Origin of the sequence: Wolbachia endosymbiont (group B) of Xanthorhoe designata (genome assembly GCF_964028585.1) — a bacterium.
Taxonomy (GTDB): domain Bacteria; phylum Pseudomonadota; class Alphaproteobacteria; order Rickettsiales; family Anaplasmataceae; genus Wolbachia.
The window spans coordinates 1153432-1210659 of record NZ_OZ034794.1; the positions used below are offsets into that span (position 1 = coordinate 1153432).

The 57228-nt window shown below is 34.1% G+C and carries 59 protein-coding genes, 2 tRNA genes and 2 pseudogenes (2 of these 63 cut by a window edge); 32 read left to right on the forward strand and 31 right to left on the reverse strand.

Features of this window, described 5'->3' with window-relative positions:
* Window positions 1-55, reverse strand: partial view of a hypothetical protein gene (locus tag ABWU64_RS05640; RefSeq protein ID WP_353279493.1) — the 5' end (the start) only. Its footprint begins 1163 nt before the window's first position; the window shows 55 of its 1218 coding nt (coding positions 1-55); it begins with the start codon at window positions 53-55; its stop codon lies off the left edge, out of view.
* A 78-nt stretch (window positions 56-133) separates the two neighbouring features.
* On the opposite strand from ABWU64_RS05640, the gene ABWU64_RS05645 reads away from it, so the two are divergent.
* Window positions 134-1153, forward strand: a complete 1020-nt coding sequence (locus tag ABWU64_RS05645) for an Mrp/NBP35 family ATP-binding protein (RefSeq protein ID WP_341815678.1) — start codon at window positions 134-136, stop codon at window positions 1151-1153.
* A 148-nt stretch (window positions 1154-1301) separates the two neighbouring features.
* Window positions 1302-1535: pseudogene (locus ABWU64_RS05650) on the forward strand (IS5/IS1182 family transposase); the annotation flags it as partial.
* A 217-nt stretch (window positions 1536-1752) separates the two neighbouring features.
* Here ABWU64_RS05650 and ABWU64_RS05655 read toward each other — a convergent pair.
* Entirely contained in the window at window positions 1753-2304 is a 552-nt protein-coding gene (locus tag ABWU64_RS05655; RefSeq protein WP_341815677.1) for a DNA-3-methyladenine glycosylase, read from the reverse strand.
* A 68-nt stretch (window positions 2305-2372) separates the two neighbouring features.
* Window positions 2373-3359, reverse strand: a complete 987-nt coding sequence (locus tag ABWU64_RS05660) for a hypothetical protein (protein ID WP_353279494.1) — start codon at window positions 3357-3359, stop codon at window positions 2373-2375.
* Between the two features lie 155 nt (window positions 3360-3514).
* Between ABWU64_RS05660 and mraY the strand changes: the two genes are divergently transcribed.
* Window positions 3515-4495, forward strand: a complete 981-nt coding sequence (gene mraY, locus ABWU64_RS05665; RefSeq protein ID WP_353279495.1) for a phospho-N-acetylmuramoyl-pentapeptide-transferase — start codon at window positions 3515-3517, stop codon at window positions 4493-4495.
* A 5-nt stretch (window positions 4496-4500) separates the two neighbouring features.
* Entirely contained in the window at window positions 4501-5094 is a 594-nt protein-coding gene (locus ABWU64_RS05670) for a ribonuclease HII (protein WP_353279496.1), read from the forward strand.
* A gap of 7 nt (window positions 5095-5101) precedes the next feature.
* Here ABWU64_RS05670 and virB9 read toward each other — a convergent pair whose 3' ends face one another.
* From virB9 to ABWU64_RS05685, 3 genes are all read right to left on the reverse strand, one after another.
* Window positions 5102-5887, reverse strand: a complete 786-nt coding sequence (gene virB9 / locus ABWU64_RS05675; RefSeq protein ID WP_353279497.1) for a P-type conjugative transfer protein VirB9 — start codon at window positions 5885-5887, stop codon at window positions 5102-5104.
* Window positions 5888-6436: 549 nt separating this feature from the next.
* Complete coding sequence (locus tag ABWU64_RS05680) at window positions 6437-6802, reverse strand: histidine phosphotransferase family protein (RefSeq protein WP_341816077.1); 366 nt, start codon at window positions 6800-6802, stop codon at window positions 6437-6439.
* Complete coding sequence (locus ABWU64_RS05685) at window positions 6787-7062, reverse strand: hypothetical protein (RefSeq protein WP_353279498.1); 276 nt, start codon at window positions 7060-7062, stop codon at window positions 6787-6789. The genes ABWU64_RS05680 and ABWU64_RS05685 overlap by 16 nt, the downstream gene beginning before the upstream one ends.
* 137 nt (window positions 7063-7199) lie before the next feature.
* Here ABWU64_RS05685 and purM point away from each other — a divergent pair, with 137 nt between their 5' ends.
* A complete protein-coding gene (gene purM / locus ABWU64_RS05690) occupies window positions 7200-8237 on the forward strand; it encodes a phosphoribosylformylglycinamidine cyclo-ligase (protein WP_015588117.1) in 1038 nt (345 codons plus the stop codon).
* Here purM and purC read toward each other — a convergent pair.
* Window positions 8234-8956 (reverse strand): phosphoribosylaminoimidazolesuccinocarboxamide synthase, encoded by a 723-nt coding sequence (purC, locus tag ABWU64_RS05695; RefSeq protein ID WP_214241734.1) that lies wholly within the window; start codon window positions 8954-8956, stop codon window positions 8234-8236. The genes purM and purC overlap by 4 nt on opposite strands.
* A gap of 74 nt (window positions 8957-9030) precedes the next feature.
* On the opposite strand from purC, the gene trmD reads away from it, so the two are divergent.
* The 4 genes from trmD (at window position 9031) to ABWU64_RS05715 (ending at window position 12402) form a co-directional block, all read left to right on the forward strand.
* Window positions 9031-9729, forward strand: a complete 699-nt coding sequence (gene trmD, locus ABWU64_RS05700) for a tRNA (guanosine(37)-N1)-methyltransferase TrmD (protein WP_353279499.1) — start codon at window positions 9031-9033, stop codon at window positions 9727-9729.
* Window positions 9726-10103, forward strand: coding sequence for a 50S ribosomal protein L19 (gene rplS / locus ABWU64_RS05705; protein ID WP_135352950.1), 378 nt, complete (start codon window positions 9726-9728; stop codon window positions 10101-10103). Before trmD ends, rplS begins: the two co-directional genes overlap by 4 nt.
* A gap of 254 nt (window positions 10104-10357) precedes the next feature.
* A complete protein-coding gene (locus tag ABWU64_RS05710) occupies window positions 10358-11608 on the forward strand; it encodes a PstA family ABC transporter permease (RefSeq protein ID WP_353279500.1) in 1251 nt (416 codons plus the stop codon).
* Complete coding sequence (locus ABWU64_RS05715; RefSeq protein WP_341815672.1) at window positions 11605-12402, forward strand: phosphoribosylformylglycinamidine synthase subunit PurQ; 798 nt, start codon at window positions 11605-11607, stop codon at window positions 12400-12402. Before ABWU64_RS05710 ends, ABWU64_RS05715 begins: the two co-directional genes overlap by 4 nt.
* 114 nt (window positions 12403-12516) lie before the next feature.
* On the opposite strand, the gene pdxH is transcribed toward ABWU64_RS05715, so the two are convergent.
* From pdxH to ABWU64_RS05730, 3 genes are read right to left on the reverse strand one after another with little or no spacing between them, the layout of a single operon-like run.
* Entirely contained in the window at window positions 12517-13110 is a 594-nt protein-coding gene (gene pdxH, locus ABWU64_RS05720) for a pyridoxamine 5'-phosphate oxidase (RefSeq protein WP_341815671.1), read from the reverse strand.
* A 15-nt stretch (window positions 13111-13125) separates the two neighbouring features.
* Window positions 13126-13941, reverse strand: coding sequence for a bifunctional DNA-formamidopyrimidine glycosylase/DNA-(apurinic or apyrimidinic site) lyase (gene mutM / locus ABWU64_RS05725; protein WP_264375214.1), 816 nt, complete (start codon window positions 13939-13941; stop codon window positions 13126-13128).
* Window positions 13907-14041 (reverse strand): hypothetical protein, encoded by a 135-nt coding sequence (locus tag ABWU64_RS05730; RefSeq protein WP_255324779.1) that lies wholly within the window; start codon window positions 14039-14041, stop codon window positions 13907-13909. Before ABWU64_RS05730 ends, mutM begins: the two co-directional genes overlap by 35 nt.
* 28 nt (window positions 14042-14069) lie before the next feature.
* Between ABWU64_RS05730 and ABWU64_RS05735 the strand changes: the two genes are divergently transcribed.
* The 3 genes from ABWU64_RS05735 to ABWU64_RS05745 all read left to right on the forward strand — a co-directional run bounded on the left by ABWU64_RS05735 (window position 14070) and on the right by ABWU64_RS05745 (window position 15152).
* Window positions 14070-14142: transfer RNA gene (locus tag ABWU64_RS05735), tRNA-Thr, on the forward strand.
* Between the two features lie 66 nt (window positions 14143-14208).
* On the forward strand, window positions 14209-14820 hold the full coding sequence (locus ABWU64_RS05740) for a glycoside hydrolase family 25 protein (RefSeq protein ID WP_353279501.1): 612 nt from the start codon (window positions 14209-14211) through the stop codon (window positions 14818-14820).
* A gap of 41 nt (window positions 14821-14861) precedes the next feature.
* On the forward strand, window positions 14862-15152 hold the full coding sequence (locus ABWU64_RS05745) for a hypothetical protein (protein ID WP_341815669.1): 291 nt from the start codon (window positions 14862-14864) through the stop codon (window positions 15150-15152).
* A 592-nt stretch (window positions 15153-15744) separates the two neighbouring features.
* Here ABWU64_RS05745 and ABWU64_RS05750 read toward each other — a convergent pair.
* The 4 genes from ABWU64_RS05750 to ABWU64_RS05765 form a co-directional block, all read right to left on the reverse strand.
* Entirely contained in the window at window positions 15745-17262 is a 1518-nt protein-coding gene (locus ABWU64_RS05750) for an acyl-CoA carboxylase subunit beta (RefSeq protein ID WP_341815668.1), read from the reverse strand.
* 201 nt (window positions 17263-17463) lie between these two features.
* The gene (locus ABWU64_RS05755) at window positions 17464-17637 is read right to left on the reverse strand and encodes a hypothetical protein (protein ID WP_353279502.1); all 174 of its coding nucleotides are present in this window, start codon (window positions 17635-17637) and stop codon (window positions 17464-17466) included.
* A gap of 162 nt (window positions 17638-17799) precedes the next feature.
* Entirely contained in the window at window positions 17800-18135 is a 336-nt protein-coding gene (locus tag ABWU64_RS05760) for a hypothetical protein (protein WP_353279503.1), read from the reverse strand.
* A gap of 44 nt (window positions 18136-18179) precedes the next feature.
* A complete protein-coding gene (locus tag ABWU64_RS05765; protein WP_353279504.1) occupies window positions 18180-18440 on the reverse strand; it encodes a hypothetical protein in 261 nt (86 codons plus the stop codon).
* 134 nt (window positions 18441-18574) lie between these two features.
* On the opposite strand from ABWU64_RS05765, the gene der reads away from it, so the two are divergent.
* From der to lpdA, 5 genes are all read left to right on the forward strand, one after another.
* Complete coding sequence (gene der, locus ABWU64_RS05770) at window positions 18575-19900, forward strand: ribosome biogenesis GTPase Der (RefSeq protein ID WP_015588106.1); 1326 nt, start codon at window positions 18575-18577, stop codon at window positions 19898-19900.
* Window positions 19901-20033: 133 nt separating this feature from the next.
* Window positions 20034-20627 carry a hypothetical protein gene (locus tag ABWU64_RS05775; protein ID WP_353279505.1) on the forward strand — a complete coding sequence of 198 codons (594 nt, stop codon included), beginning with the start codon at window positions 20034-20036 and terminating at the stop codon, window positions 20625-20627.
* Between the two features lie 53 nt (window positions 20628-20680).
* Window positions 20681-21088, forward strand: a complete 408-nt coding sequence (locus ABWU64_RS05780; RefSeq protein WP_353279506.1) for a hypothetical protein — start codon at window positions 20681-20683, stop codon at window positions 21086-21088.
* Between the two features lie 79 nt (window positions 21089-21167).
* Window positions 21168-21641, forward strand: coding sequence for a disulfide bond formation protein B (locus ABWU64_RS05785; protein ID WP_353279507.1), 474 nt, complete (start codon window positions 21168-21170; stop codon window positions 21639-21641).
* Window positions 21642-22329: 688 nt separating this feature from the next.
* Entirely contained in the window at window positions 22330-23715 is a 1386-nt protein-coding gene (gene lpdA, locus ABWU64_RS05790) for a dihydrolipoyl dehydrogenase (protein ID WP_353279508.1), read from the forward strand.
* 1 nt (window position 23716) lies between these two features.
* Here the strand turns inward: lpdA and ABWU64_RS05795 are convergent, their stop codons facing one another.
* Window positions 23717-24082: a hypothetical protein gene (locus tag ABWU64_RS05795; protein ID WP_015588102.1), complete on the reverse strand. Its 366-nt coding sequence runs from the start codon at window positions 24080-24082 to the stop codon at window positions 23717-23719.
* Between the two features lie 73 nt (window positions 24083-24155).
* On the opposite strand from ABWU64_RS05795, the gene ABWU64_RS05800 reads away from it, so the two are divergent.
* On the forward strand, window positions 24156-25178 hold the full coding sequence (locus ABWU64_RS05800; RefSeq protein WP_015588101.1) for a UDP-N-acetylglucosamine--N-acetylmuramyl-(pentapeptide) pyrophosphoryl-undecaprenol N-acetylglucosamine transferase: 1023 nt from the start codon (window positions 24156-24158) through the stop codon (window positions 25176-25178).
* On the opposite strand, the gene gshB is transcribed toward ABWU64_RS05800, so the two are convergent.
* Window positions 25163-26089, reverse strand: a complete 927-nt coding sequence (gene gshB / locus ABWU64_RS05805) for a glutathione synthase (protein WP_015588100.1) — start codon at window positions 26087-26089, stop codon at window positions 25163-25165. The genes ABWU64_RS05800 and gshB overlap by 16 nt on opposite strands.
* Window positions 26090-26152: 63 nt before the next feature.
* Between gshB and bcp the strand changes: the two genes are divergently transcribed.
* Window positions 26153-26620, forward strand: a complete 468-nt coding sequence (bcp, locus tag ABWU64_RS05810; protein WP_015588099.1) for a thioredoxin-dependent thiol peroxidase — start codon at window positions 26153-26155, stop codon at window positions 26618-26620.
* Window positions 26621-26628: 8 nt separating this feature from the next.
* Window positions 26629-27708 carry a DNA replication/repair protein RecF gene (gene recF / locus ABWU64_RS05815; protein ID WP_353279509.1) on the forward strand — a complete coding sequence of 360 codons (1080 nt, stop codon included), beginning with the start codon at window positions 26629-26631 and terminating at the stop codon, window positions 27706-27708.
* A gap of 15 nt (window positions 27709-27723) precedes the next feature.
* On the opposite strand, the gene ABWU64_RS05820 is transcribed toward recF, so the two are convergent.
* The 3 genes from ABWU64_RS05820 to ABWU64_RS05830 all read right to left on the reverse strand — a co-directional run bounded on the left by ABWU64_RS05820 (window position 27724) and on the right by ABWU64_RS05830 (window position 31270).
* Entirely contained in the window at window positions 27724-28884 is a 1161-nt protein-coding gene (locus ABWU64_RS05820) for an aspartate kinase (protein WP_015588097.1), read from the reverse strand.
* An 89-nt stretch (window positions 28885-28973) separates the two neighbouring features.
* Complete coding sequence (locus ABWU64_RS05825) at window positions 28974-30692, reverse strand: monovalent cation:proton antiporter-2 (CPA2) family protein (RefSeq protein WP_341815664.1); 1719 nt, start codon at window positions 30690-30692, stop codon at window positions 28974-28976.
* Window positions 30693-30697: 5 nt separating this feature from the next.
* Complete coding sequence (locus ABWU64_RS05830) at window positions 30698-31270, reverse strand: thioredoxin family protein (protein ID WP_015588095.1); 573 nt, start codon at window positions 31268-31270, stop codon at window positions 30698-30700.
* 106 nt (window positions 31271-31376) lie between these two features.
* On the opposite strand from ABWU64_RS05830, the gene tmk reads away from it, so the two are divergent.
* Window positions 31377-31994: a dTMP kinase gene (gene tmk / locus ABWU64_RS05835; protein WP_015588094.1), complete on the forward strand. Its 618-nt coding sequence runs from the start codon at window positions 31377-31379 to the stop codon at window positions 31992-31994.
* Between the two features lie 131 nt (window positions 31995-32125).
* Here tmk and ABWU64_RS05840 read toward each other — a convergent pair.
* Window positions 32126-32202: transfer RNA gene (locus tag ABWU64_RS05840), tRNA-Met, on the reverse strand.
* Window positions 32203-32298: 96 nt separating this feature from the next.
* On the opposite strand from ABWU64_RS05840, the gene ABWU64_RS05845 reads away from it, so the two are divergent.
* The 3 genes from ABWU64_RS05845 to ABWU64_RS05855 are packed head-to-tail and all read left to right on the forward strand — an operon-like array spanning window position 32299 to window position 37131.
* The gene (locus ABWU64_RS05845) at window positions 32299-34347 is read left to right on the forward strand and encodes a ComEC/Rec2 family competence protein (protein WP_353279510.1); all 2049 of its coding nucleotides are present in this window, start codon (window positions 32299-32301) and stop codon (window positions 34345-34347) included.
* A gap of 19 nt (window positions 34348-34366) precedes the next feature.
* Window positions 34367-36178: a coiled-coil domain-containing protein gene (locus ABWU64_RS05850; protein ID WP_353279511.1), complete on the forward strand. Its 1812-nt coding sequence runs from the start codon at window positions 34367-34369 to the stop codon at window positions 36176-36178.
* A complete protein-coding gene (locus tag ABWU64_RS05855) occupies window positions 36178-37131 on the forward strand; it encodes an RluA family pseudouridine synthase (protein ID WP_410541814.1) in 954 nt (317 codons plus the stop codon). The genes ABWU64_RS05850 and ABWU64_RS05855 overlap by 1 nt, the downstream gene beginning before the upstream one ends.
* Window positions 37132-37137: 6 nt before the next feature.
* Here ABWU64_RS05855 and ABWU64_RS05860 read toward each other — a convergent pair whose 3' ends face one another.
* From ABWU64_RS05860 to ABWU64_RS05875, 4 genes are all read right to left on the reverse strand, one after another.
* Window positions 37138-37485 (reverse strand): diacylglycerol kinase, encoded by a 348-nt coding sequence (locus ABWU64_RS05860; RefSeq protein WP_353274513.1) that lies wholly within the window; start codon window positions 37483-37485, stop codon window positions 37138-37140.
* Between the two features lie 271 nt (window positions 37486-37756).
* A complete protein-coding gene (gene carB, locus ABWU64_RS05865; protein ID WP_353279512.1) occupies window positions 37757-40984 on the reverse strand; it encodes a carbamoyl-phosphate synthase large subunit in 3228 nt (1075 codons plus the stop codon).
* Between the two features lie 116 nt (window positions 40985-41100).
* Window positions 41101-41865 (reverse strand): SDR family NAD(P)-dependent oxidoreductase, encoded by a 765-nt coding sequence (locus ABWU64_RS05870; protein WP_341815657.1) that lies wholly within the window; start codon window positions 41863-41865, stop codon window positions 41101-41103.
* Window positions 41852-42667 carry a YihY/virulence factor BrkB family protein gene (locus tag ABWU64_RS05875; protein WP_015588257.1) on the reverse strand — a complete coding sequence of 272 codons (816 nt, stop codon included), beginning with the start codon at window positions 42665-42667 and terminating at the stop codon, window positions 41852-41854. The genes ABWU64_RS05870 and ABWU64_RS05875 overlap by 14 nt, the downstream gene beginning before the upstream one ends.
* 128 nt (window positions 42668-42795) lie before the next feature.
* Between ABWU64_RS05875 and ABWU64_RS05880 the strand changes: the two genes are divergently transcribed.
* Window positions 42796-43134 carry a TrbC/VirB2 family protein gene (locus ABWU64_RS05880; protein WP_015588256.1) on the forward strand — a complete coding sequence of 113 codons (339 nt, stop codon included), beginning with the start codon at window positions 42796-42798 and terminating at the stop codon, window positions 43132-43134.
* Window positions 43135-43781: 647 nt separating this feature from the next.
* Here ABWU64_RS05880 and purF read toward each other — a convergent pair.
* Window positions 43782-45167, reverse strand: coding sequence for an amidophosphoribosyltransferase (purF, locus tag ABWU64_RS05885; RefSeq protein ID WP_015588255.1), 1386 nt, complete (start codon window positions 45165-45167; stop codon window positions 43782-43784).
* A gap of 386 nt (window positions 45168-45553) precedes the next feature.
* Here purF and ABWU64_RS05890 point away from each other — a divergent pair, with 386 nt between their 5' ends.
* Window positions 45554-46648, forward strand: coding sequence for a hypothetical protein (locus tag ABWU64_RS05890; RefSeq protein WP_353279513.1), 1095 nt, complete (start codon window positions 45554-45556; stop codon window positions 46646-46648).
* Between the two features lie 131 nt (window positions 46649-46779).
* On the opposite strand, the gene ABWU64_RS05895 is transcribed toward ABWU64_RS05890, so the two are convergent.
* The 3 genes from ABWU64_RS05895 to def form a co-directional block, all read right to left on the reverse strand.
* Entirely contained in the window at window positions 46780-47307 is a 528-nt protein-coding gene (locus ABWU64_RS05895; RefSeq protein WP_015588171.1) for a demethoxyubiquinone hydroxylase family protein, read from the reverse strand.
* Window positions 47308-47753: 446 nt separating this feature from the next.
* Window positions 47754-48536, reverse strand: coding sequence for a uracil-DNA glycosylase family protein (locus ABWU64_RS05900; RefSeq protein ID WP_353279514.1), 783 nt, complete (start codon window positions 48534-48536; stop codon window positions 47754-47756).
* Complete coding sequence (def, locus tag ABWU64_RS05905) at window positions 48526-49065, reverse strand: peptide deformylase (RefSeq protein WP_135352763.1); 540 nt, start codon at window positions 49063-49065, stop codon at window positions 48526-48528. The genes ABWU64_RS05900 and def overlap by 11 nt, the downstream gene beginning before the upstream one ends.
* Before the next feature lie 130 nt (window positions 49066-49195).
* On the opposite strand from def, the gene ftsA reads away from it, so the two are divergent.
* On the forward strand, window positions 49196-50434 hold the full coding sequence (gene ftsA / locus ABWU64_RS05910) for a cell division protein FtsA (RefSeq protein WP_015588168.1): 1239 nt from the start codon (window positions 49196-49198) through the stop codon (window positions 50432-50434).
* A gap of 118 nt (window positions 50435-50552) precedes the next feature.
* Complete coding sequence (gene map / locus ABWU64_RS05915) at window positions 50553-51335, forward strand: type I methionyl aminopeptidase (RefSeq protein WP_214241782.1); 783 nt, start codon at window positions 50553-50555, stop codon at window positions 51333-51335.
* Between the two features lie 30 nt (window positions 51336-51365).
* Here the strand turns inward: map and ABWU64_RS05920 are convergent, their stop codons facing one another.
* Window positions 51366-52577 carry an MFS transporter gene (locus tag ABWU64_RS05920; RefSeq protein ID WP_353279515.1) on the reverse strand — a complete coding sequence of 404 codons (1212 nt, stop codon included), beginning with the start codon at window positions 52575-52577 and terminating at the stop codon, window positions 51366-51368.
* 205 nt (window positions 52578-52782) lie between these two features.
* Between ABWU64_RS05920 and rsmH the strand changes: the two genes are divergently transcribed.
* Window positions 52783-53667, forward strand: a complete 885-nt coding sequence (rsmH, locus tag ABWU64_RS05925) for a 16S rRNA (cytosine(1402)-N(4))-methyltransferase RsmH (RefSeq protein ID WP_353279516.1) — start codon at window positions 52783-52785, stop codon at window positions 53665-53667.
* A 322-nt stretch (window positions 53668-53989) separates the two neighbouring features.
* Here the strand turns inward: rsmH and ABWU64_RS05930 are convergent, their stop codons facing one another.
* Window positions 53990-54289, reverse strand: coding sequence for an ETC complex I subunit (locus ABWU64_RS05930; RefSeq protein ID WP_341815654.1), 300 nt, complete (start codon window positions 54287-54289; stop codon window positions 53990-53992).
* A gap of 142 nt (window positions 54290-54431) precedes the next feature.
* On the opposite strand from ABWU64_RS05930, the gene ABWU64_RS05935 reads away from it, so the two are divergent.
* On the forward strand, window positions 54432-55043 hold the full coding sequence (locus tag ABWU64_RS05935; RefSeq protein WP_015588163.1) for a 50S ribosomal protein L25/general stress protein Ctc: 612 nt from the start codon (window positions 54432-54434) through the stop codon (window positions 55041-55043).
* A complete protein-coding gene (gene pth / locus ABWU64_RS05940) occupies window positions 55043-55615 on the forward strand; it encodes an aminoacyl-tRNA hydrolase (protein ID WP_353279517.1) in 573 nt (190 codons plus the stop codon). The genes ABWU64_RS05935 and pth overlap by 1 nt, the downstream gene beginning before the upstream one ends.
* 34 nt (window positions 55616-55649) lie before the next feature.
* On the opposite strand, the gene recA is transcribed toward pth, so the two are convergent.
* On the reverse strand, window positions 55650-56717 hold the full coding sequence (gene recA, locus ABWU64_RS05945; RefSeq protein WP_015588161.1) for a recombinase RecA: 1068 nt from the start codon (window positions 56715-56717) through the stop codon (window positions 55650-55652).
* A gap of 119 nt (window positions 56718-56836) precedes the next feature.
* Between recA and truA the strand changes: the two are divergent.
* A pseudogene (gene truA, locus ABWU64_RS05950) lies at window positions 56837-57228 on the forward strand (tRNA pseudouridine(38-40) synthase TruA); it runs 348 nt beyond the window's last position.

Genomic DNA, 57228 nt, shown 5'->3' on the forward strand with positions numbered 1-57228 from the left:
TCAACTTAAAATGCAAATTTCGTTGTACTTGTGTTAAGTTGTTATCATTTAGCATATTCTTGTAACCTCGCTTTAAAGTCAGTGCAGTTTAATTATTCTATGTTAGTATACACCAATAGAAAAAATTCATCATATGTTCTGGAAAAAATTTACACAGGTTAATGAGGAAATCGTAAGAGAGAGCCTAAAAAAGGTTATAGAGAAGAAAAGTGGTAAGAATGTTGGTGTAGTATCCTCAATTGTTATTAAGGGTAAAGATGTTGCTTTTGCTCTTGAAGTTACTGAACCAAATGAAGAATTAAGAAAAAATTGTGAGCAAGCTGTTAAGGCGATACCGGGAGTAGGAAAGGTTACTGTAGTTGCTACTGGTCAAAAACAAGCTAGGCAACAAAAAGCTAAACTTCATATCGAAGGAGTGAAAAATATAATTGTCGTTGCTTCTGGTAAAGGAGGTGTGGGTAAGTCGACAGTTGCACTAAATCTAGCTCTTTCGTTAGCAGAATTAAAACATAAAGTTGCGCTAGTTGATGCAGATATATATGGTCCTTCGATTCCTAAAATGTTGGGCACTGAGAAATTAAAACCAGAAATACAGAGTGGTAAAGCAATGCCTATAGAGAAACATGGTCTCTATACTATTTCAATTGGCTATTTTATTGATAAGGACCGCGCAGCAATATGGCGTGGACCTATGATCACAAAAGCACTTTACAATTTGCTAATGGGAACAAGGTGGTCTGATATAGAATATTTAATCATTGATACACCGCCTGGCACTGGCGATGTACATTTAAGTCTGATGGAGAATTTTAGTTTAACTGGAGCAATAATAGTTTCAACTCCACAGGAGCTTGCTTTAGTTGATGCACAAAAAATTTATGATATGTTCACAAAGCTCAGCGTGCCAATTATCGGCATTGTGGAAAATATGAGCTATTTTGTTCAAGATAATTCAAAAATACACATATTTGGAAAAGGTGGTGCAAAAAAAATGTCTGAAGAGCTGGGAGTCAAACTCTTGAGCAGAGTTCCTCTAGATCCGCAAATATGTAGTGCTTCTGATTGTGGAAATCCTTCAATACTAAGTGAGGATTTAGTAAGGATTTATGAAGGCATTGCTAAAGATGTTAGGTCTTTTGTATGCAGTCTATAAAGTTTTTTAAACTACTTTTAAAATAGGTAGAATGTAATTTTAGGTGAATAAAATATTTTAAATGGCAGCAGCTACCTCGTATCTGGACAGACAATAGACTTCTTGGATAACTTAAGAAACAAGTAGTAGAAGCAATATTAGAGAAGGTATAAATTTTGAGCAGGTAAGTAAACTTGATGAAGAGAAGCTTCGAAGACTAAGAGGAGTAAAAAGAAAAACATTGGAAAAATAATAGAAATTTTAATAGAGGAAGAGGCCAAGAAAAAGGCAAGAGGAGGAAAACCAAATAAACAATGCATATTTATTAATAGCACTCGAATATTTGTGTAAATACCGTACATATTTCCATATAGCGCAAAGCTATGGAATAAGTGAAAGTTCTTGCTAACGGCTGAATAGAAGATGCATTGATAAAACATCCAGATTTCAGGAAGATAAAGAGCTATTAAAGTTAAATAGGAGTATGCAAAAGTTTTATAAAAAGGGAATGTTCAACTCCCCCATAGAAGATCAAAAAGTATCCTTAGGTTATCCAAGAAGTCTATTGTTGGTAAACATAAAAGGCCTATTTGCCTTTTTATCTAGTTTATGCAGGAGGTCTAATATTTATTGTTGAGTGTGATTTTAGGCATTTCTGCTAAAACGCAACTTTTAAATCGCCAAAATTTCTCCTTGCCTTTACTAATTCCGATTCTTGGAGTGCACACATAATCTGGTTTGAGGTGATATTCATAGAGACAAAATTCATGACTTATAGTAAGGTCTTGTTTATTATGTTCTTTTGTAATGTTTAATTTTTTGCACAGTATGCCTGGCCCGCCTAAATTTGCTTCAAGCGGTTCAGTGAGCTTTAATCCTCGTATTAACACTGCTGCTGGGAATCCTTCTGCTTCTGTTACAATATTTAGACAATAGTACATTCCATATATAAAATATACGTACGAAAACCCTGGCGTACCAAACATTACTGAGGTTCGATTAGTATAGCCTCTTGCTGCATGACAAGCTGGGTCATCCATTCCTATATACGCTTCAACTTCAGTTATTATTCCACTAAAATGAGAAAATTTCAGCATCTTCCCTAGCAGCTCCCCAGCTACGGTTAAAGTTGGCCGTTCATAGAAATTTCTTGGTAATATTGTGTTATTCATCATAGAAGTACAAGTTACTTACATTTGTAAGCAAGTTATACTATTTTTGCTTTTTCTTATTTATTTAGTCAAGAGCATCTCTGAGAAGTAGAAGTTGGTGTTGTTGTCACATTTGTTACATCTGTTGAAGGCTGCTGTAAAACCTTGACTGATTCAGAGCTCTTTTGTTGCAATTGCGGTACTAACGCTTCATATAAAGATTTTGGCTCACGTCTCTTACCTATTTTGACTTCTTTATTTGCATGCAACTGCTCTGCAGTAACACCGTTGCCTTCAAGGAGAGTTACACCATTCTTACCATCAATGTTAACTTTAATTTTGCATTCTCTTCCATCAACATACCACTTTAAAGTCATTTCATATAACCCACTAATTATTTCATAAACTCTTTCCTCATTATCACTATCATTATTAATATAGCAACATGCCCCTCTCTTTTTTTCTTGATTAGGATGACAAAATGTAATTGTTCTTACACCATACTCTTTACATATACTACCGCCTAGAAGTTTAGCTATATCTACTCCTTCTTTATTGGCATGTAGCACAACTCTCACGGTGGGGCAAACAATACTATCTTCCCTTTTGCCTTCTTTTATCATTATGGATCCTATAGTATGATTTTTCATACCTTCAGATATCTCTGCTTTAATTTGGTCAGCAATTTTACCTATGATCTCTTTGCCATGATAGTGAGATTCTCCTTTCTTCGGAGAAAAAGGCTCTTTGTTCGTAGTATTAGTGTCTGGATCATTCTGTAACTCAAAGAATTCATCCCATTCTTCATCATTGTCTAATTTGATATATCCACGCTTATTCTTGCCTGATGCTGCATTCTGAATACTAGACGATCCTTCTGTTACAGTTGTACCAGAGCTATTGCTTTTACCTTTTAGAAGAACAAGATGCTCTTCTGACCTTTCTTCCTTACTCAACTTTGAAGCTGCATCACCAAAAGAAGGTTTCTCTACTATATGCGTGTAAGAATTTTTAACTCTACTCTCATTATCAGGTACTGTAGTAGCCCACAAAAGCTTTTTAATATAATCTAACATATGCCACCTCTTACCATTAACAAAATATTAGTATGCAAATTTTATCATAATTCATCAACAACTAATTTATCATAAATAAAATGAGCTGCTAAAAAGGTATAAATTGAGGTTAGGTAAAGCTTTTGGTATAATACCTAGTCAATTTGGATAGGCAAGTGATCTTAGCTACAAAGACGTTTTTTATCTCATTTATTTTTGGGTTTATTCTCTTTCCCTATTTTATAAAACTTCTAAAAAAGATAAGTAAAGATGGACAACCAATCAGATCATATGGACCAGAAAGTCATTTAATAACAAAAAAGAATATACCACCTATGGGTGGAATAATAATACTCACTTCTGCTTTATTACCAATCTTGTTTTGGACTCAATTAACACAAGAAATTTTATTTTTAGTATTTATAACCCTATTTTTTGCTCTACTTGGATTTATTGATGACTATTTAAAATTGAAGACAAATCACCACCGAGGTTTAAGTGCAAAAACCAAAATACTTATTCAGTTTGCCGTTACTCTGGTCTGTATGTTTATACTTAAGCTACAATCTGCTGAAGGTTTTACAAAAATTTCTCTATTTAGAGAAGTAGCAATCGACCTTGGCTATCCATATCTTCCGTTTGCTGCATTTGTTATTGTTGGCTCTGCCAATGCTGTGAATCTCACAGATGGTTTGGATGGCCTTGCTGCAACTCAAGCCATTACTTCCTTTGCTTTTTTGGGACTAGTTGCATACATCACTCAGACAGATGTAAACATTACTTTATTCTGCATTGCATTTATAGGAGCTATTTTAAGTTTCTTGTGGTTTAACACACATCCAGCAAAAATATTTATGGGTGATGTTGGAAGCCTATCAATCGGTGCAGCTTTAGGACTCACTAGTGTTTTAATTAAAAAAGAAATGCTTTTTGCCATTATTGGAATAATCTTTGTAATAGAGACTTTATCTGTGATTATTCAGGTATCATATTTTAAATATACAAAATTTAGATATGGAGCAGGAAGAAGAATTTTCCTTATGACACCAATACATCATCACTTTGAAAAGAAAGGGTGGTCAGAAAATACAATAGTTATAAAATTTTGGATAATTTCTATCGTTTGTTCGATTTTTGCTTTAATTTTCTTATTATAGGAACTATGAAATATCCAGATTTCACATTAGAAAATACATTATCAGGAATTATAGCAGGAGTAGATGAAGTTGGAAGAGGTCCGCTTGCCGGTCCAGTGATATCTGCAGCTGTAATATTTACTGATAGAGATACGGTTATTGATGGAATAAACGACTCAAAAAAGCTAACCCCTAGGTGTAGGCAAGTTCTATACGAAAAAATAACGTCTGTTGCAAAATTTGGTATAGGAATGGCAAGTGTAGAAGAGATAAACTCATACAATATCTTGCAAGCAACAAAGCTTTCAATGAAACGTGCGCTGGTAAATTTAGATTTAGAACTAGATTATGTGTTAGTTGATGGTAACCAACCACTTGAAGTGAAATGGCAAACAAAGTCTGTAGTGAATGGTGATAGTTTAAGTATATCAATTGCAGCCGCTTCAATCGTTGCAAAAGTTACAAGAGATCGGCTTATGGAAGAATTGCATAATAAACATCCTCAATATAATTGGTATAAAAATAAAGGATATGGAACAAAAGAACACCTCAGCGCTATTGGCCTTCATGGAATTACGAAGCACCATAGAAAGAATTTTGCACCTATAAGAATAATATAGCCTTTAATCACTTACCTTTTTTGAAAGGTATGTTTTCATTAAATAGGCAGACTGTACTTGATCCGTTTCTTAAGGTAAATACCGAGCTTACTCTTTCAATTATCAGGTAGTCATCAACTGTACGAAAATTTATCAAGGACTCATATCCTGCAGAATCAACCATAAAAACTGCCGGAAAATCAGAGTTTATTTTATTAAATTGTAGATATGTAAATTTTCCGTCATCAAAAACCTTAATTGGTATTATTGATTGACTGCCTTCAACGCGCGAGATGGAATAGTTAAAATTCAAGCCTTTCTTTATAACCTCAATATCACTTATATCAGGGATAGTGGTATGACTAGCTTGCTCTAGAATATCACCGTTACTCGTTGAATAAATTTCATCACTGTTGAACAGTGGATAAAGAAACCTTACTTCATATGCTAACCTTGGATCATCTAGCCCGTTTGCTTCTTCAGCATGAAACTCGAAATAATAAACTCTTTTATTGGTAATTATAGTTGCATTAGTATCGGCAATATCATCTATAGGCTTAATAAATAATCTATTACCTTGAGGAAGGAGTTGCCAACCGGTTGCATCACCCATTGAAAGACTCTCTATTACCTCCCCTGGCTCAAACAATATGCTGGATTGATAACCATAAAAGCCCGTGTACTTATGTATAGCCTGTGGATTATAATTCATTACCTTTATGTGGTTATCACCAGCTATTGGTCGTGGTTCCTGTTTTGCAAGTGCATCACCACCACAAAAAAATAATAGTGCAACAAAGAGTAACCTAATCATAGTATCAAAATAAACTGATCTTTATTTTATCATTGATAGACATGTACTGCAACTGTCAAGCTATCCCAGTAGTAAGCGACAGAAAATGCAAGCTTCATAATAATTCATTACTGCAGGAAAAAGCAGGAAAAAATTCTTTAAACATTATTTTCATATATGTTAAAATGAGTTGTGAGGTAAATTAGGGAGTGTTAAATAAACCATACGCGTCAAGTTAAGGAAAAGTGGTATAAGGAAGAAAGGAAATGAAAAAAAACTATTTTATATATTAAGTAATAAAGTTATTAATTTATAGATTCTTCTGAAAAAATTATCTTCTTCTAGATAAGAACTCCCTAAAAAAATAAATGTAACAAATAAAATGCCCATCTCAAATGTTGCTATATTTCACGATATTTCCTTAACTTGACGCGTATGGTTTATTTAACACTCCCTGCAAAGAAATTAACTACAAATTTTATGCCTAGGTTACTCCACAAAATTTTTCCTTTCCTTATCCAAGATTCAAATTTATAGTATCGAGTCCTTTTCATGAAATATGAAGCCATCTCAAGTTATAGTTAAGCCTATATTCAGTGAATTACTTTCACAAGTGCAATTGATTTTAGTGTTATACTGTTCTAACAGTAAAGAAGTCATATAGATAATAATGTCTTTTGTATCCAAACGAATATCATTTTTTTTTGTTAATTTGCTCACTAATAATGTACTTATTGATTTATGTTCATTTACTACTTTTATAGTTAGTAGTGTTTTATCTTCTGTTTTAGTCAGTAAAATAGACACTAATTCAATTTGTGCCACTGCACTGATTATAGCTATCACCATATTGGAAATTATCTTATTTATTTTTTCAATTAAGTTTTCTGTAGGACATTCACTTACTCTCCACTGAAGCTTTACTTTTTTTTTAATAAATAATTTTCTATATTGGATTTAGTCTTAACAAAGCTGCAATTATCTAATGAATGAGAATACGCTTGCTTCATAACTTTGTATTTATATATTAAATCATCAGAGCTTTCTTTAAGCAATGACAATGCTTCGTTTTGCATATTAGGATTGTTTTCTTCAAGCTCTTCCAATCCACCCACTATTCCTTGCATAGAACTAGCAAAATCATGAAGAATTCGTCCTGATAGGCACTCTGTTATTAACATTATGTTTTTATTCATTGGATAAAAGTATAAATGATTTAAGTTAACCCTATATTGGTAGGCATGTAGTAGTCAATTTAAGAGAAAGTTTCGTTGCGCTTTTTGTATCAAAGCATTAATGTAGTATTAATAATTATAAGATTTATGAAGGCGCTATGAATACTTATGCTAAATCTGGAATAGACCTTAAACTATATAATGAACTAATAAAAAAAGTTAAACCTATCATTGAAAAGACTAAAGGAGAAGAAGTAATTAGTGAAGTAGGATCATTTTCCGCATTGTTTGACTTTTCTTCGCTGAGTAAGAAATACGACCATCCAGTACTTGTTTCCTCAACTGATGGAGTGGGCACAAAACTATTAATAGCTCAAGAGGTGAATAAGCATGATACTATAGGTATAGACTTAGTTGCAATGTGTGTAAATGATTTACTTGCACAAGGAGCAACACCTTTATTTTTCCTTGATTACTTTGCAACAGGCGTTTTAAACAAAAACGTTTTATTGTCTGTAATCCAGGGCATTGCAGAAGGGTGCAAGGAATCTAAAATAGCATTAGTTGGTGGAGAAACTGCAGAAATGCCTGGAATGTATGGTAACAATCACTATGACCTTGCAGGGTTTGTGGTTGGTGTTGTTGATCGAAAGCAAATTCTTCCAAATTGTAGTATAATGAAAGCAGGTGACTGTGTAGTTGGTTTAGAATCAAATGGAATTCACTCAAATGGATTTTCTTTGGTACGCCATATTTTTAAAAGCTTAGGTATAAATTATAATGATATATCTCCATGGAATAATAAATCTTGGGGTGAAATATTACTTAAGCCAACAAAGATATATGTTGATTCTTTGTTGCCTATTATGCCAAAGGTAAAAGGCATTGCGCATATAACAGGTGGCGGGTTAATAGACAATATTCCAAGAATTCTCTCAGGAAATTTATTTGTAGACATAAATATTAATTCTTGGAAATGGCCAGATATATTTTTATGGCTGAAAGAAGAAGGCAAAATAGAAAAGAGAGAAATGTTAAAAACATTTAATTGCGGCATAGGTATAGTACTGATTGTAGATCCCGAGAATATGAAGGATGTGGAAAGCCATTTCCAAAAGCGTGGAGAAAAAATTGAGATTATTGGAAAACTTGATGAGGCATGTAACCCTCCACTTGATAGAGTAGTATTTAGTTAGTCTAACTTTACTGACAGTCTTTTTGCAACTTCTGAGTATGCTTCCTTTAAGTTTCCTAGATTTAAACGGAAAACATCTTTGTCTAGCTTTTTATGCGTATTTTTATCCCATAGCCTACAATTATCAGGGCTGATTTCATCGGCTAAAATGATTTTAGTGCTGCTGTTTATCAATTTGCCAAATTCTAACTTGAGATCAACTAAATATATATTTGCATTTGAAAATAGGTCGACTAAGATTTTGTTGATCTTTAAAGTTGTAGTTTTAACTTCTTCCATTTCTTTATGGGATAACCAACCAAAATATAGTATGTGATTTTCATTCACCATTGGGTCGGCTAGGTCATCATTTTTGTAAAAAAATTCGATTATAGGAGATGTAAGTGTCTCACCTTCTTTGATATTAAAACGTTTGCAAAAGCTGCCAGCTGCAATGTTTCTAACCACTATCTCAAGAGGTATTATCTTGAGTTTTTTGACTAGCTGTTCTCTTTCGTTTAGAGTGTTTATAAAGTGCGTGCTAATTCCTGCTTCTCCAAGCTTTTCCATGATAAAAGCACTAACATGATTATTAATTATTCCTTTGCCCTCAATAATTTCATATTTTTCCTTATTGAATGCTGTAACATCATCTTTAAAGTACTGTATAACAGTTGATGAGTCTTCAGTTTCAATAATGACTTTGGCTTTACCTTCGTATATCGTTTTATTCAGTGACATATTTAATTTAACTATGTATCATATCAATCTACTGTTCTTAGAGTATAGCCCCAAATAACTTAAAATAAACCTTAATGGCGTTCAATGTTACAATATTAACCATATTTCCAGAAATGTTCCCCGGATTTTTGAACTATTCTCTTGCTGGAAGAACGTTGAAAAAAAAAATATGGAATCTTGAAATAGTAAATATTCGTTCTTTTGCTAAAGATAAACATTCAACTATAGATGATGTTCCATATGGAGGTGGAGCAGGGATGGTTATGCGCCCAGATGTGATTGGTAATGCAGTTGATAATGTGCTTTCTGCTCATAAAAATACTAGATTTATTTATATGACTCCATCTGGTACAAAATTTAATCAGAGCATTGCAAAGGAGTTAACAGAAATTCCTCATGTAACAATATTGTGTGGTCGATTTGAAGGTGTTGACCAAAGAGTAATTGATGTGTATACTCCTTATGAGTTAAGTATTGGAGATTATATACTTTCGGGAGGTGAGCCAGCTGCGATGGTGGTTCTTGATGCATGTATTAGGCTTCTTCCAGGTGTAGTAAATAATTTCGATAGCATTGCTGAAGAAAGTTTTAGTTATAGTGGTGGTATGCTTGAATATCCTCAATATACTAGGCCTGAGCAGTGGAGTAGGTACAAAGTTCCTGAGGTTCTGTTATCTGGCAATCACAGAAAAATAAGTGATTGGAGAAGGGAACAGTCATATGTTAGAACAAAGGAACGTAGACCTGAATTGTTGAATGGAGATGATAAATGACAAACTTGCTTGAAAAATTTAACGAACAACAAATACAAAGATTAGCCAAAGAGATGCCAGCTTTTTGTCCTGGCAATGATTTGAAGGTCACTTTTAAGGTAGTTGATAGTATGGGTGAGCGTATACAGATATTTGAGGGCGTATGTATATCAAAAAGAAATCGTGGATTACACTCTTCTTTTTCAGTTAGAAAGGTAAGTCACGGAGAAAGTATAGTATCACAATTTTTTGTTTACTCTCCTGCATTAATTTCAGTACAAGTGATAAGAAAGGGAAAGGTCCGTAGAGCAAAATTATATTATCTGTGCAAGCTATTTGGGAAAGCTGCAAGGATCAAAGAACGTACTACTTATGTTAAAAAAAAATCTAAGTAGATACAATAGGGAGTGATGTCAATTGTATCATCTCAAGACTCTCTCTTATTATCCCAGTGTGTGACGCACAACTGTACGTTTGCCTCCTGCTGTGGTGTCATCCCAATTTTTGACACTGGGATCCAGATTTTCCTTTTGGTTTGTGCTTTCATGAGAAATATAAAAATTATTTGCAGGCAAAGCCTGCTAGATCTAAGTGTCAAGCACTGGAAAAAGGAGAAAGTTTTTTCAAATCCTCATATAAAGAAAAGTAAATGGGTATAAAGAAAAACTTCCTTAAGTTACTTCAATCTAAGCGCGTACATGCTCGTGTAAAAAGAAAAAATAAAAAGAACAACATTTTATGCTTTTGCTCTTTTACAGCACTGATTGTCTCAATTGGGTGTCCTATATGTATATTACTAAGTATATTAGTTAACTCTTATAGTGCTTTAACAGTAACGAAAATTTTATTGCCAGTTGAAATAAATGCTGATCTTATTTTAACTAATAATCCTGGTGATTTACGATATAAGTCCATTAGCCTACTCAATAACTCTTTACATAAAGTGTTTGAAGGAATTGACTTTAAAGACAGTGACGAAATTTTAAGTCGTAACTCTTACAAGGAGCTAGAGAGGTTTTTTCTTAAGAGAGTAAAAAATAGTGGTGAATATGAGATTTGGTTTACCGCATCGAGTGTGATCAATTCACTATATAAAAATAAATGTTTGAATGATCATTATGCTAAATTACTTGATTGGTTAAAAGAGAAGGGAAGAGTAAGAAAATTTTTTAATAAGTCTCTGTTTCTTAAGTCTGATTCTCGTGAGCCTGAGAACGCAGGGATTTTAGGGGCATTTATCGGTTCATTAATGACAATTATAGTATGCTTAGCGTTGGCATTACCAATAGGAATTATGTCAGGTATCTGTCTTTATGAATTTATGCCTAGAAATAGTCTAATAACCAGTATTGTAGAAATTAGCATGAATAACCTTGCTGCAGTGCCTTCGATAATATTTGGTGTGGTAGGACTGACTCTCTACTTAGGCATATTTGGGTTACCCCGTTCTTCACCATTTGTTGGCGGGATGACTCTTTCATTTATGATGCTGCCTAATATTATTATTGCAACAAAAAATGCCTTTACAAACGTTCCTATTGCAATAAAAGATGCAGCGTTTGCGCTAGGTGCACCTCACATCAAGGTGATATTGGATCACTCTTTACCAATTGCGTTGCCACGGATAATACATGGTGCAGTGCTTGCAATTGCAAGGATTTTGGGCGAATCTTCCCCTTTACTTATGATAGGCATGGTAGCATTTATTGCTGATACACCTACATCCTTCTTCGATCCGGCAACTGTTTTACCTGTACAAATATACATATGGTCAAGTAGTCCTGAAATTGCATTTATTGAGCTTGCTGCCATTGCAATTATAGCTTTATTGTTAATGCTATTTGCTTTGAATTTAATAGCAAATTTTGTAAAAAGAAAGTTCGAGTTTTTTGATTCATGAAAATTACAATCCTATCTGGTTATGGCTTAAATTGCGAAAAAGAAACTGCATTTGCATTTATGGAATGCAGCAGAAAGCTTGGTATTAATAATATTGAAGTAAAAATCGTTCACATTAATGATATTATAGATAATCCAAGTGAACTGAAATTAAGCAATATACTTGCAATTCCAGGAGGTTTTTCCTATGGTGATGATACTGGTGCTGGTAATGCATTTGCTTTGCGTATAAAAAACAACTTGTTAGACGAATTTCAAAATTTCTTATCTCAGGATAAGCTTATTATAGGGATATGTAACGGTTGCCAGATATTAGTAAAGTTAGTTCCAGAATTCTCTAATCTAGCTTTAACCTCTAATGATATAGGCAATTATCGATGCTGTTGGGTTAGAGTGAGAGTTAATCTGCAGAGTAGTTCTGTTTGGCTACGGGGCCTGAGTAAGCTATATCTTCCTGTTGCTCATGGAGAAGGCAGGTTTTTTATGGATCAAGATATTTTAAATCAATTGATTGAAAATAATTCCGTTGCACTGCGTTACGTTGATGAAAATGGTGACTATGCAAATTTACAATTTCCTTACAATCCAAACGGATCTATATACGATCTGGCGGCTTTGTCAGATAAAAGTGGTAGAGTTTTAGCTTTAATGCCTCACCCAGAGAGAGGAATATTTTTTACTCAGCAGGACAACTGGCCTCTTGAAAAAGAAAAATGTAAACGTTCAGGAGTGGCTATGCCAAAATATGGTGATGGAATGCTCATATTTGAGAATGCACTAAAATATTTTGCGTAAGTATTACAATACGTTACATACAACAAGTTTTTAAGCCATAAAAAGTTACTTGATCAGCTCCTTATCATGACAATAAATCCTTATTTTTGATCTGCAGAGTAGCTTTCTCTAACGTTAGGGATATAATTGTTCCACTTTCCAATTGCTTTTCTCAACAAGAGTGTATCTAAATCTAGTATGTCTCCTATGCTTACCTTCTTGCCAAAATTCAATTACTTTTGGGATTACACAAAACCCCACCCAAAAATCAGGACGAGAAACTTGTGTATTGTGAAATTCTTTCTCTTTTAATTCTATAGCCTGCTCAAAATCTTGCCAATTTTTCAGAACTCTTGATTGTTTTGAGCACCACGCGCTAATTTGACTATCACGTGCTCGAGAGGAGAAATATTCGTCAGCCTTTTTGCCGCTTAGAAGCCTAACTTCTCCTTCAATTCGTACTTGTCTAGAAAATTCTGTCCAATGCAATACGAGTGCAGCTTTGGGGTTCTTAGTCAATTCTTTTCCTTTTCTACTGTTTACGTTAGTAAAGAACACAAAACCTTCTTTACTATATTCCTTTAGTAATACCACTCTTGCAGATGGAATGCAGTCTTTGCTACACGTTGCTAGCGTCATTGCAGTTGGCTCCTTACACGGAGAATTAAGTACTTCTTGATACCACTTTGAAAACAAATCAAAAGGATCTTTTTCAGGTAAGAGTGTCATATGCAAAAATAAAATTTAATTCTGACATGCATTGCAAAAATAAGTGCTACGACCATTTTGTCGTATAAGTGTTATGATATTGTTGCAGATTCTGCAAGGTTTTTGCACTTTACCATATACGTAAAAGTTATTTTGAAAGTATCCAGCAGATCCAGATGGCTGTGCATAATCTTTCAGTGTTGAACCACCAGCAGCAATTGCATCACTCAGAGTATTTTTTATTTCGATAGCAAGTTTTTCGCACTCTATATATGTTAAATCTTGTGCTAGCCTAAGTGGTGATATGCGAGCTCTAAATAAGCTCTCAGAAGCATATATGTTACCTACGCCAACTATTAGCTTATTATTCATTAATACTGATTTGATATTTGCTTTTCTGTTCTTTAGCAACTTCTGTAAATAATGTCCGTCAAATTCATCTGTGAGGGGTTCTATTCCTAGGTTATTAAAAAAATTTAGTTCTTGCTCTCTGTTTAAAACAATCACTAATCCAAACCTTCTTGGGTCATTAAAGATTAGTGAAGTGTTGTCAGAAAATAAGAATATCACATGATCATGTTTGTTCTGTGCTTGATTGTCTTCAGCATATATAAGCTTTCCGCTCATGCCAAGGTGTATGATTACAGCCATACTAGCATCTATATTCGAGATTATATATTTACCTCTACGCTTGATATCATTTATAACTTTGCCCTTTAGCAAATCATCAATATTCTTCGTTATTGGTACACGTAAATTCCAATTATTGACTGTCACATTGCTTATTTTCTTATTTTTGATTTTATCAAATAAGAAGTTAGAGATTACTTCCACTTCTGGGAGTTCTGGCATCTTGTCTACTCTGTTGCTGTTTTTTTCTTTTTAGAATATTTTGCTTTAAAGCTTTTGCCAATCTTTTTCTCTCTTCTTCTTTTTCCTTATTTTTTTTCATGTTATTCATTATCATAATACGTGAACTTGCCGTTGTAGCTCAGGTGGTAGAGTACGTCATTGGTAATGACGAGGTCCCAAGTTCGAATCTTGGTAACGGCACACTGAATTATATTCATGTTATTGTAGACGTAAAGTAATTAATAAGGGTTAAGGTAGGAGCAATAAATGGTAGAAAATGTAGTTATAGATTTATCGCACTGGAAGCAGGATATAGATTTTAAGTTAGCGAAAGAAGATGGAATATTAGGAGTTATGCACAAAGCTACACAAGGGCTGAAATATGTGGATCCAACATATGAAGAAAGGAGAAAAGCAGCTGAAGAAGAAGGATTGCTTTGGGGAGCATATCATTTTGGAGTAGGAGAGAAAGGAAAAGATCAAGCAGAGCATTTTTTGGAAAAAATTGGAGATGCTTCTCAAGTGCTGCTTGCTCTAGATATTGAAGAAAATGAGGGAAACAATATAACGCCAGAACAGGCAGAAGATTTTGTTAATCAAGTTCATGAAGCAACAGGACGCTTACCATTGATTTATGGAAGTGCTTACTTTCTAAAAGATTTTGCAACGCCAACTTTAATGAAATGTCCCCTCTGGATAGCAAGATGGGGAGAAAGTCCAATGTTACCGAAAGGATGGAATGACTGGATTTTATGGCAGTACACTGACGGTCAGACGGGACCTGAGCCACATTCAGTGAAAGGGATTGGACCATGTGACAGAGATAAATTTAATGGAACATTGGAAGAGCTAAAAAAGTTCTGGCTAACAGGAGAATAATGCTATTAAAATTTTAGAACAATTATTTTGACAGGTGTGTTATGGGCTTCAAGAACGTCTTTAATAAGATAATAGAATTTGTTTTGGGTAGTAAATTAAGTATAGAGCTTGATGAATATAAAAGTAATTTTTCTTTTATGGTAGATGTTCTAGTTAGCTCTCTAAAAAATGATAATAAAAGCAATAGGACCGCAATTGATGGAATAGTAGGCCTAAAAGACAGGAACAACGACTTATTGGAATTTGGCAAAGTAAACAAAGACAACTTTTGTATATCTTTGTTAGTAGTCAGTGCCTTACTTATATACTCTCACTTGAAGTCTTTTTCATAATTAGCTGACACAATTACGAGTATCTTTACTTAAAATCAACTACAAAGTTTAAAAGAACCAAGGTTATAAAGGATTCCATATCCTTATCATCATAAGCACTGCTACTATAGTAATAACACTAAGAATAACTACAAGTTTCTTTGAATGATAGTTGAAGTTTGATAAAAATTTTGAGACTGTAAAAACCGCAGGTACCAGTTGGTTTTTATTAGCTAAAGTAAAGGTCAAGTATCTGGAATTCTGAACATAAAATCCCCCTGTGAAAAAAAAGATTAGAAAAAAATGCAGTGCACATACGACAGAAATTAAGTATGCGTGTATGCACCCACATACGCTGAAGAGGATACGCTACATTTTTTTATGAGTTTGATTGTTTAATAAAAAAAAGTCTGCAGACAAAGATAAATTTTTGAGCTCTAAAAGTATCTCTAATTGTAATTATAATCAGATTTAAAATGTGCGGAAGTAATTTTTAGCTAAAGTAAGAATATATTGTAGAAAAAAGAATCCAAAAGTTAGCGTTATTGGTAATCCAAGCGCTAGTATTGGTGTAACGGCACTGTAGACCTTACAATAAAAACTGAGAGGAAAGTTACAAAGGAAGATTATCATGCTTCTTCCATATTCTTTCTACTTTCTTGTTTTTAAGTAGCTCTAGTGCTTTGTGAAGGTGATACCTTGTTTTACTTGGCACTATTATATCATCAATATATCCATGTGATGCAGCAAAAAATGGGTTAGCAAATTTTTCTTTATATTCTTTAATTAGTGTTTGTTGATCTTTTTCGTGTCGAAATATAATTTCAACTGCACTTTCAGGGCCCATTACAGCTATTTCAGCGGTTGGCCAAGCATAATTTATATCACCTTTTAAATGCTTTGAGTTCATAACAATATATGCACCACCATACGCTTTTCTAGTGATAAGGCTAATTTTCGGCACGGTCGCTTCAGCGTAAGCGTAAAGCAGTTTCGCTCCGTGTTGTATTATATTATTGTATTCTTGATTTGTACCTGGTAGGAAACCTGGAACATCAATAAGTGTGATGATGGGAATGTTAAACGCGTCACAAAATCTTACAAACCTCGCAGCTTTTCTTGAAGAGTCAATATCCAAGCATCCTGCAAGGTGCATAGGTTGATTTGCAACAACACCAATAGTATTTCCTCCAATTCTGCCAAAGCCAATTATGATGTTACGAGCAAAATCGGGTTTTAGTGCAAAAAATTTCCTTTCATCACACACCTTTTCAATGAGTTCATACATATCATAAGGAGTATTAGGATTACTAGGAACTAGAGTGTTCAAAGATTCATCAACATCATCAATTAAATCGCAGATTGGTACAGTTTTTGGCAACTCTTGATTATTTGCTGGCAAAAAGGTGAAGAATTTTCGCATTTCTAGTAGCATTTCAACTTCATTATTGAATGCAAAATCTGTTACTCCTGTTTTGCTCGTATGAATTTTTGCTCCACCGAGATCTTCGTGGCTTACGTTCTCGTATGTAACTTTTTTCACTACATCTGGTCCGGTTATAAACATGTATGAGCTATTTTTTACCATGAAAATAAAATCGGTTAGCGCTGGAGAGTAAACTGCCCCACCAGCACATGGGCCCATGATTAGAGAGATTTGTGGTATAACGCCTGATGCATTTACATTCCTTTGAAAAATTTCTCCGTAACCAGCAAGGGAATTTACTCCTTCTTGGATTCTGGCTCCACCAGAATCGTTTAGTCCGATAATTGGAATCCTGGCATTAATTGCCATATCCATAATTTTGCATATTTTTTTTGCATGTGATGCACCAAGTGATCCACCAAAGACAGTAAAATCCTGAGAATAAACAAAAACTTTTCTGCCATAAATAGTACCATGGCCAATTACAACTCCATCACCTAAAAAATCAGCATTTTGCATGCCAAAATCAGTTGCGTGATGCTTCACAAACTTATCATACTCTTGAAATGAATTTTCATCGAGCAATATACTCAGCCTTTCTCTAGCGGTTAGCTTTCCTTTTTCATGTTGCTTGTTAACCCTATCAGGACCTCCTCCTTTTTCAGCTTCTAATGTTTTAGTTTCTAGTATTTTAAAGTCCTGCATATCAAGAGGAGTAATTCTTCAATTAATTAAGTATACATTACTTTTTTGAAGTGTCTATTTTTGACCTAAACACTTTCTTAAGGTCTAACGAAATTGATGAAACTGCACGCATTCACTGTAACTGTCACAAGCAGATTTATAGTCTAGCATTTTTAACGCTAAGCGATTGTACACTGTTAAACAGTGTACATGCTTTATCTATCAGTTTACTGTTAGAACTTCCTGAGAATGCTGAGATGCATTAGTATCGTCTAGAGTAGAAGAAGGTTTTGTTTGCACAAAGCTTTTGGCAGCTTCAACAATCTCATTTATATGAGGTTTTTCTTCTAGCTCTTTAAGGTACTTTGAGAAGATTTCACAATTTTTGTCGTTCATATAGACCATCATTTTACCAAATCCTGAAGCATCTTTTGAGGATAAAACCATTTCAACTGTTTCATCGTAAAAGGTAAAGGTAATTATTACGCTGCCTTTTATATCATGATATTTTCCATCTTTTATTCGAATTATACCATCTCCGATTTTTAGCGCTCCGTCTCAATCTTGAAGTTCTGGATGGCTCAGCAACTTTGTAGGAATGACAGTACACCCTGCTGGATACTTTACAAAATAGCATTGATTGTCTCTTTTTACTGCAACTTTGTTTATTTCACCATTATCAATACTTTCACTTGCAATTTTCTCTAGGTTTGATAAGTAATCTTCATATCTTTCAATTACATCTTCTGGCAATAATTCTAACACTCTCTCACTTACATCATTACCTTTTGAAACGAGATCACACACTTCTTCCCAAATAGGCTTTAATTTATCTTTGTCATTCCCCTTAATATTGTCATCCTTGTGTATGAGATGGTTAAGTCTACATATCAAGCTATCTAGTATTGCTGATCCTCTTTGGGGATCAAATGGAACACTCAGTATAACCTTTTCTTTTTTGCATCTCTTATAGATTCTAGAAATCTATTTGCAATCCCTGTCACAGCCTGATCAATAGGCAAGTCTTCTGCATCATTATATATGTTATGAGCATTATGAAACTTTCGCGATATATCTAAAATATTTTTTCGCTCATGTTCGTCAATAAAAGCACTTATTTCTTCTGGATAACCTATCTCTTCCAAAGACCCTTTATGTTGCTCTTTATTTGCACTTGATATTTTTTCTGGTATTAGCATAACTACCCCCATTTACATAATAAATTTAATATAAAACATACTAACCTTAGGATAAGCACATAATCTATTAAATCAATAGTTAAAGTGAAAAATTTTGATTATAATTTACTATGTATAAAACACGCTCTTAAACTATGCTGAAAATAGTCATAATAGGCCTTCCAAATGCAGGCAAGTCAACTCTATTTAATAGGCTAGTAAGAAGAAAAGCAGCGGTGGTTAGTGACATTCCAGGAGTAACGAGAGATAGGCGTGAAGGAATTGGAAGAATTAGTGATTTAGAGTTTAAAGTTATAGATACAGGAGGATGGAACGACCAAACCAGTTTTTCACTACAAGTTATTGAACAAATAGAGTTTTCTTTATTAAGCGCAGATGTAATTTTTTTTCTTGTTGATGCAAAAGTGCAAAACGAGCAGAACAAAGAGTTTGCAAAGTGGCTGAAGAGAAAAACGAACAAACCTGTAATACTAATAGCAAACAAATGCGAAAGTCATAAATCGGAAAACGTTGATTATTTGCAGTTCTTCAACTTCATAGGTCCGGTGTACATCTCAGCTGAACATAATCTTGGTATGGTTGATCTTTATGATGCATTAGCTAGTGTTATTGAAGGTCTGAGCGAAGGCACTGAGCTGCCTGAAAGTGAGTCCATTAGACTGAGGATTGCAATCATCGGTCGCCCAAACGTTGGAAAATCAACTTTTTTAAACAGTTTACTTGCAGAAAATAGACTAATAGTAAGCTCAAAACCTGGTACCACGCGTGACTCTGTGGATATTTCATACGACCATAATGGGAAATTAATCACTCTCATCGATACTGCGGGAATCCGCAGAAAGGCAAATGTTGTTGATAACTTAGAATCAAGATTTGTTGAAAAAAGTATAGAGTCAATAAAGCGCTCTCATGTAGTGATTTTAATGCTAGATTCCTTGCTTGGCGTTGAGCAGCAGGATTTATCAATTGCTGAAGCTGCAATTAAAGGGGGGAAGGGAATTATCATTGTTTTAAATAAGTGGGATTTAATAGGTAAGGATGACAGAAGTAAGTTAATAAAATTTGTCAAACAACAGGAAGTGACTCGGTTATTTTTGGAAGTGCCAACTGTAACAATTTCTGCATTGAAAGGTATGCGCTGCGGTGATGTGATAGATAAGTGTCTTGAAGTGAGTGAATCCTTAAACAAGAAGATCAGCACTGCAAAACTTAATAATTGGCTAATAGATGCCGTGGAAAAACATTCTCACCCACTTATAAAAGGTAGAGCAATTAAAATGAAGTATATTGCTCAAATTGGCACCAAACCTCCAGCTTTTTCTTTGGTATGCAACGTCCCCGAAAGTGTTGATGAGAGTTATAAACGTTATTTGACTAATGGTCTTAGAAAAAACTTCTTTGCTCACGGTGTACCAGTCAGATTACTTTTGAAAAAGAACAAAAATCCCTATGTAAAGTAGATAATCTTGTTTTATTAATAATATAGCTTTTTATCTTGGGTAATATTATTAATAAGTAAACAATATTACCTAAATAAGTAGTTGATAAATTAATGTTATATAGTAAAGTATTAACTTATTTAGTACTTTTGCTATGAATTATAAGGGACAAGATTTAAGGCCTGGATCTCCACATACTTTCACGGTTGATACACCTTTAGTATTTCAGTGGCTTCCAAAAAGATATGGATATCCGATCCCAGAAAAATATTTGGAGAGATTGAGCGAATGGGCAAAAAGAGAAAATACACGTGTAGTGAAATTAGTAATAAATGGATCTGGTTTTACTCCTGAGCAACGTAAAGAGTTGGAGAATAAAATATCAAACAGAAAATTTAACCCAAACAAAAATATAGAACTTATAGATTTTAATGAGCTAGATTTAGGAGAGTATGAATTCAGCTTTCACTTGCAACCAAATAAGAAAACAGAACTATCTAAATGTCCTTTATACACTGTATCTCAATATTTCAAAGATCTATACTCTATTCCAGAAAGTAAAAGATTATCTTTTGGTGTTGAGATAGACAGCATGCGTATATTTATATTGTTGGTATTGAAATCTCCTATGATCTATTTTGATTTTGATATCTTACCTAAAGAAGATAAGAAAGTTGGTGAGATTCAGGCTATGCATGGCTTTTTGGTTGCTGAAAATGACAGAAAGGTTATGACTATGACGGTATAGCAAGTATTGAAAATGCTATCATTGCTCTAAGCGATGCTGGTAGAGTAAAAATTATGGAAATTTACAATGAAGTAAAGAATAAGTTTCAAAAAGATTATCCTTTGTTTAAGTTATCAGAACATGAGATTTACAAAATTATGGAAGAGATAGTATATTTCACTCTTTCTAATGACGTTCTTCTTCTTATATCTAGCTATCAAGATTATAACAAACGTTACAATAGACGTTTGGAAGAAGCAAGATTGCTTATGCAAGAAACATTTGGGTTTAAAACCAATGGAGGAGAAGTTGATATTCAATATGACAATAGCTGGACGAAAAACAAGGATGAATTGTATACCAAAGAAGAAATTGCAAAAATAGATAGTGATACTAGAGTTGCAACTGATATGAAAGGGCTGATTATTGAACCAATATACAACGGCGAGCATATGTATAGAGGTGTAAAAGTAGTAACATAGTACTTAGTGTTCTATCGTTACATGAAACGTTGTCAAACAAGAGTTGACTCTTCACAGATATTGTAGTAATTCATTAACTATGTCAGATGTAAATAACAATTCTATAATTTTTCTCTTATCAAGCGCTGTCGCTTTAATTTTTGCATATGTGCTAGAGTATTTTTTCAATATGATACCGTGTAAGTTATGTATATACGAGCGAGTAGTTTACTATGTTACAGGGCTACTTGCAGTTGCGTACATGTTCAAAAACAACAAAATCCTAATCTATGCGATGTTTTGCAGTTATCTCATTGGTGCAATAATATCTTTTTATCATGTAGGTCTTGAACTCCACTTATTTCATGATGTTTTAGGCTGTATAGAGCAAGCAAGTGGTAACGTTAGCATAGAAGAGCTAAGAAATAATCTATTAAACCCTAACTACTCTCCATCTTGTGACAGACCTCATTATATTTTTGGTGTCTCGTTAGCAACATGGAACTTAATTTACCTTATAGTAGCTCTATTCTTATCAGGTAAAATGTATTGTAGAGAAAAAAATAAGGTATAACAGTAACTGGTATAGACGCTGTGCTTGTGCGTTACTTGGTGCTGTCCGTAATTTAAAAATTTGGCAAGTCACACCCACTGATTCTTGCACAGCTGTACGAACATTATGGTTCAGCATGCCAGTGCCCTCTTTCTTGTCATCCGAGTAGCTGACACTGGAAGTGCAGCTATCATCCAAATAACCTTTCATTGTTATTCAAGCAGCCTATTTCTTGTCATCCCAGTGCCCAGATACTGGGATTCAGTTTGTCCATAGTCTCACCAAAAACGTTGTGTTTTAGCATAATTTTGTGCTCAATATGCTTATTTGTAGTAAAGATTCCAGCATCAAGTGCTGGCCTGAAGCTTTAGCTATAGATATTAATAAATTTACTAAGTAAAAAAAGGCAAAAGAATCCCTATATAGCGAGTTTTAATAATGTAAATTGATAATGTGCTAACAAGCGTGTTTTGGCTGAAGTAGAAAAAATTTAAAAAACATGCAGCCGCTATAATTTTTATGTAATCTGCCAATAAATATCTGAGTTTTGTTGTTAAACCCGCGGAGATTAAAAACAAGGATAAATACTCTCTCTTATTGATATAAGAAGAAAAGTGGGAAGGTTTGTCAATTCGCTTCTATGCACCTGAGCATTGATTATACGGGTTCCATCTGTTATATATAATCTTTTTGAATACGAAGAAAGCTGATGAATAAGTATGATATTACAGTTATAGGTAGCGGTCCTGGTGGTTATATAGCAGCAATTAGAGCGGCGCAGTTCGGATTTAAAACTGCAATTGTTGAAAAGGAAGAAAATTTGGGTGGTATATGCTTAAATTGGGGGTGTATACCAACAAAATCGCTACTTAGAGCATCTGAAATTTATAGGTTAATAACAAGATCAGAAGAATTTGGCATAAAAGTAAAGGATGTAAGTTTTGATATACAATCAATAGTGAAATACTCAAGAAACGTTGTTGATAAATTGTCAAGCGGTGTTGCATATTTGATGAAAAAAAATAACATCAAAGTTCATCAAGGCTTTGGTAAACTTGCAGGTAATCGTACTGTAAAAATTCTTAATGACAAAAAGGAGGAGGAAATTTCTTCCAATTATATCATTTTAGCAACAGGTGTTAGAGCGCGAAATCTACCTAGAATAGAGGCGGATGGAGATTTAATATGGAATGCGCAGCACGCTATGACTCCAAAGAAATTACCAAAATCGCTACTAATCATAGGTTCTGGTGCGATAGGAATAGAATTTGCAAGTTTTTATAGTACTTTGGGGGTTGATGTAACAATTATAGAAGTAAAAGACACTATCTTGCCGCTGGAAGATAAAGACATTTCAAATTTAGTACAAGAGATATTTATAAAACAAGGAATAAAAATATATACGAGCAATAGTGTAAAAACTTTCACTAAAAATAAAGACTCTGTTCAAGTGCAGCTAAGTAGTGGTGATGATAAAGAATTCGATAGAGTAATTGTTGCAGTTGGCGTTCAAGCAAACACTGAAAATATAGGTTTAGAAAATACAAAAATTAAGTTGAGTCCTTCTGGTTTCATTGAAACGAATGAGTGGTATGAAACAAGTGAATCAAGTGTGTATGCAATAGGTGATGTAGCTGGTCCCCCATGTTTAGCGCATAAAGCAAGTCATGAAGCTGTAATCTGTGTTGAGAAAATTGCTGGTAAAAATGCTCATAAGTTAAAAAAAGAGTGCATACCAAATTGCACTTACTCTCATCCGCAAGTAGCAAGCGTTGGCCTTACTGAGGAACAGGCAATAAAAAGTGGATACGATATAAAAGTAGGAAAATTTCACTCCAACTTTAATGGTAAATCTATTGCACTAAGTGAAACTGAAGGTTTAGTGAAAACAATTATAGACAAAAAAACAGGCGAACTTCTTGGAGCTCACATGATAGGAGCGGAAGTAACAGAGTTAATTAGCAATTTCGCTCTTGCAAAGCAACTAGAGGGAACGGACTGCGACATAAAATCTACGATTTTTCCTCATCCAACTATTTCGGAAATTATACACGAATCGGTACTTGCTGCAGATGATGAATCGTTAAATAGTTAAGCTAACGATTCATTGTTTTAGAGCTACAATTATCCTGATTAGGCGATTCAATTCTAATAGATTGATTACCAATATCAGATTTTTCTAACTTTTCTTTTAACCCTTCAGCTGCTTCTTTCACTTCAAGCTTTTTTTCCTGATTAAGATCCTCTGGGCTTTTTCTTTTACTGTCTAAACCTTGTTGTCTATCAATATTTTTATTGAGTTGTTCTTGCTGAGGTAGATCAACAACTGAGTTAAAAAGAGCTTTTGTTATGCTTTTTAACAATCCTATAAAACCTCTGCTTCCGCCTTCTCTTTGCTCTTGAGGCTTATTTTTCACGTTTTTACTGTTGCTACTTTCAGGCATTTTTAACTCAACTATCATAAAGCTTAATAAAATTTTACATGCAGATTATTAAAAAATGATTAATAATCTATTATCAAATTGCTATTTACAGATGGATATTATTCTAGCAACAGGCGGTACAGGTGGGCATGTTTTTCCAGCTATAACCTTAGCAAAAGCACTAAAGGTACAAGGGCACAATTGTATATTATTCACTGATCAAAAAACCATCAATATAGAAAGTTATATTTTACCATTGTGCAAGCCAAGTGGCAACAAATTGAAGTTTCTCTTTTTGTTAATGTATAGTTGTGTATTAGCATTGTATCAAACAAGAAAATTAAAACCAAAGCTAATAATTGGTTTTGGTAGCTACGCTTCTTTTCCAACTCTTTTTGCAGCAAAGATTTTTTCTATACCTATAATTTTACATGAACAAAATACAGTTTTAGGGAGAGTAAATAGATTCTTTTTCAAGAGTGCAAAATTAATTGCAACTAGCTTTCCAGAGACTAAGTATGCAGAAGACAGTAAATGCGTTTTTACAGGAAATTTCGTCGATATAGAAGCACAAGGCTATTCTAGTGCTGAAACAGTTTTAAACGTGTTAATAATAGCAGGTAGTCAGGGTGCAAATTTTTTTGATAATGTAGTGAGCAGCGTAATTTGTGATCTACCTGTTGAAGTAAAAGAGAGGATTAGAGTAACGCAGCAATGTACGAAGAAAAATATAAACAAGGTCAAGAGTCTATACAAAAGTGAAGGAATTGATTGTGAGTTAAGTGAGTTTTTCGATGATATGGAAAATAAACTGGCCAATGCTCATTTGGTAATTAGCAGAGCGGGGGCAACTTCAATAGCAGAGATTACTCTTGCTGAGCGTCCTGCTGTATATATTCCTTATCCTCACTCAAAAGATAACCATCAATTTTATAATGCAAAACATATTGAAGATTCGGGAGCAGCTGTAATGGTTGAGCAAAATAGTAACGCGAAAAAGAATCTAGGAGAGTTGCTAGTTGATTTATTGCAAAATTGTCAAAAATTGCGTGATATGGCTAATAATACTAAGAAAACAAGAATAAGGAATGGAGTTACTGAATTTATTAAGGCAATAGCTCAAGAACTTAGTTGACGAATTGCTTTTTCTTCAAATGCATCCCATAGTTCTTTTTCTAGTGATTTACTATACAACTTATTGATATAAACTACTCCCGTAGGCGAAGTTGTGTTAATTTCAAGAAGGAAGTCATCTATAATATCAATGCCAACGAATATTAGCCCTCTTTTCTTTAGCTCGGGACCAATTTTATTACATATTTCGTTGTCTCTATCATTCATTTGGGCAGGCTCAAAACTTGCTCCTAGTCGCATATTTGTCCTGATCTCTCCATTCACTTGTGGAACTCGCTTCATTGATCCTATTGGTTTACCATCTAGCAATAATATCCTTTTGTCTTTGTCTATGTTTTTGCAAAAGGCTTGCGCAATCACAGGACATTCATATTTTGCAATCATGAGATCGACTACTACTTGAATGCTATTTTGGTCTTGTATTCTTATTACGTCATTTCCTCCATAGCTATATAGTGGTTTCAAGATGATATCTTGATAGTCGTGACAAAAATTTCTAATCATCGATATATTCTCAGTGATCAAAGTTGGAGGAATTAGCTCTGGAAATAGTGAAGTAATTAATTTTTCAGGACAGTTTCTTATTTCTGTTGGATTATTTATTACTAACGCAGTAGTCTTTTCTAAGATATAGGTTGTTGTAATGTACCGCATATCAAATGGTGGATTCTGTCTGATAAATATGATATCCATTTCATTTAGGTTGATTACTACATCCTCTTTTGAAATGAAGCTACAATCATCAACGCTGACTTTCTGAGCAAGGGCAATCGGCTGATTTAACTTAAGCGCTAAATTATTAGGTACATAAACAAAAATTTCGTACCTTCTTCTTTGCGCTTCTTTTATTAATGAAAATGTAGTATCAGCTTCAAAATTTATACTTTCATCCATCTGAAAAGCTACTTTCATTTATCCTCCCTTCCTATTACAATATAATATAGTACCATAAAAGTGTTAATAATGGAGCAAAGTATGGAATTAACAATAGGAAATAATGCACCTGATTTTAGCTTGCCAATAGATTCTGGTGAGATTTTATCACTGAGTGAATTTTTAGATAAAAAAAATGTAGTTCTTTATTTTTATCCTAAAGACGATACTCCGGGCTGCACAATGGAGGCAAAAGGCTTTAGAGACAAAATAGAAAATTTCTCTTCTCTTGACACAGTGATAATTGGTGTGTCAAAAGATAGTGTTAAGTGCCACGTTAACTTCAAAGCAAAATATTCTCTGCCATTTTCTTTAGTTTCTGATGAAAATGCTGAAATGTTGGAAAAGTATGGTGTTTGGGTAGAGAAAAGTATGTTTGGCAAAAAGTATATGGGAATAGAGCGTACTACTTTTTTAATAGATAAAAAAGGTAAAGTAGTGAAGATTTGGAAAAATGTAAAAGTGAGTGGACATGTTGATGAGGTTTTAGAGGAAGTAAGCAGAATATAAATTAAAGAATGGCTACCCATTGCTATATAAAAAAATTGAAATTACATAATTTCCGTAGTCATTCAAATTTCGAACTTGATTTAGACGATAGATCGGTTGTAATAACTGGTCAAAATGGTGTTGGTAAAACTAATATACTTGAGGCAATCTCGTTGCTTGCTAAAAGTAATGGCATGAAAAAAGTAAAAATTAGTGAGATGCAAAATAGACTCAGTAATGAAGATTGGGCAGTGCATTATGACTTTTTTAATGGAACATACTTTAACTCAATTGGTATAGGAAAGAATCTTAATAATAAACTAATACAAATTGATGGAAAAACACAATCAAGTTATTCATCTCTGTATAGAATATCCAATGTAATATGGCTCATTCCACAAATGGACTATATTCTTCTTAATTCTCCGAGCGACAGATTAAAATTTTTAGACCGTATCGTCTCACTGTTTGAAGAAAATTACACTTATTGCTATATGAAATACAGGAAAGCTAAACATGAGCGAAGTAAACTGCTTAGAGAGAATATTTTAGACGAAAATTGGCTCTCTAGCCTTGAAAACGTCATGGCTACCAATGCAGTTGATATTTTACGTATGCGTTTGTCTGTTTTAAAAATACTACAGGGCACAATTGATAACCATTCTTGTGAGTTTTTTCCAAAGGCAAGTTTGAAATTTAGCAGTCAGCTAACTTTGAACGATACTGCAGAATATTTTCAGAATCGTCTAAGGGAAAACAGAGAAAAAGACTCATTAACTGGTAGAGTAACCTTTTCTGTACATAATGATAATTTTCGGGTTTTTTACCAAAAAGGGGACATGCCAATAAATCTTTGTTCTACTGGAGAGCAAAAGCTATTACTGCTTTCTATCATCTTATCTAGTGTAAAAGCAAGGTGTATTCATTACAATAAAGCACCTCTTCTTCTGCTTGACGATATAATGTCGCATCTTGATAAAGATTACAGAAAGGTGTTAATGGAGGAGGTGTTAAGCATTCAATGTCAAACTTGGATAACCGATGTAAATCAAGATAATTTCAATAACTATCTTTGCTCTTTCAAGTTTTTTGAATTATCAAGTAAATAAATTTCAAGCGTGCTGTCATACATCAAGCTCATATTCGGTATGTAAATCTCTAATTAAAGCCTCAGCGTGTTTTTTTTGAACAACTATACTGATCTTGATTTCGGACATTGTGACAGCAAGTATTTCTATCTTTTTTTCGCTTAAAACCTTGAGTGTGCGGTACATCACTTCAGTGTTAGACATAACACCAATACCAATTATTGAAATTTTAGCTATATTATTGTTTACGACATAATTTTCATTTTTGTTCAATAACTTTGTCATTAAATCAACATCAAATTTGGAAATCAAAAAGCTTGACCCATGTATCATGTCAATTTTAACGTTTGCTCCTGCTATATCTCTTAAAGTATCCAGAGTATTTGCAAAGTTAGTAAAAGTTACAAGAGCTTCGTGAGTGCTATAAGTTATTCCAGTAATTAAGTATCTTTCCAGTACATCTTTTTCGCGTAGTACTGTAGTGCCTTCTACTTCCTCAAAAGTGGATAACACTTGCACCTTAATATTATGCTTCATTGCAAGTTGTACTGAACGATTATGCAATATTTTAGCACCAGATGACGACATCTCCAATATTTCATTGTAAGAGATAGATTTAAGCTTGCGTGCCCTTGGAACAATTTTTGGGTCTGCTGTATATATTCCGTCAATATCAGTAAAAATTTCACAAGTCCTAATACCAAAGACTACAGCAAAGGCAATTGCTGAGATGTCAGATCCCCCTCTACCAAAAGTAGTGATTCTATCATCGTGTATACCCTGAAAACCAGCAATGATTGCAGCAGTATAACCCTCAGCAAAAGATCTTTTTACATGGTCAATTTTTATCTTTTTTATTTTAGACTCAGAATAAAAATTATCCGTTAGAATTGGCAACTGCCAGGCGAGCCATGATTTAGCATTAACTCCAACAGACAGAAGAGTGATAGCTAATAACCCGCAAGAGATTTGTTCTCCTGCTGAAAGCAGGACATCATACTCTGATAACTCTTGTCTACAATTTAAATTTGAAATTTGCCTGGCTTGAAAAGCCATTTGGTCAGTGAATCCTGCAGCAGCAGATACAACAGCAATTACATTATAACCTTTTTCAATATCGTTTTTTATTAGATTTGCAACTCGATTTAAGTCAGTTAGCGAAGTACCACCAAATTTTTTTATTATTATTTTGTTCATAGTTACAATAAGGTCAATTTCACCTTTCTAGAGAGTATAGTTGCTTAATTAAATGTGTTTTTCTGGTCACTAATTAAAGTGATAGAGGATTATTCATCTTTATCACTACCAAGGTCTTTTAACATACTGTAGTTGCCTTTTCTAAATTTACCTTTTAAAGATGTAACTCCGCTTTCGCTAATACCACTTAAACTTAATGCTGCTCCACCTAGCTGCAATCCAATTTCAGACGTTTCGGGAATAACTTTACTAGCCCCTAGATCTTTATAAACCTCCACATTATTCAAATCTGGTAAACGTATTATAATATTTACATGCGGGAAGTTTGTTGCAACTAGAGAAACTATTTTCTTTATAGTGACTTCGTTCTTTATTGAAACCACAAGAGCTTGAGCTCTTTCTATTCCTACTGATTTTAAAATTTCATATCTTGTAGCATCTCCAAGATATATAGGGAAACTGTCATTTTTTCCTTCTTTCACTATTTTTGATTGAATATCTACAACAACATAACTTAAATGCTCTGCAGTAAGCATTTTCGTTACCATATATCCCACTCTACCAAACCCAGCAACTATTACGTGGTTATGAAGATCTTGTGTGTCTGTTTCGATTGCTTCATCGTCTAGTATTATTTTTTCAGTGCTAAATGAATTTGCTATCCAGTCTCCAATTCCCGATAAAAGAGGAGTAAAAGCCATAGTTACTGTAGTTACCATCATAAGCACTTGAGCGATTTCACTTGATAGTACATCTAATTCATCTGCTAAACGGAATAAAATAAATGCAAATTCACCGCCTTGTGCAAGCAGTAATCCAGCTTGTATTGCAGGTGCACTTCTAAATCCAAAAAATCTACACAATGTATATATAATGGACGTCTTTAAAATGATAAGGATAATTGATAATAAAGTAACGAGTGGTAACTTATTGAGTAAAAGGTCAATATCAATAGACATGCCAACAGTCATAAAGAATAAACCAAGAAATAAGTCTTTAAATGGCAATACTGCATGTTCTACCGAATTCCTGTGTTCTGTTTCTGCAACTAGTAACCCAGCAACAAATGCGCCTAATGCCATTGATAAATGAAATTGTTCAGTAATAAATGCTGATCCTAATATTATCAGAAGTGTTGTTGATATAAAGATTTCATTACTCTCCATTTTGGCAATAACCGAAAACAATGGCCTCAGTAATAACCTACCAGTTACAAATATCAACACCAATGCAATAGCTGCTTGCACTAATGAGCCTGCCAACGAGCTTATTAAGCTGTGTTCAGAATTGCCAGTAAGCAGGGGCACTAGTACTATTAGAGGTACCACTGCAAAGTCCTGCATTAGTAGCACTGCTATTGACAATCTGCCAACTTGGCTTGCTTGAGAACCCTTTTCTTGCAGAACCTGCAACACTATTGCTGTTGAAGATAGTGCAAGCCCACCACCAATAACTGCTGCCATGTTTATGCTCACTCCAAAGGCGAGAGCAATGCACCATATTGCTATCATAGTAACTATAACTTGGAGAGAACCAAACCCAAACACATGCCTACGCATGGCGATGAGGCGTTCAAATGTCAATTCAAGACCTATAATAAACAACAGGAAAACTACTCCAAATTCTGCGAAGTTATCCATTGCTTCAGCTGAATTTATCAGATTAAATCCATGAGAACCAATCAACGCACCTGCAACAAAGTAACCAAGCACTGGACTGATATTCATTTTCCAAAACGCTATGACTATAAACACAGCAGCGGAAAGTAAGATGATAATATCAAACAAATGCTGAGAGCCACTGTGCATGATATTTACCCTGTAGAATTAGACCACTTGATTGAGCAACCAATACTTGATTTTTGGTCAATTGGAGGATTGCTAGTTTTTGCAATAAATTTCATCGCTTGAAATAAATCACTACTTCCTATTTCATAATTTTGAACTTTCTCTTTTTTTGCATTGTTAAAACGTCCACGATAACGAAGTTTTAAATCAGCGTTAAACCCAAAGAGATCAGGGGTACAAACAGCACCATACTCTTTAGCTACTTCTTGGTTACTGTCAATTAAATATGGAAATGTAAACTTATTTTTCTTGGCAAAATTAATCATGTTTTCAAAGGAGTCTTCTGGGTACTTATTCACATCATTTGGCATGATTGCAACGGTGTTTACCTGATAATCTTTTTTCAACAAATTAACATCGCTTACTAGATTGCTAATAATTGATTGAACGTAAGGACAGTGATTGCATATAAACATTACAATAAGACCATTTTCCCCATAGCAGTCACTTAATGTATAATATTTGTTATCCACTCCCAAGAGATTGAAATTCTTTGCAGTAAAGTCTAAATCTATCTTAGGAGTGTCTAGCGTAACCATAGCTCATAGAGAATTGTATACCGTATATAATTTATGATCTTATTGCTTAAATGTCAAATGGTTTCTATGTACACTGTTTGCATTTAGCATTGTAATTATAAAATTTATGTTCATAACCTTCGAAGGAATAGATGGTTCTGGTAAAACAACACAGTCTGAGTTACTTGCAAATTATTTCAAGCAAATTCACGGTGAAAATAATGTCGTATTGACTAGAGAACCAGGTGGTACTGATTTTGCAGAAAAAATAAGAGGATTACTACTTAAGGATAATATTGATCCCATCTCTGAACTTTTATTATTTACCTCAATGAGATATGAACATATGAAAGAATTAATACTACCAGCTCTTAAAGAGGGAAAGACAGTTATTTGTGATCGATTTATCGATTCAACTATTGCGTATCAAGGGTATGGACTAGGTGTTGACTTGAGTCTAATAAGAGACTTACACAAATTAGTGGAAATTAAATATCCAGATATCACATTTATTTTAGATATTGATGTTCAAGTTGGACTCAGCAGAGCAAAGGATAAAAATAAGTATGAAGAGATGGACGTTGATTTTTATAATAAAGTTCGAGAAGGATTTCAAGAAATAGCTATAAAAGAATCTAATAGATGTAATGTTATTACTGGAATTGCAGATAAAGACAACAATAAAGTGTATAGTGAAATTATTGATGTAATAAGAAAAAAGAAAAAAGGCATGCAGCCGCTATAATTTTGTCAATAAATACCCTGAGTTTTTTACTGAATGTTACGATTGAGCCTACAGGTCAAAAACAAGCTTTGAGTTAGAAATACCATTGCTATTATAATAAGAGAAATCGCAATGTTTGTACAATTGAAAGATGGTTGCGGGAGTAGGATTTGAACCTACGACCTTCAGGTTATGAGCCTGACGAGCTACCGAGCTGCTCCATCCCGCGTCGTTGCTTATTTATTATTATATGCGTAATAATAATAAATAAAAGAATAAAATCACACTATTACATATATTTATATATCTATTAACCTTTCTTAACATGATAGTAAATTATATACATAACAATCTGTGCAATGAAAAATATAACTTGATATTGTGGTTCCCTGTTTTTCAGTGTGCAGGAATTTTAACCTATTTCTCATTAAATTTTGAACCAAGCTGTGCTTTCACTATATCTATTTTTCTCTTGCTTTCACCTATACTAATTCTGATTGCAATATTATACAGGAAATACGCAATATTATGCATTTCTTTAATTGCAGTGCTCATAGGATTTACAGCCAGCAAATTCAGAACAGATTCAGTTAATACTCACATTCTTGATAAGGAAAGGTATGTGAAAGATATTGTTGCTACAGTGAAGGATATTAATAACAAGGGCTCATATGAGCAATTTTTGCTTTATGAAATAAAAAACACGAAGTTTAAGTTAGATAACATCAGAATATCAGTTAGAACCAAAGCGGAAGAAGGCATTAAAATAGGGGATCAAGTAAAATTATCAGCAAAACTCTTTCCTCCAAAAATTGCGCCTTCGGAATATGCATATGATTTCGCAAGAATAGCATATTATCAGAAAATAAGTGCAACAGGCTTTGCAACAAGCAAAATAGTCCCGTACAAAAAGGCTGAAGCAAGAAAATTTCAAGAGTATATAGAATCTTTCCGTCAATATATCTATGAAAACCTACAGCAAAATACCAAAAAGCCACACGCGGACATAATCTCTGCATTATTAATTGGCAAAAAAGACGGGATAGATCAAAAAACTATGAATGCGATACGAGATTCAGGTATAGCACATTTATTCGCTATATCTGGTTTACATTTATCGTTTGTTGCTGGTCTGTTTTTTATAGTATTCCGTAATTTATTTGCAATATCTGAAACTTTGACTCTTAAATATAACACTAAAAAAATATCTGCATTCTTTGCTATCTTGCCAACTACCTTTTATTTGTTGATTACCGGTATGCAAATTTCTGCTCAGCGTGCCTACATCATGGTGATCTTGGTACTTGTTGCAATAATCATAGAAAGGAAATATCGAGGATTAATAGCAATTGCGTTTGCTGCTTCGGTGATACTCATAGTGGAGCCAGAAGCAATCTTAAAGCCAGGTTTTCAAATGTCATTTTCTGCTGTTTTGGCACTAATTGCCAGCTATCAGATCAATGCTAATAAGTTATTCAAAATAAAAATAATAAAATATTTTGTGTCGATAATGATCAGCTCAGTCATAGCAAGTTTAGCAACTGTTCCGTACACAATATACAATTTTAACTATTGTTCAATCAGTGGCATTATCACAAATTTGATTGCTATACCAATAGTTACACTCATTATTATTCCACTTGGAATAATTTATGTTTTATTGATTCCTTTAGGTATTGAATGGATTATAGCGCCATTTATAGAGCGCCCAATTGACAGTATCTTGTGTATAACAAATGCAATCGCTAGTCTTCAGTATTTGGTTATTCCCACTCGCACTTTTCCTGGCTCATCAATTATTATAATAACACTTGGGTTATTGTGGCTATGCTTGTGGGAAAGGAATTGGCGTTTTTTTGGAATTTTCTTTATTGTGTTGGGTATTTTCTCTAGCGCTATGTATAGAACCCCTGACATCCTGGTCAGCATTGATAATCTTGCTGTAAAAGAAGATGACAGTTTACTATATTCTCTTACTAGGAAAAATAGGAACTTTGTTGTCAAAACATGGGCTAAACAAAACGGGCAGAATCAAATTTTGAATCATACTAAATTCAGTAATTCAAACAAAAGGCTAAAATGTAATGATTATGACTGTATATATAATAAAGGAAATAATAAGTCAGTGTTGCTAGCTTATAAAAAAGAAGATATTGTAGAAAGTTGTAACAATGTCGATCTAGTAATTCAGCTAAGCAAATTCAACTACCCAGCTTGCAATACTAAAACCATCAAGTATGCTGACTTAGAAGCATATGGCACACACTCTGTTTGGCTAACAGATAGTGGTATAAAGGTTAGTAAAGTGCGTTCTAATCGTCCTTGGCATAAGCCAAAAAAACTTGTTTTTAAAGTATCATTTATATATAATTAATTAAGGTGTAAGGAAATTTATGCATTCAGATACAACAAATCCTTTCAAGGTTAAGGTAGATCATAATTTTGCCAAAATAGATGATGCTATTGGTTTTTTTCCTAGGTTATGGCGTGCAACAAAGAAATATTCCGTAAGTAACACTCTACCTATAGCAGCTGTAAATACTTGGCTTCAATTTTCTTTGGCTTATGTAGCTGCAATAATAATAACTAGTAATAATTTAAGCTTTATTACAGATATTTTTAACCCAACATTCATGCCAATTTATACTTTGGTTTCTGTGATTCTTTTAACAGCTTTTGTTGCCTCTTCTGCTATGAGATATATGCATAAGCAGAAGATAAAAGAAGGAAAAAAGCCGATAGAGGAATTAATAGATGATAAAATTAGAGGTGGCAAAGACAACGAGATAAGTGAACTTGCTGAAAATGCTCTAAAAATAGAGATAAAACCAAATTTAAGTCTTATAGGTCACAAAAAAGCAAACTTTTCAATAGTTTTACCAATTTCTGAAAGTCAGAAAAAGATATTAGATAGTCAGAAACAGGAGAATAAAAATAAGGCCATTTTTCTTACCATACCATATATAATTAGCACTGTAATTATAGTTGGCGCATTAATACAAAATAGATTTAGCTTTGCCAATGTTCAGGATTTGGAATGGGCCATAGTTGCACTGGCTAGTATCATTGCTATTGTTGGGATATGTATAACATTCAGCAAGCTAAAAAACAATGAGATAAACAATAATCATAATATTGTTAAAAAGTTTAACAATTTGGATATTCTCTTTCCATTCAGAAGAGGTGGGGTTGTATCGGTAATGGAAAAAAAGACAAAAGATGAGGAAAAAAATGATTCTATATCTCGATTGATAAAATTACTTGATAAGCACTTGACTGATTTTACAGATAAAATTGTTGACTCACTCGATAAGCACTTAGGTGAAGCTACAGATCTACTTGATAGCAAACTTCTAAAACCTGCAAATGATGAAATTCAAGAAACACTTGTTCATCTACAAGGAATTAGAGGGGACATCAAAAAAGATTTAGATAAGTTGCGTAAGGAAATGATGGTCATTTTAAGCGAAGCTAAAGAGCTGGCAAAAAGAACAAATTCACTAAAAATTGAAAGCATTTTTTCTAGTTTAGAGAATACTATTAAAATCGCTGAAGATAAGGTTGAGCGATTTGAACCAAGCAGATTAGTTGGCTTTTTTCAGTCTGGAGAAAGAACAATTAGCGATGATCGTGAGTTCATAGATACATTGGAAAAACAAAAAGAAGAAGCGGAAAAGATAAAGAACGAATTAGAAGAAGAACTAAAAAAAGTAAAAGATGAGCTAGCAGAATTAAAGAATAAACAGACTCAATCAAATGAACCTAATAGCAGTGAAGGCAGTATTACTGCTACTCCTTTTGACAAACAACGGGATGAAGAGAAAAAAGCAAAAGAAAAAAATAGACTATTAAAATCAAAAAAAAGGATGAAAGAGCTGGAGCAAGAAAATGCAAAATTGGAAAAAGAATTATCTGAACAAGAAAAAATGGATGAATGGAGAAAAAAAATTAATGGCAAAGCAAGTGAGTTTTTCTTCTATTTATTAGAATCTATTAAGTTGGAAGAAAAAGATGATAAGGGAGAAAAAGTCAGTGAGGTAACATTAAGAAATTTTGATAATAAGGTAATAATCCACTGGAAAGATGGCTCTCAAATGACTTTTAATATCCAGAAACAAGATGGGCTTCAAGCTCAACCTAACACAAAAGTTGATTTTGTGGATCCAGATGTTCATGCAGCATTCAAAGTAGCTTGCGCAGGGTAGTGACCATAGATATAACCTTAAATGTTAATAGTGACGAAAAAAAATTAAGGCTAGATACTTACATAGCTAAAAAGTGCAACATATCGCGCAGTAAAGCGCAAAGATTGATACAAGATGAGCGGGTAACATTATTTGGCACGCCGATAATTAATAATGACCACATAGTAAAACCAGGTGAAGAGTATATAGTACATCTCGTTCAACCTGACATATCCACATCAATTGAACCTAACTATAATATAAAGCTTGATATCATCTACGAAGATGGGGACATTATAGTTCTGAGTAAACAAAGTAGATTAACAGTACACCCAGGTGCTGGAACAAACAATGATACACTCCTGAATGCAGTGATCGCTCACCTTGGCAAAATTCCATATACAAATACAAGACCAGGAATTGTTCACAGGCTTGATAAAGATACTAGTGGACTCATGGTAATTGCAAAAAATGAACAATCCCACAGCTTCTTGTCTGAGCTGCTATCAAATCGTAAAATAAAACGGGAATACTTAGCAGTAATTTGGGGAGCATTACCTAATCTGCAAGGAACAGTAAAAACCCATATTGCTCCAAAACGCAGTAATAAAGAAATGATGTGTGTCACAAAAACAGCAGGTAAATTAGCAATCACTCATTATTCAGTGAAGAAAATTATAGGGCAAGCAAGCCTGGTTAAATGTACTTTAGAGACAGGCAGAACACACCAAATTCGAGTACACATGAGCCACATAGGACATTCTGTAGTTGGTGATCAAGTTTACGGAAAAAATAGTAGTAAAAGTGCAAAACATGCTAAAAACTCTGACTTTATCCGTAATTTCAATAGACAGGCACTACATGCTCACACGCTAGGCTTATATCATCCAAAAAGTAAAGAATATATGGAATTTGTTTCTGATTTACCACAAGACATGCAAGTCTTAATCGGTGAATTTGAAAATATATCTTAACAACATTCATATCAATATTACCATCCATGTTATCAAGAAGTTAATTAATGAGAGAAAAACTGCTGCACTACCTAGATCTTTCACTTTTTTTGAAAGTATATGTTGTTCACTGGAAATACGCTCAATTGTTGTTTCAAAAGCAGTGTTAATAATTTCTACAATTAACACCAAAAATAGGCTACTTACCATTACTGCACGTTCTAAATTACTTACATCTAAAACAAACAAAGTTGAAACACATATTATAAAAAGCAGTAACTCCTGTCTGAACGCAACTTCTGATACAAAAGCTGATTTTATTCCTTCACAGGAGTATTGAATTGCTTTTATTAGACGAGTAATGCTTTTCTTCATTATCAATTTTGGAAACTCAATGAATTACACTTATTGCACTCAGGTAAAAAATGCATGAAAACACCTTTCAGTCGTGATCACTTACAAAGATTTTTAAGTTAAAGTCTAGCATATTGTTTGAATCAAGAAAATTAGTACAAAGCCTTTCAACAAACGCTCAAGGCAGTTATATATTGATACTGACACAAAAATCCTTTAATTAAATTTCTCTCGCCTTAGCTTACACGATCCTAATTTTGAAATAAGTAATAATTTATTATAGTCTTGATATTTAAACATTTTGTATCTGCTGTAATGATTTCACTTCCAATTTGCTATTCTTTACATATTGAATTGCAAGCGCTAACGCTTTACTCCCAGAAGCTGTGGTGCTATAAGCTATATTTTGCAAAATAGCAGTTCTCCTGATATCTTTGCTATCTGAGACTGATTTCACACCTTTTGAAGTATTGATTACTAGATTTATTTTTCCATCTTTGAGCATATCAACTATGTGGGGTCTGCCTTCTCTCACTTTATTTACAGCTTTTGCAGCAATGCCGTTATTGTTCAGATACAAAGCTGTGCCTTTGGTGGCATATATTTCAAAACTCAGTTCTTTCAACATTCGTACAACAGGCAATATATACTCTTTATCATCATCTTTTACTGAAACCAGAGCTGTTCCTTCTGTTGGTAACTTGTATCCTGCAGCCATGTGCACTTTTGCAAGTGCAGCTCCGAAAGATAAGTCAATTCCCATCACTTCTCCTGTTGATTTCATTTCAGGACCAAGTAAAGTGTCAATTCCCGAAAAACGCGTGAATGGAAAAACAGCAGCTTTAACTGCAAAATGATTGAAAGGCTTGTCTTCCTGATTCAATTTTTTACCCAAAATAACCTGAGTGGCAAGCTTTGCAATAGGAATATTGATTACCTTGGAAATAAAAGGAACTGTACGGCTAGCCCTTAAATTCACTTCAAGTATGTATACATCACTCTCTTGAACAGCAAACTGAATGTTTATCAGACCTTTCACTTCTAGTGCAAGAGCTATTCTTTCAGTTTGGAGCTCGATCTCTTTTATTACTTCGTCACTCAATGTATTTGTCGGTATTGAGCATGTTGAATCGCCAGAGTGGATACCAGCTTCTTCAATGTGCTCCATGACCGCTGCAATGAAAACTTTTTTCCCATCACATACAGCATCAACGTCAACCTCAACTGCATTGACTAAAAATTTATCAAGAAGCAGTGACCCGTGTTCAAAAATTTTGGTTTGATTCAAGACATACTCTTTAAAGCTCTGAGTATCATGTCTAATCGACATAGACTGACCGCCGAGGACATATGATGGCCTGACTACTAGTGGAAACCCCACCTTTTCTGCGTTGGTTAACGCTTCTTTTACTGAATGGCAGATAGAACTTTCAGGTTGTTTTAAATTAAGTTGCAAAGCAAGGTTTTTAAATCTCATGCGATCTTCTGCAAGGTCAATAGAATCAAACGAAGTTCCCAGAATTTTGAAACCTCTCTCGTTAAGCACTTTGGCTAACTTTAAAGGTGTTTGACCACCTATTTGAACTATTACACCAACCAGTGTGCCATTTTCTTGCTCTTTGCTTAGTATTTCAAGCACATCCTCTGCAATCAGTGGGGCGAAATATAAACGATCAGCGGTATCATAATCAGTTGAAACGGTTTCTGGATTACAGTTAATCATTATTGTTTCATACCCCATTTCTTTGGCGGCAGAAGCTGCATGTACGCAAGCATAATCGAACTCAATACCCTGACCAATGCGGTTTGGACCACTTCCTAAAATGACAACTTTTTTTCGATCCGAAATATTCGCCTCACATTCCGTTTTATTTTCAACATCACCCTCATAACAGCCATACATATAAGCAGTGCTCGATTCAAATTCAGCTGCACGGGTGTCTACACGCTTATAAACTTGTTTAATGCCAAATTTTTTTCTTATTTCTTCAATTTGCTCTACTTTCTTATTGCTTAATTTTGCCAATCTTGCATCTGAAAACCCCATTTTTTTCAGCTCTAACATTTCATATGCAGTCTCAGGCAGGCCGTTTTCCTTGATTTTTTGTTCAGCTAATATAATTAGCTGTATATTCTGCAAAAACCACAAATCATATCCTGTAATCGAATTTATTTCTTCTATGCTTATTCCATGACGCATTGCGTCAGCAGCAATCAGTAATCTGTTTGGCAGCAATTTTGCTAATTGAGATTTTACGTGATCAATATCAATGTTCCCAGGAAATACTTCATCAAGTCCTGTAAGATCAGTTTCAAGTGAACGAAAAGCTTTCTGCAGTGACTCATTAAAAGTGCGGCCGATCGACATTACTTCTCCCACTGATTTCATGGAGGTTGATAATTCACAATTCGTCCCCTTAAACTTCTCAAATTCAAAACGAGGAATTTTAGTAACGATATAATCAATCACTGGTTCGAATGCTGCTGGTATTATTGGAGCGCAGTCGTTACGTATTTCATCGAGCGAATAGCCAATAGCAAGTTTAGTTACAACTTTTGCAATAGGATAGCCTGTTGCTTTCGAAGCAAGTGCAGAAGAGCGAGAAACTCTTGGATTCATTTCAATTACAACGAGGCTTCCATCTTCTTTAGGATTCACTGCAAACTGAACATTTGCACCACCGGCACTAACATCAATTTCTCTCAGCACTGCTATAGATGCATTTCTCATTTGTTGATATTCAGCATCACGCAGAGTCAAAGCAGGAGCAACTGTGATACTATCTCCGGTGTGCACTCCCATTGGATCAATATTTTCTATTGAACACACTATTATACAGTTATCCTTGCAGTCACGGATAACTTCCATTTCATATTCCTTCCAGCCCATAATTGATTCATCTATCTGAACTTCATTTATTGGTGAAATTTTTAGAGCACTTTCTGCAATATTGAAAAACTCCTCTTTATTGTATGCTATGCCGCTACCTGCACCACCAAGGGTGAATGATGAGCGGATGATTGCTGGTAATCCAATGTAGTCCAAAGCCTCTTTTATTTGTTCTTGATTTTTTATAATGATACTTTTGGGGTATTTCAGTCCTATTCTATCCATGGACTTACGGAATAACTCTCTATCCTCTGCTTTTTTTATTGCTTCTCTATTTACCCCTATTAATTCTACGTTGTATTTGTCTAACACTCCATCATCTGCAAGTTTTATTGCGCAATTGAGTGCTGTTTGCCCGCCCATTGTTGGCAATATTGCATCTGGCATCTCCTTGATTATAATTTTCTCTATGATTTCAGGCAGTACCGGCTCAATATAAGTTGCATCAGAGAATTCAGGATCTGTCATTATAGTTGCAGGATTGGAGTTAACCAAAATGACTTTATAACCTTCACTTTTTAATACTTTACAGCTTTGCGTTCCGGAATAATCAAACTCGCATGCCTGACCTATAACTATTGGGCCTGCTCCTATTACTAATATAGATTCTATATCTGTGCGTTTTGGCATAATTACAATAATAGTCTCGTCTCAAATAATGTTACCAATCTTTCCTGTGTATGTGAATTTTTATTAAACCTAACTACCTTTAGGCTTAACGGTATCTTTGCAGATACTATGGTAATTTATTCGGGAGATTTACTTAATGGCAAGATTTGTCCTGATATACTGCAGTCATCAGAAGCCAACTCTACGAATTTATTTGTTAACTTCTCAGGCGATACTAATTCAGATATATCTTTTCCCAAAAATGCTTGCTTATACATTTCACTATCGATAGGCCCTTCCGAATACACGGCATTTATGCATAAGTTCGTATGCTTTGTCTCAGATGCATACATCTTCACCATTGCTTCTAGCGCAGCCTTACTTGCAGCATATGGTACCCAATATGGATAAGAGGAAGGAGAAAGTGTTATCTCTGAGGTCATGAATATCGCTCTTCCAGCATTAGACTTTTTTAGTATTGGACCCAAATTTTTTAGCAAGTACCAACTGGCAGTAAAATTTGTGTTCATTACGTTCTGTAGATCTTCAAGCTCACAATCATGAACAGAGCTCAACTTACCTAAAATTTCAGTGCATGTAATCAGTATATCAAGCGTTCCAGATTCTGATAATTTTGGGCTTTCTATCATATTTGCCAGTTTTTCTACGTTTTCAAAGTCCAAAAGATCAAGTTGAATTAGTTTCACAGAGCCTTCTTTAAGCTCTTCAATTTCGTTATACAATGGCTTGAGATTATCAAGAGATCTGGAAATCAGAATTACACATGCACCTTCTTTTACAAATCTTTTTGCAACAGAAGAGCCTATTCCACCTGAAGCTCCGGTAATTAAAGCTATTTTACCTTCTAAGTCACCCATTTCTTTCTCCTTAGCAAGATCCATTGAAATATTTTAGCTGAAAATTAAATTTTGCTCCATATATAAAAATCAAACTTAGCACATAAAAAAATAGTAACGATACTACCACACCACCTAAGCTTCCATATATCAAATTCAGTTGGTCAAAAGAAGCTTTTAAGTATTGCTTGAAAGCTGAAGCAGAGATCGTCCAAAGAATAACAGCCACACAAGATCCGGGAAATACGTCTGATAAGTTTTGTTTTATGTTTGGCAATGTGAAATATAGCCAAGATACTATAGTAAAAAGCAGAAACTCAATAAGTAAATATCTAGTATAACTTAGCCCTTGGTAAGAAAAATCAATTAACATTGGCACTAATGTAAAAAATACTATAGTCAGAGTTGTAACAAGCGTAATTACTAAAAATTGTAATATACTGAGCACCCTTCTCCATATATAAGGCGATGAAACCGGAACTTTATAGGCCTTATTCAATATCGTTCTAAATCCTTCAATTGTCGATGAGGCAGTCCAAACAGCGCCTACAATTGCCAAGGTTAATAAGCTTTGCGGAGGGCCTGATATTATCTCCCTAATACGTGGCATCAAAGATGATAAAATATCCTGTGGCATGTTATCAATAATAAATGCCCAGCCGACATTGTATTGATCTAAGAAATTTACGAACGTTGATGCCATGGCTATTAAAACAATAAGAAAAGGAAATATTGATAACAGGATTAAAAATGATAGATACCCTGCATGCTCCACTCCATCATTATAAATTGTGTCAATTAAAGCACGATAAAGGCAATAAACGATACTATAAAATTTCTGTAGCACTTGTAATATAAATAAACTAAGAAAAGTATTCTAAATGAAATAAAGCATACTTTTAAGTAAAAAATCCTCACCGTTTACTTAAATTTAATCAAAGTGAAGGATAATCCAGCGTTAAATACGGAGGCATAATGAAAAACTTTCTTCTACTTGTAGCTTTAATTCTTTCCTTTGCGTTTGATGTACATGCTGATGAAACATCAGCAGTGATATGTAAAATAGTGAGCTATACTCACAGTTTGGGTGGACCAATGATCACGATAGTGATAATAGGTGCAGCATTGCTTGCAATATTTGGCAGAATGCCGTGGCCAGCGCTTTTTGCACTCGGTGCGTTCACTGCTGTGTTTTTTGGCGCTCCTGCAGTTGTGAAAGCAATAACAGGAAAAGATGCATGTACAACTAGTAGTACAACCCCAACTTGCCCTAGTGGTCAAACATGGGATGCAACATCAAATAGCTGCCGCTAGGCACTAAAATTTCAGAAAAACATTAGCAAATGGTGCTTCTTTAAGGAGCACCATTACTGCACGAACTTGTGACTTAAGCCACCATAAAGGTGTTATTCGAGTAGTCCCTCCGTTGTCATCCCAGTGCTTGACACTGAGATCCAGGAATTTTATTAGGTTGGTAAGCATAAAAGTAGCCATTTTATGTTAAAATACAACGTTTTGATGATCATGAAAAAACTGGATGCCAGTGTCTGGGCACTAGAATGACATCTGTGCTCTTTTTGCTATAAATATTAAGAAATTTACCAAATGAAGAAAAAAGGCAAAAGAATCCCCGCGTGAAGAGTTTTAATAATGTAAATTGGCGTTGTAATAATGTCCTAACAAGCGCGTTTTGGCTGAATGTAGAAAAAATAAAAAAAGCCGCTATAATTTTTGTGTAATTTGCCAATAAATATTTGAGTTTTTTACTGATTTTGTAATTGAACCTGCAGATCAAAAATAATGATAAATACTCTTATTATCATAGTAAAGGGAATGACGAAATTTGTAAAGTAGTTTTCACTCAAATGACGCCCAGGCAAAAACTATATGGTTATGCAAAAAACCTATTTTTAAAAGTGTTAATGTAATATAGAAAAAACCTCACCTTCATTAATAATAGATTACTTACCAATTGGGTAGTCACCAGTGAAGCAAGCATCACAATATTGCGGTGTAGCATTGTTACGTTTTTCTTCTTTAACAGCCCTGTATAATCCATTAATACTCAAGAAGGCTAAGCTATTTACTCCTATAATTTCCTTAATTTCCTCTACAGATTTATTTGCAGCAATTAAATCTTTGCACTCTGGCGTATCTATTCCATAAAAACAAGAGTGCTTAATTGGTGGACTTGAAATTTTGAGGTGAATCTCTTTTACTCCTGCATCTTTTAGCATAACTATTATGTTTGTTAACGTACTACCACGCACTATACTATCATCTATTAAAATTATGTTTTTACCTTTCAAAGTGTGCTTATTAGCATTGAATTTTAATTTTATTCTAACTTTACGTACTTCAGCAGTTGGTTGTATAAAAGTTCTTCCTATGTAATGATTGCGAATTATCCCCAGTTCCATAGGTAATCCTGAATGCTTTGCATATCCAATAGCTGCAGGTATTCCAGAATCAGGTATTGGTACAACCATATCTACATTGTTTTTTGGTGGGCTCTCTTCTGCAAGTATTCTTCCTATTTCTTTTCTTATATCATATATGGACCTATTCTCCATTATGCTGTCTGGTCTCGAGAAGTAAACGTATTCAAAAATACAAAAACTTGATTTTTGCTGTGGGAAAGGAAACATTGAGGCTAGCTTACTATCCGAACTGATGGTAACTAATTCGCCTGGTTCTATTTCTCTAATAAACTCTGCATTTATTATATCAAGAGCACAAGTTTCAGATGCAAGAACGTAAGAATCGTTTAACTTTCCTAAAACAAGAGGCCTGATTCCAGATGGATCACGTACTCCAATAACTACTTCTTGATTGATTGCCACAAAAGAATAAGCACCTTGTATTTGCTTTAATGCATATATAAAACTCTCTAAAAAGCTATCTTTTTCACCACTTGCTGTCAGATGCACTACTACTTCTGTATCAATATCTGACTGAAAAACGCACTCTTGTTTAATTAATTGTTCGCGTATCGGAGAAATATTAATTAAATTACCATTATGTGCTATGGCAAAATCCCCAAATTTGCCACTTTTGCCAAATATGGGCTGCACTCCAAATTTACTACCACTTGTTGAGTATCGAACATGACCTATTGCACAATCTCCAGGTAAGGATTTCTTTATTTCATCTATATCATCAAATACACTGCTCACTTGACCTTGAAAGTGATAGGAGTGCAGCTTATCGTTGTTACTGGTTACTACGCCAAAAGACTCTTGACCTCTATGCTGCAAGGCGTGGAGAGCAAGTATAGAGTTAAAAGCAGCACTTTGGTTGTAACTTATGCCAAATACCCCACACTCCTCATGTACTTCATCAAGCATGAAAAATATTAAATAAAGCCTGATTGTACTTTAGTAGAGGCAAAGTACAAGAGTTTTATTTGTTAATCCCTTTCAAAGTTGAAGCTTTCTACAGTAGTTTTGATGTATACCAGAAAGTAGGTTATATGCAATTAACCAATTTTGAGATTTTTGACAATTTTTTAGCACTGAAGAGAAAAAGATATTTTTATTGACTTATCTATGTATTGAAGTAGTCACTAAAAAGTTTTAGTGGTTATGGTATATAATATGTTAAATCAAGTAGGTAAACAAGGTGAAAGTAATCTTATTTTAGAGCCTGAACAGTTCTCTAACAGCTTCTTCAATAGTCAACAGAGTAATTCATCAAATCCAAAATACCGACTATAAGTCGTAAAGATAGGCATATGGATTTAACCAAGAAAAGGTACGCAAAAAACAAAGATATTGCAGAATATCTAAGGAATTATGACTTTATTAAAAGAGCAGAGGAATTGTCAATAATTTATCTTTTTGAGCGAGACTCATCTTTTACGAAATTGCAAATACCATTGACTACAGATGAACAAATTCTAGTTAAAAAATTTTGTGATGAGATGATAAAAGGTATAACAGAACACGATGAGCAAGAAAGCGTTTTAAAGTACATGGAACGCACAATAGAGGGTTATTTAAATCAAGGAATAAGATTAAACTCATATTACGGTAAGGATAATAAGACTGTAACAAATTTTATATTTGAAAAAATGGAAGAATTAATTAATCGCTTTCATGCAAATCCACACAATTCAACTACAAAAAATATCATACAAAAGATCACTCGTAATTTAGTGTTAAAAGGTGGGGTAGAAAAAGGATTATCTTTTTATAGCGATATTGAAGGCGGATATTACGGCTCTAATTATTTAAATGATCTTAACGAGCAATGTAAGAGTAAGAAAAAAATGCTAGAGGGTCTAGCATTTGAAGGTATTGTGAAAGAAAATAACAAGCAAATTGATAAATATGATCTTGAAGTAGAAGTAGATAATAAATATTTTTATATTAAGTATCCACAAGGTAGTATTGTTAAAACTGCAAGAACTTTAAATAATGAAAAAGCTAAGGATTTAGAAGTTGGCATATTTCAGATTAAGGAAAGTATAGTAAAAGTTGAAATTACAGAAGATGGAAAAAGAAATTACACAGATATCTTAAAAGGTGGTATTGAAATATTTTTTACTACTAAAATAAGAGAGATTAGTATTTATCTACGGAAAGATGGTAACAAAATGGTAGTAGAAATTGATGAGAAAAGCAAAATAAGGTTTAGCAAGTTAGAAAACAAATCAAGCTTTGGAGGGAATTGTCTTATACGGGGGAAAAGTGTTTTAGAAGTTATGGGCAAGAGTTTTGAAAATATTCCTGAGGAGTTAACTCAGACTATTAAAAACGTTCCATCTACTAGTCTTATGCAAACATGTTTACAACAACAAGAAAACTCTAATAGGGAATTAAATTAATGTATTTTTAGGATAATAATTAAGAAATTAATTATAAACATTCATACGCATTCGATTGGAGTAGAGGATATGGGGCAGCAATTAGCACAAGAACTAAAGGCAACTGTGGTTGGTTGTCAAATAGTGATTGATTAAATCAATTTAGAGAGGTAAATAGCAGCTTTGCAGCTTGTTTTTATGAACAAAGATAAAACGTTGTAGCCAAGTGCGCTTTCGGCATTGTGCTGAATTGCAATATCTCTGTGTTCTAACTCCTCATCACGAAACTTACTTATGGTTTCTCTTAATTCCCCATATTCTAAATGTAAGACTTGCTCCTTGTAGTGCTCTCCGATCACTTCTTCAACTGCAGCAGTGCAAGCCATAGCGGCTTTTTTACCCATCATAGCAGTTACAACACCAAGTGACACCCCTAAAGCACGCCAAATTGGCAACAAAACAGTAGGACGAACTCTTTGCTCCTTGATTTTCTCATTAAAATAGTGGAAATGTTTTTTTTCCTGCTCCTCCATTTCAATTATTTTGTCAATTATGGAAGATTTTTTAAGAATAAATTTTTGACCAGAATAAATACAAATGGCTCCATATTCGCCAGCATGATTTACTCTAATTGCTTGTTCTAAAAAATTTCCTTTCAATTTTTTTATATTGCTTTCCAATGTCTCCTCCCTTTATTTCTGCATTAGTACTACTATAAACCAACATATTATAGAGTAAATAAAATTCCATGCGTGCATTGCACCAACATTGTGATTACAGGAACTCAAGCAGCTATAGCAACAGCAAGAGTTACTTGACGGACTCCGCCATTCTCCTTAAAATAAGGGTGAAGATATATTATTTATCTTCAGTCTGTGCAGATAAAACGACAAAAAGCTCAATATACTTGATGTTTAATTTTTTGCACTATGTGCACTCTATGTCTTTATAAAACTTTTACCCACATAAGCTAAAATGCGCTTATCAAAGGATTTAACACAATAAAAAACGCCTATTAAAAAAATAGGTAGTAGCTGATAGATTTTCTTTTGCCTTTTTCTCTGTTTAGTAGATTTTTCAATATTTAATTCAATTAGCCGGTACTAAGATGATAACGAGTAGTAAGCTAAACATCCGTGTAGTTATTGGTGTTATCAAGATATTCCCTAATCTTCTTCAAATCTTCCCAAGCTAAGCGTTTTTGTGCTGGTTGACGAAGTAGATAGGCTGGATGAAATATAGCGGCTGTAGTAATTGAATGAGATAAATATTGGTTAGTATAAGTATGAAATCTGCCACGCAAGTTCGATATAGTCTTTGTGTTATCAAGAAGGCTATAACATGCAATTCCTCCGACAAAAATCAGAATTTGCGGTAAAATAAGAGCAATGTGCTTCTCAACAAATGGTCTGCACATATCAAGCTCCAGATCAGTTGGCTTTCTGTTACCAGGTGGACGCCAAAATACCGCATTGCTTATATACACCTTAGTGCGGTCCAGACTAATTGCACCGAGCATCTTATCGAGCAGCATTCCGCTTGCACCACAAAATGGCATGCCTTTCAGGTCTTCATTTGCTCCTGGTGCTTCACCAATAAGCATGATTTTTGCATTCGGATTACCATCAGAAAAAACAGTATTAGTTGCAGTTTTTTTTATTTCACAACCCTCAAATGACTTAACTGCACTTCTTAGTTCGTCTACACTACTACATTCACTTGCAAGCTTCCTTGCTTCAATGATCCAGTCACTTGGGAACATGGTTTGTTGTTCTTTTTTCTGCTCGATGACAGAAGATTGTGCAGCTCTCTCATTTTCCATTTTTTTTTCCTCTTCACTTTCAGTTAGTGTGCAATCAACTCCCACTTCATGATAGAACTTCAACAATTCTAGATCTTCATTGCTCATAGTGCCTCTTAACCTTTTGTGCTTTTTTCATAGCCAAATCATACTTCAACCTAGATAAATGTCTAATGTATAATATACCATTTAAGTGATCCAATTCATGCTGAATACACCTTGCAAGCCAACCACTAGCTTTTAGCGTCTGTTCTTCGTTATTTAAGTTTTTATATTTTACAGTTAAATATTTTGGACGCTTGATTTCATGGCTTTGCTCCGGAATTGAAAGACATCCTTCACTCATAATGACTTGTTCATCAGATAATTCCTTAATTTCAGGGTTAATCATACAAAACTTGCCAACTGAGTCATACCCTACTAGCTCATCTCCAGCCTTTTCTGGCTGAACGTCCATGACAAAAATTCTCTTCAGCACTCCAACTTGTACTGCAGCAAGACCAAGACCTTCTGCATCGTACATAGTTTCGAACATGTCGTTTACTAATTCTTTAATTTTATCGGTTATATCTGTTACTTCACTGGCGCGTGTAGTTAATCTTTCGTCAGGGGCAATTACAATTGGTAACTTAGACATAAAAATTGTAATTCTGTGTTTTATTTTTCTTTTTGTCTAGGTATATTAAAATGTTGCTACATTTATAATAGAAATATAAATTATTGAAGGGAGCTGCAATTTAAATGAAATTGTGTAATAAGGTCAATCAATGTATTCTGCGGTAATAGTAAAGCCAAAAAGAAATATCTTTGCTGTTTTAGATATAGGCACAACAAAGATTATTTGTCTAATTGTTAAGATTAATAGCAATCTTAGCTATAAAATAATAGGAACGGGTTATAAAAGTGCAGAAGGTATAAGTGGTGGATCAATAACTGATGCAAAGCATGCAAGTTACTCTATTTCATCAACTGTAGGTTTAGCTGAACAAGTATCAGAAGAGACTATAGACCAGATATATGTGAATGTGGCTGGATGTGGGATTTCTTCTTTTAACGTACATAACGAAATAATTGCAGCTAATCACGAAATTTTAGACCGAGACATAAAACGTGTAGTCTTTCAGACATTTGAGAAATATATCGAAGAAAATGTTATAATTCACAATATACCACTTAAATATCACTTAGATGATATGACTGACATAAAGGAGGTCAGTGGATTATATGGAAAAAGATTGTCTGCTGATGTTAATGTTGTCACTGCTTCGCGTCCAGCGCTTACCAATATCGAAAATTGTATAACTAATAATAGTGGGATAAGTATGGCTGGTTGTGTTGCTTCTGCATATTCTGCAGGCCTTGCCTGTCTAAGTAAAGATGAAAAAGAGCTAGGAACTGCCGTTGTTGACATAGGAGGTGGATGCACTGCAATTGGAATTTTTAAGAGAGGAAAACTTGTGTACACAAGCAGCATTCCAATTGGTGGCATTCACATTACCCGAGATATAGCTTATGGATTATGCACAAGTATAGAGCATGCTGAACGCATAAAAATACTATACGGTAGCACTATCATAACTTCAATAGATGAGAATGAATACATCACAGTGCAAAGTAACGAAAGCGATGAATCGACTCAAGTGCTCAAATCTGAACTTGTTAACATCATAAGACCAAGGATTGAGGAAATACTTGAACTGATAAGAGACCAATTTCAGGAGCAGAAAAATCTAATCAACAAAGTAGTCATCACAGGTGGTACTAGCTATTTGGCAAGCATTAAAGAGATTGCTAGCCATATATTTAATAAACAGGTCCGTATTGGGTATCCTGAGTCGTGTAGTGGTCTTGATGGCGAATACGACAAAAATCCTGTATTTTCTGCTGCTTTAGGCTCTATAAAGCTAATAGTTGACACCTTTTATAGAAATAATTCTGGAATGCTTGATCACGATGGCAAAATAAGTAAGTTATACCATTGGGTTAAATCAAAAGTCACAGTCTAGATTTTTGTCTTTATCTCTTAATACACAAATGGCTTGATCTAGGAGCTTATTTTTATAGTATTATTACACTGATGTATCCGTAAGAGAAGCAGAAAATTACAATAAAAACGCAAGAAACATGAACATAACTATACATTCACAAGAAGATTTTGACTTTATGCGTAAAGCTGGCAGGCTTGCAGCTGAAACCCTTGATTTTATTGCACCATACGTCAAAGTAGGCTTAACAACTAATGAATTAAATGATCTATGTCATGATTTTATAATCAATGCAGGTGCAATTCCAGCACCACTGAATTATAAGGGATATCCGAAATCAATTTGTACTTCGAAAAATGCTGTTGTATGTCATGGTATTCCTGATGATAAACCTCTTAAAGATGGAGATATTTTAAATATTGACGTTACAGTAATTTTAAATGGCTGGTATGGTGATACAAGTCGCATGTTTTGGACTGGTAAACCCTCAATAAAAGCAAAGCGTTTGTGTAATGCTGCCTACAATGCGCTAATGGAAGCGATAAAACAAGTTAAGCCTGGCAATAAGTTAAATGAAATAGGATTTGCTATAGAAAAATATATTGAAGATTTTGGATATTCTATCGTACGCAATTATTGTGGACATGGCATAGGAAAGGTTTTTCATGCTCCACCAAATGTTGTACATTTTTATGATGAAGGTGAGGATCTTATCTTAAAAGAAGGCATGTTTTTTACGGTAGAACCAATGATCAATGCTGGAAAACATGAAACTCTGCTCAGCAAGCTAGATGGCTGGACAGTGACAACACGTGATCTTTCACTTTCTGCACAATTTGAGCATACGCTTGGAGTCACAAAAGATGGAGTTGAAATATTTACACTATCACCTAAAAATTGGCATTTTCCACCTTATGATTAGATTTTTTAAACACTTGGTTTTTGAAAAAATCTAACTCTTAACTTGTGATATAGCAACTAACCCAATTAGTGCACAGAAAATCATGTAAAAACTTGCTAAAGTTCCTTGTCCTGTAACTTTGATAATAGTTGTGCATATAAATGGTGCAAGACCACCAAAAAATCCCGAAGCTATATTTCTTGATAAACCAAATCCACTGTATCGTACCTTTATTGGGAATAATTCACACATAAACGCGCTAACAGGACCAAGAGAAGCAGCTATTGGGATTATAAAAAGAACGTGCGCCATTATGGTGAGCAAATTATTACCACTTAGTATCATTGAAAAAACTGGATAACTTACTACTATAAAAGTCACAAATGCAAATTTCATGACTCTTTCTCTCCCTACCTTATCAGAAAGTATTGCAAATAGTATAGTCAATCCTCCAAGTGCAACCTGATTCAATATTTCTACTGCGTGATTAAAGTGAGTGTTTATTGTTGATGCAAGTAGATTAAAAAACACTAAATATATGTAAAGAGATGCATTCTCAACTATGTCAACTCCAATTGATATTAGAAAAGGTTTTTTATAGCCATTTAACAGTTCTTTTAACGGTAATTCATGTGGCTTTTCCTGCTTTTTATATTCTGGGCTTTCATCGAGTATATATCTCATATATATACTGATTAATCCTATTACAAAACTGAAAATAAAAGGCAATCTCCATCCCCAAGATTCAAAATCGGATACTTTTTTGCATATAAGCACCACTATAAGACTTAATATTGAGCCAAGAATTGCGCTCAATACTTCAATACCGCCAAAGAATCCTCTTTTATTTTTAGGAGCATGCTCTATTAAAAATGGGGCATTTCCTACCTCTCCTCCAAGAGATATACCCTGCAATAATCTTAAACATACCACCAGTACTGATGCGAGTACCCCAATGTTCTGATACCCTGGAACAAATGCAATAAGTACGGTTGATAGAGTCATCAATATGATAGAGAGAAATAGAGCAATCCTTCTTCCATATTTATCGCCAATGTGGCCAAATATAGCAGCACCAATTGGTCTTATTAAGAAACCCGCTGCAAACACTCCAAAAGCTTTAAGTATGCTGACTAATTTGTCGTCTGATGGAAAAAACACATCTCCGATTATGCTTATTAGATGGCTGAAAAGCATGTGATCATACCACAACAAAGTGTTACAAATTAAACTTGATAGTATTACTTTTGTTATTTGTCGCACAAAATCTTCCGTAATTTGTTTGATATTATAGTAATATTACTTACTTTTTCAAACGTGAATCATGTAAATGTTATATTAATAATATTATCTTATTAAATTTTTATATCGTTGATTATATTTAAATATTCTTATACTATACCTATATATTTCCATATATTTTTTGGCGAGAAAGTTATTTTAATTTAAGTGCACAAAGTCTCTTGATATGACACATACTCCAGTTTTGTTAAAAGAGATGCTATTTCAATTAGCACCACACAGTGGCGGTATATATGTGGATGCCACGTTTGGAGCTGGAGGATATAGCAAAGCAATATTGGAATCCGCTGATTGCAAAGTGTATGCAATTGATAGGGATGAAACAGTTACCAAATTTTATGATGATCTGAACGTTAAATACCCTGATAGAATAAATCTATTTATTGAGAAATTTAGTAATATTAAAAATTTATTAGATAGTAATAATATTAAAGGTATCAATGGAATAGTTTTCGACGTTGGAGTTTCATCTATGCAGCTTGATAATGGAGATAGAGGATTCTCATTTCTACGTGATGGCCCACTTAACATGAGCATGGATAACTATTCTCATATGAATGCTTCGACGTTTGTTAACGCTTTACGTGAAGAAGAGATTGCGAACACTATATATAATTATGGGGGTGAGCGTCATTCCCGCAGAATCGCAAGAGCGATAGTAAATGCGCGGAAGAAGAAAATTATCAAAACTACATTTGAACTTGCGGATATTGTACGTTCTGTAGTGTTTCGTGGAAAAAGCAAGATTGACCCTGCAACTAGGACATTTCAGGCAATCAGAATATGGGTAAATGATGAGCTAGGAGAGCTTGAAAGGGGTATTAAAGCTGCATCTGAGATTTTAAGTGAGAACGGCAAATTAATTGTAGTTACTTTTCATTCTTTAGAAGATCGTATAGTCAAAACTGTTTTTAAAGATTTATGTGAACCAGGACCTACCAAGACATTCTCCCTTTTAAACAAAAAAGTGATTAAAGCAAGTGCGGAAGAAATAAATGCAAATCCGCGTGCGCGCTCAGCAAAATTAAGAGCTATACAGAGGTTGTCATGAGAACCTTCTGTATTATTTCAATAACTATGTTTTTATTATAGGGTTATTTAAGGTAAAATTACATGTCCACTCACTAAATAAATAGCTAACACAAATAAAACGTGAAATTAATTTAGTGCAAAGCAACATAAAAGTTCTTCAAGCAGAATGAAGTTATTTGAGTAATCCAAAAGGGGCTTGTAAAGCTTATGGAGAAATATATAAAAAAATAACTCTTTGATACTAGGTAGCCAGGTTCGACTATCTAAATGACCTTAGTGTGTTAGCAAAATCATAGTAACGATTAGGTTTAGGTTTTTAGATAAACACACTACGATAAAACTTACTTTGATACGAAATTATTTGCATAAGATTTTGGTAGTCTTTTAACATCTTTTGGCATTTCAATTGTGTACTTTGTGTTGTGTTTCTTTGCGTAAGATATTGCTTTTTCAAGAGAATCAAACTTTAATACAATCTGTTTTTGGGGATCTTTTGATCCAAACCACCCCATCAAAGGTTCAATATAGTAAGAACAAGGCTCAATTTTTAGGTGCCAGAATTTTGTATTACCCAAACCAGATTGTGTTGCAGTTTTTGTTGGCTTATAAATCTTAAAAACTACTTGATCGTCAATACTCATAGTCCTTACTACGTAATCTTAAGTATATATCTAAATAAATTTTTCCACAAAAAATTAGTGTGAAAGAATGAAGTTTGAAATAAATATTTTTATGTTATATTATTAAATTATATAAAAAGGATTAGCTGAATAGGAGTAATCAATGGCACGGCAAGAAATGGTAACAATTAATGCAGAGTTACGTGATGTAAAAAAAAAGAAAGCGATGCAGGCTCTGAGGGAGAAGGGAAGTATACCTGCAGTTATATATGGTAAAGGGCATGATAACGTAAATTTGACATTGTCTGCAAAGGAATTTACTAAACAATATAAATCAGGTGCTCTTTCTGCACATTTAATAGAACTAGATATTTCGGGGAAAAAAGAATATGCTCTTGTTCGTGATATTCAATGGCATGTAGTAAAAGATACTGTGCAACATGTTGATTTTCAATTTGTTGATAAAGGTAGTGAAATTAAAATAGATATACCTTTATCATTCATCAATGAAAGTAAATCACCAGGAATCAAATTAGGTGGAGTGCTTAATGTTTTGTGTCGTTCTATTACTGTCAAATGCTCTCCTGAGAAAATACCTCAAGTCATAGAAATTGATTTGTCTGGCAAAATGATCGGTCAGTCTATACATATCAATGATATAAAATTACCAGAAGGTGTTAAGTTTGTAGCTCATGAGGAAGAAAATTTCACCATTGTGACAATTTCTGCCGCTGATAGTGATGTTGAAGAGTCTCAAACAAAAACAGAGGAGTAGTGCATTTAATAGCTGGGCTTGGTAATCCTGGTAGTCAATATGAGTTAACTCATCATAATATTGGCTTCATAGTTATTGATGCAATTTGCAAGTATTGGAATTTTCAGTCATTTTCTAAGAAAGCTAAGAAAGCTGATTACTTGATAACCTCAGGCATAATTAATAATAATAAAACCATACTGATAAAGCCTTATTCGTTTATGAATAATTCAGGCATTCCTGTTGCAAAAATAAAAAATTTTTACAAATTATCGCTAGACAACATTGTTGTCATACATGATGATGCTGACTTAAAATTCGGAAGAATAAAAATAAAAAAAGGCGGTAGCTCAGCCGGACATAATGGACTGAAGTCTATAGATAGCTTTATTGGTAACGATTATTGGCGTTTGAGATTTGGAGTGGGTAGACCTGAGGGTCAGAAAAGCTTAGCAGATTATGTATTATCAAAATTTGAAAATTTTGATAATGTTATCCTCTTAGTGGAAAAAATAGCAAAAAATATACACTTAATGCTGCAAGGAGATAACGTAGCTTTTATCAACTCAATTGAGAGTGAAACTTTAGTATAGCAAACGAATACTGCTCAATACAAACTAATCTAGATTAGAATACTGATTCTTCTAGAAGTTGTTCGCGTTCCTCTTCTATTGCAATAGAATCATCGTGATTTTTAAATAAATCTCTGATTTTTCCTTCTATTTCATTTGCAATTTCTTTGTTTGTCTTGAGATAATTTTTTACATTTTCCTTTCCTTGCCCAAGACGCGTATTGTTATATGAATAATAAGCACCTGCCTTTTCAAGCACATTAAGTTTTGCTCCTATATCTATTATTTCCCCAAGTTTTGATATGCCTTCATTGTACATTATATCAAATTTTGCTTCTCTAAATGGAGGAGCAACTTTATTTTTTACAACTTTAACTCTCGTTTCATTACCCGTAATATTCTCTTTATCCTTTATTGCACCAATTTTTCTTATATCAAGTCTTATAGAAGTATAGAATTTCAACGCATTTCCACCGGTGGTAGTTTCAGGATTTCCATATACTACTCCTATTTTCATACGGATTTGGTTAATAAATATCAATATACAGTTTGCTTTTGAAACTGCAGAGGTGAGCTTCCTGAGCCCATGACTTAGAAGTCTTGCTTGTAGTCCCATGTGCTGATCGCCCATATCTCCTTCAATTTCAGCTCTTGGAGTTAATGCTGCAACAGAGTCAATGACTATCACATCAACTGCACCAGAACATACTAAATACTCAACGATATGTAACGCTTGTTCCCCAGTGTCTGGTTGTGAAATCACCAAATCATCGGTGTTTACTCCAAGTTTACGAGCATATATAACATCCAGTGCGTGCTCCGCATCGATAAATGCACATAATCCTCCTTTTTTCTGTGCTTCAGCAATTACATGCAAAGCAAGGGTAGTTTTACCAGAACTCTCAGGGCCAAATATCTCAATTATACGTCCCTTTGGCAATCCCCCAACACCCAGAGCTGAATCAAGTGCAATCGACCCTGTAGATATTGTGTCTATTTTTTCTACAGGATTTTGCTTCAGCTTCATTATTGCACCTTTACCGAATGCTTTTTCAATTTGGCTTATTGCATTATCTAGTGCTTTTTGCTTATCATTATTTCTTTCTTCTGAGTTGTTTGCCATGGATCATTTATTAACTTATATAACTTCCATGGTAATTGAACGCAAACAATCTGCCAAGGGTTTTTTAATAACGAAGAACGTTAGTGAACTAAATTATATTAAGATAGATAGACTTTGTAGTGCGATACAAAATAACGATAGAATACAATGGTAGTAGTTTTTTTTTGGCTGGCAGAAACAACAACACTCTGCTAACTCAATTCAAGAGACTATAGAAAACGCTATATTTAACTTCAGTGGCGAGAGAGTCTCTTTGCATTGTGGTGGCAGGACTGACGCAGGGGTTCATGCTTTAGAGCAAGTTGCCCATTTTGATATGGAAAGGCAATTTGAGCTTTATAGAATAAGAAATGGAATAAATTACCACTTAAAAGCGATTCCTATAGTTGTGCTTGGTGCAGAACTTGTAGATGATGCATTTCATGCACGCTTCTCAGCAAAAAAAAGATATTATGAATATAGAATAATTAATCGCTATGCTCCCACAGCTCTGGAAACTGGTTATGTGTGG

Excerpts from the sequence above, each read along its gene's own strand:
- ABWU64_RS05825 (WP_341815664.1), bottom strand. The coding sequence starts at position 30,692 with ATGCACAGTGGCTCTCAGCATTTGTTTGATATTATCATCTTACTTTCC.
- ABWU64_RS05740 (WP_353279501.1), top strand. The coding sequence starts at position 14,209 with ATGGTAGAAAATGTAGTTATAGATTTATCGCACTGGAAGCAGGATATA.
- lpdA (WP_353279508.1), top strand. The coding sequence starts at position 22,330 with ATGAATAAGTATGATATTACAGTTATAGGTAGCGGTCCTGGTGGTTAT.
- mutM (WP_264375214.1), bottom strand. The coding sequence starts at position 13,941 with ATGCCAGAACTCCCAGAAGTGGAAGTAATCTCTAACTTCTTATTTGAT.
- ABWU64_RS05655 (WP_341815677.1), bottom strand. The coding sequence starts at position 2,304 with ATGAATAACACAATATTACCAAGAAATTTCTATGAACGGCCAACTTTA.
- ABWU64_RS05860 (WP_353274513.1), bottom strand. The coding sequence starts at position 37,485 with ATGAAGAAAAGCATTACTCGTCTAATAAAAGCAATTCAATACTCCTGT.
- tmk (WP_015588094.1), top strand. The coding sequence starts at position 31,377 with ATGTTCATAACCTTCGAAGGAATAGATGGTTCTGGTAAAACAACACAG.
- ABWU64_RS05900 (WP_353279514.1), bottom strand. The coding sequence starts at position 48,536 with ATGAGCAATGAAGATCTAGAATTGTTGAAGTTCTATCATGAAGTGGGA.
- purF (WP_015588255.1), bottom strand. The coding sequence starts at position 45,167 with ATGCTTGATGAAGTACATGAGGAGTGTGGGGTATTTGGCATAAGTTAC.
- ABWU64_RS05820 (WP_015588097.1), bottom strand. The coding sequence starts at position 28,884 with ATGAACAAAATAATAATAAAAAAATTTGGTGGTACTTCGCTAACTGAC.
- ftsA (WP_015588168.1), top strand. The coding sequence starts at position 49,196 with ATGTATTCTGCGGTAATAGTAAAGCCAAAAAGAAATATCTTTGCTGTT.
- ABWU64_RS05645 (WP_341815678.1), top strand. The coding sequence starts at position 134 with ATGTTCTGGAAAAAATTTACACAGGTTAATGAGGAAATCGTAAGAGAG.
- def (WP_135352763.1), bottom strand. The coding sequence starts at position 49,065 with ATGTCTAAGTTACCAATTGTAATTGCCCCTGACGAAAGATTAACTACA.
- bcp (WP_015588099.1), top strand. The coding sequence starts at position 26,153 with ATGGAATTAACAATAGGAAATAATGCACCTGATTTTAGCTTGCCAATA.
- ABWU64_RS05880 (WP_015588256.1), top strand. The coding sequence starts at position 42,796 with ATGAAAAACTTTCTTCTACTTGTAGCTTTAATTCTTTCCTTTGCGTTT.
- ABWU64_RS05685 (WP_353279498.1), bottom strand. The coding sequence starts at position 7,062 with ATGAATAAAAACATAATGTTAATAACAGAGTGCCTATCAGGACGAATT.
- carB (WP_353279512.1), bottom strand. The coding sequence starts at position 40,984 with ATGCCAAAACGCACAGATATAGAATCTATATTAGTAATAGGAGCAGGC.
- map (WP_214241782.1), top strand. The coding sequence starts at position 50,553 with ATGAACATAACTATACATTCACAAGAAGATTTTGACTTTATGCGTAAA.
- recA (WP_015588161.1), bottom strand. The coding sequence starts at position 56,717 with ATGGCAAACAACTCAGAAGAAAGAAATAATGATAAGCAAAAAGCACTA.
- ABWU64_RS05775 (WP_353279505.1), top strand. The coding sequence starts at position 20,034 with ATGAATTATAAGGGACAAGATTTAAGGCCTGGATCTCCACATACTTTC.
- ABWU64_RS05745 (WP_341815669.1), top strand. The coding sequence starts at position 14,862 with ATGGGCTTCAAGAACGTCTTTAATAAGATAATAGAATTTGTTTTGGGT.
- rplS (WP_135352950.1), top strand. The coding sequence starts at position 9,726 with ATGACAAACTTGCTTGAAAAATTTAACGAACAACAAATACAAAGATTA.
- ABWU64_RS05715 (WP_341815672.1), top strand. The coding sequence starts at position 11,605 with ATGAAAATTACAATCCTATCTGGTTATGGCTTAAATTGCGAAAAAGAA.
- ABWU64_RS05710 (WP_353279500.1), top strand. The coding sequence starts at position 10,358 with ATGGGTATAAAGAAAAACTTCCTTAAGTTACTTCAATCTAAGCGCGTA.
- ABWU64_RS05750 (WP_341815668.1), bottom strand. The coding sequence starts at position 17,262 with ATGCAGGACTTTAAAATACTAGAAACTAAAACATTAGAAGCTGAAAAA.
- ABWU64_RS05830 (WP_015588095.1), bottom strand. The coding sequence starts at position 31,270 with ATGGTTACGCTAGACACTCCTAAGATAGATTTAGACTTTACTGCAAAG.
- virB9 (WP_353279497.1), bottom strand. The coding sequence starts at position 5,887 with ATGATTAGGTTACTCTTTGTTGCACTATTATTTTTTTGTGGTGGTGAT.
- ABWU64_RS05785 (WP_353279507.1), top strand. The coding sequence starts at position 21,168 with ATGTCAGATGTAAATAACAATTCTATAATTTTTCTCTTATCAAGCGCT.
- ABWU64_RS05800 (WP_015588101.1), top strand. The coding sequence starts at position 24,156 with ATGGATATTATTCTAGCAACAGGCGGTACAGGTGGGCATGTTTTTCCA.
- trmD (WP_353279499.1), top strand. The coding sequence starts at position 9,031 with ATGGCGTTCAATGTTACAATATTAACCATATTTCCAGAAATGTTCCCC.
- gshB (WP_015588100.1), bottom strand. The coding sequence starts at position 26,089 with ATGAAAGTAGCTTTTCAGATGGATGAAAGTATAAATTTTGAAGCTGAT.
- ABWU64_RS05870 (WP_341815657.1), bottom strand. The coding sequence starts at position 41,865 with ATGGATCTTGCTAAGGAGAAAGAAATGGGTGACTTAGAAGGTAAAATA.
- rsmH (WP_353279516.1), top strand. The coding sequence starts at position 52,783 with ATGACACATACTCCAGTTTTGTTAAAAGAGATGCTATTTCAATTAGCA.
- purC (WP_214241734.1), bottom strand. The coding sequence starts at position 8,956 with ATGTCACTGAATAAAACGATATACGAAGGTAAAGCCAAAGTCATTATT.
- ABWU64_RS05845 (WP_353279510.1), top strand. The coding sequence starts at position 32,299 with ATGATAGTAAATTATATACATAACAATCTGTGCAATGAAAAATATAAC.
- ABWU64_RS05755 (WP_353279502.1), bottom strand. The coding sequence starts at position 17,637 with ATGAACGACAAAAATTGTGAAATCTTCTCAAAGTACCTTAAAGAGCTA.
- recF (WP_353279509.1), top strand. The coding sequence starts at position 26,629 with ATGGCTACCCATTGCTATATAAAAAAATTGAAATTACATAATTTCCGT.
- ABWU64_RS05935 (WP_015588163.1), top strand. The coding sequence starts at position 54,432 with ATGGCACGGCAAGAAATGGTAACAATTAATGCAGAGTTACGTGATGTA.
- ABWU64_RS05780 (WP_353279506.1), top strand. The coding sequence starts at position 20,681 with ATGGAAATTTACAATGAAGTAAAGAATAAGTTTCAAAAAGATTATCCT.
- ABWU64_RS05890 (WP_353279513.1), top strand. The coding sequence starts at position 45,554 with ATGGATTTAACCAAGAAAAGGTACGCAAAAAACAAAGATATTGCAGAA.
- pdxH (WP_341815671.1), bottom strand. The coding sequence starts at position 13,110 with ATGACACTCTTACCTGAAAAAGATCCTTTTGATTTGTTTTCAAAGTGG.
- ABWU64_RS05765 (WP_353279504.1), bottom strand. The coding sequence starts at position 18,440 with ATGCTAATACCAGAAAAAATATCAAGTGCAAATAAAGAGCAACATAAA.
- ABWU64_RS05660 (WP_353279494.1), bottom strand. The coding sequence starts at position 3,359 with ATGTTAGATTATATTAAAAAGCTTTTGTGGGCTACTACAGTACCTGAT.
- purM (WP_015588117.1), top strand. The coding sequence starts at position 7,200 with ATGAATACTTATGCTAAATCTGGAATAGACCTTAAACTATATAATGAA.
- ABWU64_RS05730 (WP_255324779.1), bottom strand. The coding sequence starts at position 14,041 with ATGAAAAAAAATAAGGAAAAAGAAGAAGAGAGAAAAAGATTGGCAAAA.
- der (WP_015588106.1), top strand. The coding sequence starts at position 18,575 with ATGCTGAAAATAGTCATAATAGGCCTTCCAAATGCAGGCAAGTCAACT.
- ABWU64_RS05850 (WP_353279511.1), top strand. The coding sequence starts at position 34,367 with ATGCATTCAGATACAACAAATCCTTTCAAGGTTAAGGTAGATCATAAT.
- ABWU64_RS05795 (WP_015588102.1), bottom strand. The coding sequence starts at position 24,082 with ATGATAGTTGAGTTAAAAATGCCTGAAAGTAGCAACAGTAAAAACGTG.
- ABWU64_RS05670 (WP_353279496.1), top strand. The coding sequence starts at position 4,501 with ATGAAATATCCAGATTTCACATTAGAAAATACATTATCAGGAATTATA.
- ABWU64_RS05930 (WP_341815654.1), bottom strand. The coding sequence starts at position 54,289 with ATGAGTATTGACGATCAAGTAGTTTTTAAGATTTATAAGCCAACAAAA.